General features: G+C 62.0%; 57 protein-coding genes and 2 pseudogenes (1 of these 59 cut by a window edge). 13 read left to right on the top strand and 46 right to left on the bottom strand.

All coding sequences use genetic code 11. The features are described from left to right. Positions 1 to 940, top strand: partial view of a bifunctional 2-C-methyl-D-erythritol 4-phosphate cytidylyltransferase/2-C-methyl-D-erythritol 2,4-cyclodiphosphate synthase gene (locus tag NMG80_RS27565; RefSeq protein ID WP_254021027.1) — the 3' portion only. 290 nt of this gene lie to the left of the window's left edge; 940 of the gene's 1,230 nt are visible here — the last part of the coding sequence; the start codon falls outside the window, past its left edge; its stop codon occupies positions 938 to 940. Then, on the top strand, positions 937 to 1,446 hold the full coding sequence (locus NMG80_RS27560; protein ID WP_254021026.1) for a CinA family protein: 510 nt from the start codon (positions 937 to 939) through the stop codon (positions 1,444 to 1,446). The genes NMG80_RS27565 and NMG80_RS27560 overlap by 4 nt, the downstream gene beginning before the upstream one ends. On the opposite strand, the gene NMG80_RS27555 is transcribed toward NMG80_RS27560, so the two are convergent. From NMG80_RS27555 to NMG80_RS37095, 17 genes are all read right to left on the bottom strand, one after another. Further along, on the bottom strand, positions 1,422 to 1,880 hold the full coding sequence (locus NMG80_RS27555; protein ID WP_077377693.1) for a type II toxin-antitoxin system RatA family toxin: 459 nt from the start codon (positions 1,878 to 1,880) through the stop codon (positions 1,422 to 1,424). The genes NMG80_RS27560 and NMG80_RS27555 overlap by 25 nt on opposite strands. A 12-nt stretch (positions 1,881 to 1,892) precedes the next feature. Next, positions 1,893 to 2,858 carry a lipoyl synthase gene (lipA, locus tag NMG80_RS27550; RefSeq protein ID WP_077377690.1) on the bottom strand — a complete coding sequence of 322 codons (966 nt, stop codon included), beginning with the start codon at positions 2,856 to 2,858 and terminating at the stop codon, positions 1,893 to 1,895. Positions 2,859 to 2,985: 127 nt separating this feature from the next. Next, positions 2,986 to 3,243, bottom strand: a complete 258-nt coding sequence (locus tag NMG80_RS27545; RefSeq protein WP_202363000.1) for a GlsB/YeaQ/YmgE family stress response membrane protein — start codon at positions 3,241 to 3,243, stop codon at positions 2,986 to 2,988. 97 nt (positions 3,244 to 3,340) lie between these two features. Beyond that, a complete protein-coding gene (gene lpdA, locus NMG80_RS27540) occupies positions 3,341 to 4,804 on the bottom strand; it encodes a dihydrolipoyl dehydrogenase (RefSeq protein ID WP_254021025.1) in 1,464 nt (487 codons plus the stop codon). Positions 4,805 to 4,823: 19 nt separating this feature from the next. Then, positions 4,824 to 5,462 (bottom strand): SGNH/GDSL hydrolase family protein, encoded by a 639-nt coding sequence (locus NMG80_RS27535; protein WP_254021024.1) that lies wholly within the window; start codon positions 5,460 to 5,462, stop codon positions 4,824 to 4,826. Continuing rightward, a complete protein-coding gene (locus NMG80_RS37100) occupies positions 5,459 to 5,593 on the bottom strand; it encodes a hypothetical protein (protein ID WP_301943394.1) in 135 nt (44 codons plus the stop codon). The genes NMG80_RS27535 and NMG80_RS37100 overlap by 4 nt, the downstream gene beginning before the upstream one ends. Positions 5,594 to 5,607: 14 nt before the next feature. Beyond that, positions 5,608 to 7,017 carry a pyruvate dehydrogenase complex dihydrolipoamide acetyltransferase gene (locus NMG80_RS27530; RefSeq protein ID WP_254021023.1) on the bottom strand — a complete coding sequence of 470 codons (1,410 nt, stop codon included), beginning with the start codon at positions 7,015 to 7,017 and terminating at the stop codon, positions 5,608 to 5,610. A gap of 18 nt (positions 7,018 to 7,035) precedes the next feature. After that, on the bottom strand, positions 7,036 to 8,466 hold the full coding sequence (locus NMG80_RS27525; RefSeq protein WP_254021022.1) for a pyruvate dehydrogenase complex E1 component subunit beta: 1,431 nt from the start codon (positions 8,464 to 8,466) through the stop codon (positions 7,036 to 7,038). 15 nt (positions 8,467 to 8,481) lie between these two features. After that, positions 8,482 to 9,528 carry a pyruvate dehydrogenase (acetyl-transferring) E1 component subunit alpha gene (gene pdhA / locus NMG80_RS27520; protein WP_254021021.1) on the bottom strand — a complete coding sequence of 349 codons (1,047 nt, stop codon included), beginning with the start codon at positions 9,526 to 9,528 and terminating at the stop codon, positions 8,482 to 8,484. A 172-nt stretch (positions 9,529 to 9,700) separates the two neighbouring features. Then, on the bottom strand, positions 9,701 to 10,024 hold the full coding sequence (locus tag NMG80_RS27515) for an FtsB family cell division protein (protein WP_254021020.1): 324 nt from the start codon (positions 10,022 to 10,024) through the stop codon (positions 9,701 to 9,703). Between the two features lie 198 nt (positions 10,025 to 10,222). Continuing rightward, entirely contained in the window at positions 10,223 to 11,497 is a 1,275-nt protein-coding gene (gene eno / locus NMG80_RS27510) for a phosphopyruvate hydratase (protein WP_254021019.1), read from the bottom strand. A 403-nt stretch (positions 11,498 to 11,900) separates the two neighbouring features. Further along, complete coding sequence (locus tag NMG80_RS27505) at positions 11,901 to 12,266, bottom strand: PRC-barrel domain-containing protein (RefSeq protein ID WP_254021018.1); 366 nt, start codon at positions 12,264 to 12,266, stop codon at positions 11,901 to 11,903. 186 nt (positions 12,267 to 12,452) lie between these two features. Next, complete coding sequence (locus tag NMG80_RS27500) at positions 12,453 to 12,656, bottom strand: dodecin family protein (protein WP_254021017.1); 204 nt, start codon at positions 12,654 to 12,656, stop codon at positions 12,453 to 12,455. Positions 12,657 to 12,758: 102 nt separating this feature from the next. Then, complete coding sequence (gene kdsA / locus NMG80_RS27495) at positions 12,759 to 13,589, bottom strand: 3-deoxy-8-phosphooctulonate synthase (RefSeq protein WP_254021016.1); 831 nt, start codon at positions 13,587 to 13,589, stop codon at positions 12,759 to 12,761. Then, entirely contained in the window at positions 13,586 to 14,509 is a 924-nt protein-coding gene (locus tag NMG80_RS27490; protein ID WP_254021015.1) for a VOC family protein, read from the bottom strand. The genes kdsA and NMG80_RS27490 overlap by 4 nt, the downstream gene beginning before the upstream one ends. A gap of 189 nt (positions 14,510 to 14,698) precedes the next feature. Then, entirely contained in the window at positions 14,699 to 14,989 is a 291-nt protein-coding gene (locus tag NMG80_RS27485; protein WP_254021014.1) for a Dabb family protein, read from the bottom strand. A gap of 106 nt (positions 14,990 to 15,095) precedes the next feature. Continuing rightward, positions 15,096 to 15,230: a hypothetical protein gene (locus NMG80_RS37095; protein ID WP_301943393.1), complete on the bottom strand. Its 135-nt coding sequence runs from the start codon at positions 15,228 to 15,230 to the stop codon at positions 15,096 to 15,098. Between the two features lie 246 nt (positions 15,231 to 15,476). On the opposite strand from NMG80_RS37095, the gene NMG80_RS27480 reads away from it, so the two are divergent. Continuing rightward, on the top strand, positions 15,477 to 16,733 hold the full coding sequence (locus NMG80_RS27480; RefSeq protein ID WP_254021013.1) for a class I SAM-dependent methyltransferase: 1,257 nt from the start codon (positions 15,477 to 15,479) through the stop codon (positions 16,731 to 16,733). Here NMG80_RS27480 and NMG80_RS27475 read toward each other — a convergent pair. Both NMG80_RS27475 and NMG80_RS27470 read right to left on the bottom strand, forming a co-directional pair. After that, positions 16,734 to 16,947, bottom strand: a pseudogene (locus tag NMG80_RS27475) (2',3'-cyclic-nucleotide 2'-phosphodiesterase); the annotation flags it as partial. Positions 16,948 to 17,075: 128 nt separating this feature from the next. Continuing rightward, positions 17,076 to 18,341: an NAD(P)/FAD-dependent oxidoreductase gene (locus tag NMG80_RS27470; RefSeq protein ID WP_254021012.1), complete on the bottom strand. Its 1,266-nt coding sequence runs from the start codon at positions 18,339 to 18,341 to the stop codon at positions 17,076 to 17,078. Positions 18,342 to 18,620: 279 nt separating this feature from the next. Here NMG80_RS27470 and NMG80_RS27465 point away from each other — a divergent pair, with 279 nt between their 5' ends. Beyond that, the gene (locus tag NMG80_RS27465) at positions 18,621 to 19,223 is read left to right on the top strand and encodes a 5-formyltetrahydrofolate cyclo-ligase (RefSeq protein WP_436798702.1); all 603 of its coding nucleotides are present in this window, start codon (positions 18,621 to 18,623) and stop codon (positions 19,221 to 19,223) included. Here the strand turns inward: NMG80_RS27465 and NMG80_RS27460 are convergent. After that, on the bottom strand, positions 19,220 to 19,693 hold the full coding sequence (locus NMG80_RS27460; protein WP_023675099.1) for an Lrp/AsnC family transcriptional regulator: 474 nt from the start codon (positions 19,691 to 19,693) through the stop codon (positions 19,220 to 19,222). The genes NMG80_RS27465 and NMG80_RS27460 overlap by 4 nt on opposite strands. A 159-nt stretch (positions 19,694 to 19,852) precedes the next feature. Between NMG80_RS27460 and ald the strand changes: the two genes are divergently transcribed. Both ald and NMG80_RS27450 read left to right on the top strand, forming a co-directional pair. Next, positions 19,853 to 20,968 carry an alanine dehydrogenase gene (ald, locus tag NMG80_RS27455; RefSeq protein ID WP_254021010.1) on the top strand — a complete coding sequence of 372 codons (1,116 nt, stop codon included), beginning with the start codon at positions 19,853 to 19,855 and terminating at the stop codon, positions 20,966 to 20,968. Between the two features lie 199 nt (positions 20,969 to 21,167). Then, on the top strand, positions 21,168 to 22,469 hold the full coding sequence (locus NMG80_RS27450; RefSeq protein WP_254021009.1) for an outer membrane protein: 1,302 nt from the start codon (positions 21,168 to 21,170) through the stop codon (positions 22,467 to 22,469). Between the two features lie 234 nt (positions 22,470 to 22,703). Here the strand turns inward: NMG80_RS27450 and NMG80_RS27445 are convergent, their stop codons facing one another. The 6 genes from NMG80_RS27445 to NMG80_RS27420 form a co-directional block, all read right to left on the bottom strand. Continuing rightward, positions 22,704 to 23,171, bottom strand: a complete 468-nt coding sequence (locus NMG80_RS27445; protein WP_254021008.1) for a DUF1203 domain-containing protein — start codon at positions 23,169 to 23,171, stop codon at positions 22,704 to 22,706. Positions 23,172 to 23,248: 77 nt separating this feature from the next. Then, positions 23,249 to 24,055 (bottom strand): 4-hydroxy-tetrahydrodipicolinate reductase, encoded by an 807-nt coding sequence (gene dapB, locus NMG80_RS27440; RefSeq protein WP_254021007.1) that lies wholly within the window; start codon positions 24,053 to 24,055, stop codon positions 23,249 to 23,251. Positions 24,056 to 24,170: 115 nt separating this feature from the next. After that, a complete protein-coding gene (locus tag NMG80_RS27435) occupies positions 24,171 to 24,734 on the bottom strand; it encodes a GNAT family N-acetyltransferase (protein WP_254021006.1) in 564 nt (187 codons plus the stop codon). Positions 24,735 to 24,739: 5 nt separating this feature from the next. Continuing rightward, a complete protein-coding gene (gene sseA / locus NMG80_RS27430) occupies positions 24,740 to 25,591 on the bottom strand; it encodes a 3-mercaptopyruvate sulfurtransferase (protein ID WP_254021005.1) in 852 nt (283 codons plus the stop codon). 51 nt (positions 25,592 to 25,642) lie between these two features. Beyond that, positions 25,643 to 26,386, bottom strand: coding sequence for an alanyl-tRNA editing protein (locus tag NMG80_RS27425; RefSeq protein ID WP_254021004.1), 744 nt, complete (start codon positions 26,384 to 26,386; stop codon positions 25,643 to 25,645). Then, positions 26,386 to 27,420, bottom strand: coding sequence for a cysteine synthase A (locus tag NMG80_RS27420; RefSeq protein ID WP_254021003.1), 1,035 nt, complete (start codon positions 27,418 to 27,420; stop codon positions 26,386 to 26,388). The genes NMG80_RS27425 and NMG80_RS27420 overlap by 1 nt, the downstream gene beginning before the upstream one ends. Before the next feature lie 214 nt (positions 27,421 to 27,634). Here NMG80_RS27420 and NMG80_RS27415 point away from each other — a divergent pair, with 214 nt between their 5' ends. Both NMG80_RS27415 and NMG80_RS27410 read left to right on the top strand, forming a co-directional pair. Then, complete coding sequence (locus NMG80_RS27415) at positions 27,635 to 28,456, top strand: SDR family oxidoreductase (protein WP_254021002.1); 822 nt, start codon at positions 27,635 to 27,637, stop codon at positions 28,454 to 28,456. A gap of 96 nt (positions 28,457 to 28,552) precedes the next feature. Further along, entirely contained in the window at positions 28,553 to 29,527 is a 975-nt protein-coding gene (locus tag NMG80_RS27410; RefSeq protein ID WP_254021001.1) for an alpha/beta hydrolase, read from the top strand. A gap of 99 nt (positions 29,528 to 29,626) precedes the next feature. Here the strand turns inward: NMG80_RS27410 and NMG80_RS27405 are convergent, their stop codons facing one another. The 4 genes and pseudogenes from NMG80_RS27405 to NMG80_RS27395 all read right to left on the bottom strand — a co-directional run bounded on the left by NMG80_RS27405 (position 29,627) and on the right by NMG80_RS27395 (position 31,925). Continuing rightward, on the bottom strand, positions 29,627 to 31,030 hold the full coding sequence (locus NMG80_RS27405) for a DEAD/DEAH box helicase (protein ID WP_436798701.1): 1,404 nt from the start codon (positions 31,028 to 31,030) through the stop codon (positions 29,627 to 29,629). Between the two features lie 363 nt (positions 31,031 to 31,393). Beyond that, positions 31,394 to 31,606 carry a type II toxin-antitoxin system RelE/ParE family toxin gene (locus NMG80_RS27400; protein WP_436798695.1) on the bottom strand — a complete coding sequence of 71 codons (213 nt, stop codon included), beginning with the start codon at positions 31,604 to 31,606 and terminating at the stop codon, positions 31,394 to 31,396. Position 31,607: 1 nt separating this feature from the next. Beyond that, positions 31,608 to 31,682: pseudogene (locus NMG80_RS38010) on the bottom strand (type II toxin-antitoxin system RelE/ParE family toxin); the annotation flags it as partial. Positions 31,683 to 31,688: 6 nt separating this feature from the next. Continuing rightward, positions 31,689 to 31,925 carry a transcriptional regulator gene (locus tag NMG80_RS27395; RefSeq protein ID WP_077377608.1) on the bottom strand — a complete coding sequence of 79 codons (237 nt, stop codon included), beginning with the start codon at positions 31,923 to 31,925 and terminating at the stop codon, positions 31,689 to 31,691. Between the two features lie 357 nt (positions 31,926 to 32,282). On the opposite strand from NMG80_RS27395, the gene NMG80_RS27390 reads away from it, so the two are divergent. Continuing rightward, positions 32,283 to 33,815: an acyl-CoA carboxylase subunit beta gene (locus NMG80_RS27390; RefSeq protein WP_254020999.1), complete on the top strand. Its 1,533-nt coding sequence runs from the start codon at positions 32,283 to 32,285 to the stop codon at positions 33,813 to 33,815. Positions 33,816 to 33,822: 7 nt separating this feature from the next. After that, on the top strand, positions 33,823 to 34,893 hold the full coding sequence (locus tag NMG80_RS27385; RefSeq protein ID WP_254020998.1) for a M48 family metallopeptidase: 1,071 nt from the start codon (positions 33,823 to 33,825) through the stop codon (positions 34,891 to 34,893). 34 nt (positions 34,894 to 34,927) lie between these two features. Here NMG80_RS27385 and NMG80_RS27380 read toward each other — a convergent pair whose 3' ends face one another. Together NMG80_RS27380 and NMG80_RS27375 are read right to left on the bottom strand one after the other, a co-directional pair. Next, positions 34,928 to 36,931 (bottom strand): hypothetical protein, encoded by a 2,004-nt coding sequence (locus tag NMG80_RS27380; protein ID WP_254020997.1) that lies wholly within the window; start codon positions 36,929 to 36,931, stop codon positions 34,928 to 34,930. Continuing rightward, the gene (locus NMG80_RS27375) at positions 36,931 to 38,460 is read right to left on the bottom strand and encodes an NAD(P)H-hydrate dehydratase (RefSeq protein WP_254020996.1); all 1,530 of its coding nucleotides are present in this window, start codon (positions 38,458 to 38,460) and stop codon (positions 36,931 to 36,933) included. The genes NMG80_RS27380 and NMG80_RS27375 overlap by 1 nt, the downstream gene beginning before the upstream one ends. A 399-nt stretch (positions 38,461 to 38,859) precedes the next feature. Between NMG80_RS27375 and NMG80_RS27370 the strand changes: the two genes are divergently transcribed. Then, positions 38,860 to 39,198, top strand: coding sequence for a P-II family nitrogen regulator (locus NMG80_RS27370; RefSeq protein WP_006205430.1), 339 nt, complete (start codon positions 38,860 to 38,862; stop codon positions 39,196 to 39,198). A gap of 54 nt (positions 39,199 to 39,252) precedes the next feature. Then, a complete protein-coding gene (gene glnA, locus NMG80_RS27365; RefSeq protein WP_254020995.1) occupies positions 39,253 to 40,662 on the top strand; it encodes a type I glutamate--ammonia ligase in 1,410 nt (469 codons plus the stop codon). 168 nt (positions 40,663 to 40,830) lie between these two features. Here glnA and NMG80_RS27360 read toward each other — a convergent pair whose 3' ends face one another. Then, the gene (locus NMG80_RS27360) at positions 40,831 to 41,871 is read right to left on the bottom strand and encodes a glutamine synthetase beta-grasp domain-containing protein (RefSeq protein ID WP_254020994.1); all 1,041 of its coding nucleotides are present in this window, start codon (positions 41,869 to 41,871) and stop codon (positions 40,831 to 40,833) included. A gap of 317 nt (positions 41,872 to 42,188) precedes the next feature. Between NMG80_RS27360 and NMG80_RS27355 the strand changes: the two genes are divergently transcribed. Then, positions 42,189 to 42,383 carry a DUF2735 domain-containing protein gene (locus NMG80_RS27355; protein WP_254020993.1) on the top strand — a complete coding sequence of 65 codons (195 nt, stop codon included), beginning with the start codon at positions 42,189 to 42,191 and terminating at the stop codon, positions 42,381 to 42,383. 186 nt (positions 42,384 to 42,569) lie between these two features. Here NMG80_RS27355 and NMG80_RS27350 read toward each other — a convergent pair whose 3' ends face one another. From NMG80_RS27350 to NMG80_RS38005, 13 genes are all read right to left on the bottom strand, one after another. After that, positions 42,570 to 44,459: an MFS transporter gene (locus NMG80_RS27350; RefSeq protein WP_254020992.1), complete on the bottom strand. Its 1,890-nt coding sequence runs from the start codon at positions 44,457 to 44,459 to the stop codon at positions 42,570 to 42,572. A gap of 287 nt (positions 44,460 to 44,746) precedes the next feature. Then, entirely contained in the window at positions 44,747 to 45,538 is a 792-nt protein-coding gene (locus NMG80_RS27345) for an ATP12 family chaperone protein (protein WP_254021147.1), read from the bottom strand. A gap of 11 nt (positions 45,539 to 45,549) precedes the next feature. Further along, positions 45,550 to 46,464, bottom strand: a complete 915-nt coding sequence (locus NMG80_RS27340; RefSeq protein WP_254021146.1) for a DMT family transporter — start codon at positions 46,462 to 46,464, stop codon at positions 45,550 to 45,552. An 11-nt stretch (positions 46,465 to 46,475) separates the two neighbouring features. Continuing rightward, entirely contained in the window at positions 46,476 to 47,456 is a 981-nt protein-coding gene (locus NMG80_RS27335; protein WP_254020991.1) for an RluA family pseudouridine synthase, read from the bottom strand. A gap of 135 nt (positions 47,457 to 47,591) precedes the next feature. Next, complete coding sequence (gene crcB / locus NMG80_RS27330; protein ID WP_254020990.1) at positions 47,592 to 47,969, bottom strand: fluoride efflux transporter CrcB; 378 nt, start codon at positions 47,967 to 47,969, stop codon at positions 47,592 to 47,594. Between the two features lie 109 nt (positions 47,970 to 48,078). Next, positions 48,079 to 49,389: a replication-associated recombination protein A gene (locus NMG80_RS27325; protein ID WP_254020989.1), complete on the bottom strand. Its 1,311-nt coding sequence runs from the start codon at positions 49,387 to 49,389 to the stop codon at positions 48,079 to 48,081. 51 nt (positions 49,390 to 49,440) lie between these two features. Further along, positions 49,441 to 50,928, bottom strand: a complete 1,488-nt coding sequence (locus tag NMG80_RS27320) for a DegQ family serine endoprotease (RefSeq protein WP_254020988.1) — start codon at positions 50,926 to 50,928, stop codon at positions 49,441 to 49,443. A 192-nt stretch (positions 50,929 to 51,120) separates the two neighbouring features. Further along, positions 51,121 to 51,552, bottom strand: a complete 432-nt coding sequence (gene rplQ, locus NMG80_RS27315; protein WP_254020987.1) for a 50S ribosomal protein L17 — start codon at positions 51,550 to 51,552, stop codon at positions 51,121 to 51,123. A gap of 44 nt (positions 51,553 to 51,596) precedes the next feature. Next, positions 51,597 to 52,607, bottom strand: coding sequence for a DNA-directed RNA polymerase subunit alpha (locus NMG80_RS27310; protein ID WP_023799278.1), 1,011 nt, complete (start codon positions 52,605 to 52,607; stop codon positions 51,597 to 51,599). A gap of 100 nt (positions 52,608 to 52,707) precedes the next feature. Then, positions 52,708 to 53,097, bottom strand: coding sequence for a 30S ribosomal protein S11 (gene rpsK / locus NMG80_RS27305; RefSeq protein ID WP_023799279.1), 390 nt, complete (start codon positions 53,095 to 53,097; stop codon positions 52,708 to 52,710). 139 nt (positions 53,098 to 53,236) lie between these two features. Next, positions 53,237 to 53,605: a 30S ribosomal protein S13 gene (gene rpsM / locus NMG80_RS27300; RefSeq protein ID WP_023799280.1), complete on the bottom strand. Its 369-nt coding sequence runs from the start codon at positions 53,603 to 53,605 to the stop codon at positions 53,237 to 53,239. 191 nt (positions 53,606 to 53,796) lie between these two features. Then, positions 53,797 to 54,417 carry an adenylate kinase gene (locus NMG80_RS27295; protein WP_254020986.1) on the bottom strand — a complete coding sequence of 207 codons (621 nt, stop codon included), beginning with the start codon at positions 54,415 to 54,417 and terminating at the stop codon, positions 53,797 to 53,799. Further along, a partial coding sequence (locus NMG80_RS38005) for a preprotein translocase subunit SecY (RefSeq protein ID WP_436798694.1) occupies positions 54,414 to 55,006 on the bottom strand: 593 nt, incomplete at its 5' end. The genes NMG80_RS27295 and NMG80_RS38005, both read right to left, overlap by 4 nt.

The following is a 55,006-nucleotide window of genomic DNA, read 5'->3' as shown; positions in this document are numbered from 1 at the left end:
CTCCGTCCGGCTCGGATTGCTTGCGCTGAGAGGCCCTGCACCGAGCCGGATTCTGGTCCATGATGCCGTCCGCCCGTTCGTCGACGCGGAACTGATAGACCGCACGATCGCCGCCATCGGCGAGCGCCAGGGAGCGCTGCCTGCCCTGCCTGTCGCCGATACGCTGAAACGTGAGTCGGCCGCCGGCATGATCGGCGAGACGGTTTCCAGGAACGGGCTTCATGCCGCCCAGACGCCGCAGGGCTTCCCGTTCTGGCCGATCCTGGCCGCCCACGAAAAGGCCCATCATCTGGGCAAGGCGGACTTCACCGACGATGCCGCGATTGCCGAATGGGCACATATTCCGGTGAAAATCGTCCCTGGATCGCCGGACAATGTCAAACTAACCTGGGCAAGGGATATCTCGATGGCGGATCAGCGGCTTTCCGGCGAACGGCTGCATTTTCCGGACAGCCGCACCGGCAATGGCTACGACGTCCATGCATTCGAGCCCGGCGATCATGTCGTCCTGTGCGGCGTCTCCATCCCGCATGACAAGAAACTGTCCGGCCATTCGGATGCCGATGTCGGCCTGCACGCCTTGACCGACGCGCTGCTCGCCACTTGCGGCGCGGGCGACATCGGCACGCATTTCCCGCCATCGGACCCCCAGTGGAAAGGCGTGGCCTCGCGGATCTTCGTCGAGCATGCGGCAAGACTGGTGCGCGCGCGCGGCGGGCGCATCGCCAATGCCGACATCACGTTGATCTGCGAGGCGCCGCGCGTCGGCCCGCATCGCGAAGCGATGACCGAAATCCTTTCGGCAATGCTGGCAGTTTCCCGGGACCGCATCTCGATCAAGGCGACAACCAACGAAAAGCTCGGCTTTGTCGGACGCGAGGAAGGCATAGCCGCTATCGCGACCGCCAGCGTCGTGTTTCCAGGGGATGTCCCCGAATGAGCAACAGCGATCTCGCAGATGCCCTGCTTCAGGCCTGCCAACAGCGCGGCATCATGCTTGCGACGGCCGAGAGCTGCACCGGCGGCATGATCATCGCCGCCTTGACCGACATCGCCGGCTCTTCGACAGTGGTCGACCGGGGTTTCATCACCTATTCCAACGAGGCCAAGACGGAGATGCTCGGCGTTTCCGCCACTACGATCGAGGCGCACGGCGCGGTCTCACGGGAAACGGCGGTCGAGATGGCGGCCGGCGCCTTGGCCCATTCGCGCGCCGGGCTAACCCTTGCCGTTACCGGCATTGCCGGTCCGGGCGGCGGCTCGACGGAAAAGCCCGTCGGCCTGGTCTGGTTCGGTATCGCCTTGACTGGCCGGCCGGTCGTCAGCGAATGCCAGTTGTTTGCCGACAAAGGCCGCAATTTCATCCGCCGGGAGACGGTCAAGCATGCGCTTGAACTGGGCTTGCGCGCGCTCGCTGCGGATCAGGCTGCCGGCGTTGCGCCATAGATGACGTCGGCGCGCTTCTCGAACGCCTCGGAGAACATGCGGAAGGCGCGATCGAACATCGCTCCCATCACCGCACCCAGAATACGGCTCTTGAATTCGTAGTCGATGAAGAAGCAGACATTGCAACCGCCGTCGGCCGGCTCGAAACGCCAGGCATTGCTCAGATATTTGAACGGACCGTCGATGTATTTGACGTCGATGGCCTTCTCGTCAGGCTTTAGCAGCACCTGCGTGGTGAAAGTCTCGCGGATCGCCTTGTAGCCAATGCTCATGTCGGCGACGAGGAGGGTGCGTCCGTCGCGTTCCTTGCGCGAGCGAACCGTCAGCGCCTCGCAAAGCGGCAGGAATTGCGGATAGGATTCGACATCGGCGACCAGGGCGAACATCTGTTCCGGCGTATGCGCAACGCGGCGATGGGCTTCGAATTGTGGCATGAAACCAGCGTGTTAGGCGGACTTCCTGAGAAACGCTTCCCGCGCCGCGCGCAGCTTGGCGAAATCGTCGCCGGCGTGATGCGACGAACGCGTCAGCGGGCTCGATGCCACCAGCAGGAAGCCCTTCGTCTTACCGATCGTCTCGAAGGACTTGAATTCCTCCGGCGTGACGAAACGGATCACCGGGTGGTGCTTTTTCGATGGCTGCAGATACTGACCGATGGTCATGAAGTCGACATTGGCCGAACGCAGATCGTCCATCAATTGCAGGATCTCGTTCCGCTCCTCGCCAAGGCCAACCATGATGCCGGATTTTGTGAAGATCGAGGGATCGAGTTCCTTGACCCGCTGCAGCAGCCTGATCGAATGGAAATAGCGGGCGCCCGGCCGGACTGTCAGATAGTTCGACGGAACGGTCTCCAGATTGTGGTTGAACACATCAGGCTTAGCTGCCACCACGATCTCCAGCGCGCCTTCCTTGCGCAGGAAGTCGGGCGTCAGGATTTCGATCGTCGTCGAAGGCGTTGCCGCCCTGATGGCGCCGATGACCTCGGCAAAGTGCTGAGCTCCGCCATCGGCGAGATCGTCGCGGTCGACGGACGTGATGACGACGTGGGTCAGTCCCATTTGCTTGACGGCGTGGGCGATGCGCGCCGGTTCATCGGGATCCAGCGCGGTCGGAATGCCGGTGGCGACGTTGCAGAAGGCGCAGGCGCGCGTGCAGATCTCGCCCATGATCATGAAGGTGGCGTGCTTCTTCTCCCAGCACTCACCGATATTGGGGCACCCGGCCTCTTCGCACACCGTCACCAGTCTGTGCGACTTCACGATGTCGCGCGTCTCGGCATAGCCTTTCGACATCGGCGCCTTGACGCGGATCCAGTCGGGCTTGCGCAGCACATCCTGGTCAGGCTTGTGCGCCTTTTCAGGATGCCGCAGGCGCGGCGCGTTGGCGATCGTGTCGAGGACGGTGACCATCAGAAATCCAGTTCATTCGCGATCGCCTTCCGGCGTTCGCTTTCCATCTAGGACTTTTCGCTGCAAAGAAAAAGGCCGCGGCGGCGCATGCCGCCACAGCCGTTTTCGCATGGCAAGAGTTCAGCAACTAACGGCGCACCAGGCGCCCTACCCAGATCAGCAGGCAGGCGCCAATGAAACCGGTGATCAGATAGGCGATCCAGCCGGCGCCGAAGGCGCCGATGTTGAGCGCCTGCAGGATGGCATTCAGCACGATCGCGCCGACGATGCCCAGAACGATGTTCATCAAGATGCCCATGTTGCTTTTCATGAACATCTCGGCAAGCCAGCCTGCCAGTCCGCCGATGATGATGGCTGCGATCCAGCCCACGCCATTCACGTCCATATGCCCTCTCCTCTGGTGATGAATGCATCCGGAAACGAATTACCTTGCCGTTGAGTTCCTTGGCTCTCACGTGCCGAGTCTCACGCGGGTCAATCTATCATGCGTTGAGCGCACGGCCATAGGCGTCGAGCACGCTTTCCTTCATCATCTCCGACAGCGTCGGATGCGGGAAGATGGTGTGCATCAGTTCTTCCTCGGTGGTCTCCAGGTTCATCGCCACGACAAAGCCCTGGATCAGCTCGGTCACTTCGGCACCGACCATATGCGCGCCGAGCAACTGCCCGGTCTTCCTGTCGAAGATGGTCTTGACGAAACCCTGGTCCTCGCCGAGCGCGATGGCCTTGCCGTTGGCGGCGAACTGAAAGCGGCCGACGCGGATGTCCTTGCCTTCAGCCTTGGCTTTCGCTTCGGTCAACCCGACGGAGGCAACCTGCGGGTTGCAATAGGTGCAGCCCGGAATTTTCAGTTTGTCAGTGGCGTGCACGCCGGGAAGATTGGCGATCTTTTCCACGCAGACCACGCCTTCATGCTCGGCCTTGTGGGCGAGCATGGGCGGGCCGGCAACGTCGCCGATGGCATAGATGCCGGGCACATTGGTGTTGCCGTAGCCGTCGACGACGACGCAGCCGCGCTCGGTCTTCACGCCGAGCGCTTCGAGGCCGAGATTCTCGATGTTGCCCTGCACGCCGACAGCCGAGATCATCCGGTCGGCGGTGATCTTCTCGACCTTGCCGTCCTTCATCTCGACATGCGCGGTTACCGAGTTCGCAGCTTTTTCGACCTTGGTGACCTTGGCCTCGAGGATGATCTTCATGCCTTGCTTCTCGAACTGCTTTTGCGCGAATTTCGAGACCTCTGCGTCCTCGACCGGCACCACCGCCGGCAGCAACTCGACCACCGTTACCTCCGCGCCCATGGTGCGGTAGAATGAGGCGAATTCGATGCCGATTGCGCCCGAACCCATCACCAGCAGCGATTTCGGCATCTCCTTCGGCACCATCGCTTCGAAATAGGTCCAGATCAGCTTGCCGTCGGGCTCGATGCCGGGCAGCGCCCGCGGCCTGGCGCCGGTCGCCAGGATGATGTGCTTGGCAGTGTATGTCCCCTCGCCCTTGACGCCCTTGGGCGCCGGCGGCTGTGGCTCCATCGGCTTCTTCGACGATTTCGACACCACGATCTCGCCCGGTCTATCGCCGGACGCCGCCTTGGACAGCTTGGCTTCGCCCCAGATGACATCGACCTTGTTCTTCTTCATCAGGAAGGCGACGCCGCCGTTCAGCCGCAGCGAGACCTTTCGCGAGCGGTCGACCACGGCAGCGGTATCGACGCTGACCTTGCCGTCGATCTTCAAGCCGTAATCCTTCAAATGATCCGAATAGTGCATGATCTCGGCCGAACGCAGCAGCGCCTTGGTCGGAATGCAACCCCAGTTGAGGCAGATGCCGCCGAGATGCTCGCGCTCGACGATCGCTGTCTTGAAGCCGAGTTGGGCGGAACGCACCGCCGTGACGTAGCCGCCGGGGCCGGAGCCGATGATGATGACGTCGTAGTTCTCAGCCACGGATTTCTCCCCTGATTCTCTAGAGTTCCAGCATAACGCGCACGATTGGCGCCAATGCCTGCCCGATTTTCCGCGTGTTCTCTGCGTCGAGATGGACGCCGTCGAGTGGCGTGGTCTCGGCCACCGAGCCCGCATCGAAGAAGCCGCAGCCGACCTCGTCGGCAAGGACAGAATATTGCGGCGCCAGGCGCTTCGACGCTTCATCGCCGCCGGCGAACATTTCTTTGAATTCGGCGTTTTCCGTGCGGCTGACGGCGGGCGGCGCGACGATCAGGATCTGCGGCGACGGCCAATCGAACGGGTAGTCGTGACTGCGCACGATATCGATCAGGCGCTGCATGCCTTGCTTGGCGGCGACCGGATTGCCGTGAATCCATGGCTTCATGTCGTTGGCGCCGAGCATGATGATGACCAGGTCGATCGGCGCATGCGTCATCAGGATCGTCGGCAGCACTCTTGCGCCGTTACGGTCGGCGCCGGCCAGATGGTCGTCGAAAGCTGTTGTGCGGCCGTTCAAGCCTTCGGCGATGACCTCGATACCGCCTCCCAACGTCGCCTGCAGCACACTCGGCCAGCGGTCCTTGAGCGGGTGGCGATCCAGACTTGCCGCATCATAGCCCCAGGTCAGCGAATCGCCGTAGCAAAGGACTGTCTTCATGCGTTTGCCCCACTCCTGCCAAAGCCTGCTTGTGCGCGCTTTACCCGCCAGCCCACGAACAGCCATTGCACGATGATTGTCACGATGCCGGAAAGGCTGAAGGCAAAAAGGCTGGTGAAGAGTTTCCGCACCGCCTTGTTTCCTTCTAGATCAGCATGCCCATCGGGTTTTCGATCATGCGCTTGAAGGCGACGAGCAGTTCGGCGCCGAGCGCGCCGTCGACAGCGCGATGATCGGTCGACAATGTCACCGACATGATGGTCGCGATTTTGATCTCGCCGTTCTTGACCACCGCACGCTCCTCGCCGGCGCCGACCGCCAGGATCGTCGCATGTGGCGGGTTGATGACGGCGGCAAAGTCCTTGATGCCGAACATGCCGAGATTGGACACTGCCGTGGTGCCGCCCTGGTATTCTTCCGGCTTCAGCTTGCGGCTGCGGGCACGGCTGGCAAGATCCTTCATCTCATTCGAGATGACGGACAGCGTCTTTTCGTCGGCGCGCCGGATGATCGGCGTGATTAGCCCGCCGGGGATCGACACGGCGACACCGACGTCGGCATGCTTGTGCTTGACCATGGCGCTCTCGGTCCATGACGCATTGGCATCCGGCACAGCCATCAGCGCCTTTGCCATCGCTTTGATGACCATGTCGTTGACCGACAGCTTGTAGGCCGGCGTTTCACCCTTGTCGGTCTTCTTCACCGGGGCGGCGGCATTGATCTGCGTGCGCAGGGCCAGAAGTGCATCGAGTTCGCAATCGAGCGTCAGGTAGAAATGCGGGATGGTGGTCGTGGCCTCGACCAGCCGACGCGCAATGGTCTTGCGCATGTTGTCATGCGGGACAAGCTCGTAGGAGCCGTCGGCAAACAGTTTTAGCACCTGGTCGTCCGACATTGGCTTTGGCGCGACAGCCGGAGCCGGAGCGCCGGCAGGTGCGGCTTTCGCGGCTGGTGCCGCCTTGGCGCCGCCACCGGAAATCGCTGCGTCGACATCGGCCTTGACCACGCGGCCATGCGGGCCGGAGCCGGTCACCGCGGAGACATCGACACCGGCTTCCCGGGCGATGCGACGGGCAAGCGGCGAGGCGAAGGTGCGGCCGTCCGACTCGCTGATCTCCCCCCTTGTGGGGGAGATGGCCGGAAGGCCAGAGGGGGGCGCCTCGCTCCTTGCGGCTGGCGGGACAGCGCCCCCCTCTGTCGACTTCGTCGACATCTCCCCCACGGGTGGGGAGATTGGCGCCCTGTCCTGCGTCGCCTCGGCCTTTGCCGGCGCAGCGCCGTCGCCGCTTTTCGCGGCAGCCGCCGCATCTTCGCCTTCGGCTGCGAGCACGGCGATCAGCGCGTTGACCTTGACGCCTTCGGTGCCGGCCGGAACGACCAGCTTGGCCACCGTGCCCTCATCGACGGCTTCGACTTCCATCGTCGCCTTGTCGGTCTCGATCTCGGCGATCACATCGCCCGGCGAAACCTTGTCGCCCTCCTTGACCAGCCACTTGGCAAGATTGCCTTCTTCCATCGTGGGCGACAGGGCCGGCATGGTGATGTTGATCGGCATGTTTTCCTCCCGCCCTGCTCAGCGATATGTAACGGCTTTCACCGCCCCGACGACCTCGCCGACATTGGGCAGCGCCAGCTTTTCGAGGTTTGCCGCGTAGGGCATCGGCACGTCCTTGCCGGCAATGGTGATGACCGGCGCGTCGAGGAAATCGAAGGCGCGCTGCGACACCTGGCTGGCGATATGATCGCCGACCGAGCTCTGTGGGAACCCTTCTTCCACCACCACCAGCCGATTGGTCTTCCTGACCGAGGCGATGATGGTGTCGAAATCGAGAGGGCGGATGGTCCTGAGGTCGATGACCTCGGCATCAATGCCCATGCCGCGCAATTCGGCTTCGGCCTTCACCGTGTAGGTCATGCCGATGCCGAAAGAGACGATGGTGACATCCTTGCCCGACTTGTGGATCCGCGCCTTGCCGATCGGCAGCACGAAATCGTCCATCTTCGGCACGTCGAAAGACTGGCCGTAAAGGATCTCGTTCTCGAGAAAGATGACCGGGTTCGCGTCGCGGATCGCGGCCTTCAGCAACCCCTTGGCGTCGGCGGCGGTGTAGGGCATCACCACTTTCAGGCCGGGAATGTGGCTGTACCAGGCGGCATAGCACTGCGAATGCTGGGCGGCGACACGGGCGGCCGCGCCGTTCGGCCCGCGAAACACGATAGGCGCGCCCATCTGGCCGCCGGACATATAGAGCGTCTTGGCGGCGGAGTTGATGATCTGGTCGATCGCCTGCATGGCGAAGTTGAAGGTCATGAACTCGACGATCGGTCTCAGGCCGGCCATCGCCGCGCCAACGCCGACGCCGGCAAAACCGTGTTCGGTGATCGGCGTATCGACGACGCGCCTCGGCCCGAATTCCTGCAGCAGCCCTTGCGTGATCTTGTAAGCGCCCTGGTACTCGGCGACCTCCTCGCCCATCACGAAGACGTCGCCGTCACGGCGCATCTCCTCGGCCATCGCGTCACGCAGCGCCTCGCGCACAGTGGTCGAGACCATTGCCGTGCCGGCCGGGATGTCAGGATCGGCGGCTGCCTTCGTGGCGGGTGCAGCGGGAACGGACGCCTTCGGCGCCTCGCCGGCATCCTGCGGCGCGGACTTCGAGCCTTCCTCGGCTGCGTCGGTGCGCTGCCCGCCGTCTGAAATCGCATCCTGGGTGGAAGCCGGTGCAGCCTTGGCCTCCTTGCCGATATCGGCGGCGCTCTCGCCGTCCTCCAGCAGCACCGCGATCGGCGTGTTGACCTTCACGCCTTCGGTGCCCTCGGCAACCAGGATCTTGCCGAGCGTGCCTTCGTCGACCGCTTCGACTTCCATCGTCGCCTTGTCGGTCTCGATCTCGGCGATGACGTCACCGGCGACAACCTTATCGCCCTCTTTCTTCAACCATTTGGAAACATTGCCCTCTTCCATAGTCGGCGAGAGAGCGGGCATGAGAATTTCGATCGGCATGTCCTTGCCCTCTCGTTACAGTACGATGTCGGTCCAGAGCTCGGACGGATCCGGCTCTGCGTCGTTCTGGGCAAATTCGGCGGCGTCGGCGACAATGTCGCGAACCTCCTTGTCGACGGCCTTGAGCTCGTCCTCATCGGCCCACTTCTTGTCGAGCAGGCGCGCCTTGACCTGCTCGATCGGGTCACGCTCGGAGCGCATCTTCTGCACTTCTTCCTTGGAGCGGTACTTTGCCGGATCGGACATCGAGTGGCCGCGATAGCGGTAGGTCTGCATTTCGAGAATCAGCGGCCCCTTGCCGGCGCGGCACCATTCGGTGGCGAGATCGCCGGCTGCCTTGACTGCACGGACGTCCATGCCATCGACCTGGATACCGGGGATCTTGAAGGAGGCGCCGCGCTGCGAAAAATCCGTCTCGGCCGACGAACGCGATACCGAGGTGCCCATGGCATAGCGGTTGTTCTCGATGATGTAGATTACCGGCAGCTTCCACAGCGAGGCCATGTTGAAGCTCTCATAAACCTGGCCCTGGTTGGCGGCGCCGTCGCCGAAATAGGTCAGTGTCACATTGTTGTTGCGGCGATAACGATTGGCGAAGGCGAGGCCGGTGCCGAGCGAAACCTGCGCGCCGACAATGCCGTGGCCGCCGTAAAAATGCTTCTCCTTGGAGAACATGTGCATGGAGCCGCCCTTGCCCCTGGACAAGCCGCCGCGGCGCCCGGTCAACTCGGCCATGACGCCGCGCGGCGAAAGTTCCATCGCCAGCATGTGACCATGGTCGCGGTAGGCGGTGATCATCTGGTCGCCATCGACCAGCGCCATCTTCATGCCGGTGACAACTGCTTCCTGGCCGATATAGAGGTGGCAGAATCCGCCGATGAAGCCCATGCCGTAGAGCTGGCCGGCCTTTTCCTCGAAGCGGCGGATGAGCAGCATGCGCCGGTAGGCGTCAAGCTCCTCATCCTTGGTGAAGTCGACAGGTTTGGGGGCTGAAAGCCCTGCCGATTTGCCGTCGGATCTGGGTTTGGTTTTGGCAGGCGCTTTTCTGGCGGCGGTGGCCATGCATCACTCCCTGTTGGCGTCTCTTGCGGACACTGAGGGAGATCAGTTCTCCCCACCGATTTGGCAAAGGCTAACACGCGAGAAAGCGTTTCGCCATGCTGAAAAATGCATGGCTGACATGCGTCTAAGCGATTAAAATCGTTGAAAATATCGGCGATTAACTTGAATTTGGTTATCTTACCGTGGCCGGTAGCATGATGGTGATTTCATCGGCGTGGGACACATTGAGCGCCTTGCGCGCCTGCTCATCGAGCATGTCCTTCTCCAGCGTGCCCTGATGCATCAGCTGAACACGCCGCTGCAGATCGAGCCGGCGCGCCTTGACGGTATTGAGCTTACCTTGCAGGTCGACGGCTTCGGCTTGCAACCGATACTTGGAATAGATGCCGAATTCGCCGTGGTAAGCGTGAAAGCCGAAATAGGCGAGGAACGCCACGCAGAGCGAGGGGATGATCAGCCGACCGGTATTTCTCTGCTTGTGCTGACGTGTCCACATGATCCAAACCCCTTAGAGCGCCGCGCGTCGTCTTGGGCGCGCAAAGGATGCCCTAACACACTGCGACCTGGCCCTTTCTCGCCCGATTGTGCTTAATGGACGGTTACGGACGACCGGATCTGGCGGTGTTGAACAAAAAAGGCGAGAATGCCCCGCCCCTTCGTTTTCGGATTTTCTGGGTTTCGGATTTTCTGCGGCTCAGCCCTTCACGATCGACTTGCCGGCGTAGAGCGCCTGCTTGCCGAGTTCTTCCTCGATGCGGATGAGCTGGTTGTACTTGGCCATGCGATCCGAGCGCGACAACGACCCCGTCTTGATCTGCCCGCAATTGGTGGCGACCGCGAGATCGGCGATGGTCGAATCTTCGGTTTCGCCCGAGCGGTGCGACATGACCGCGGTGTAGCCGGCCTTGTGCGCCGTCTCGACGGCGTCGAGCGTTTCGGTCAGTGAGCCGATCTGGTTGACCTTGACCAGGATAGAATTGGCGACGCCCATGCGGATGCCGTCGCGCAGCCGCGCCGTATTGGTGACGAACAGATCGTCGCCAACCAGTTGGGTCTTGTTGCCGATGAGGTCGGTCAGCGTTTTCCAGCCGTCCCAGTCGTCTTCGGCCAGCCCGTCCTCGATGGTGATGATCGGATAGTCCGCGGCGAGCTTGGCCAGATACTTGGCCTGGGTCTTCGGATCGCGGGTCTTTTTCTCGCCTTCATAGACGTAGTTGCCGTCCTTGAAGAATTCGGTCGCGGCGCAGTCGAGGCCGAGCGCAACCTCGTCGCCCGGCTTGAAGCCGGCCTTCTCGATCGATTCCATGATGAAATCGAGCGCGGCGGGCGCGCTTTTCAAGTTAGGCGCGAAGCCACCCTCGTCACCGACATTGGTGTTGTGGCCGGCGTCCTTCAGCCGCTTCCTCAGTGTATGGAAGATTTCCGAGCCCCAGCGCACCCCGTCACGCAGTGTCGGCGCACCGATCGGCAGGATCATGAACTCCTGGAAATCGATCGGGTTGTCGGCATGGGCGCCACCGTTGATGATGTTCATCATCGGCACCGGAAGCACATGCGCCTTGGTGCCGCCGACATAGCGGTAGAGCGGCAGGCCAGCCGCTTCCGCCGCAGCCTTGGCCACCGCCAGCGACACGCCAAGGATCGCATTGGCGCCGAGGCGGCTCTTGTTGGGCGTGCCGTCGAGCTCGATCATCGTCTGGTCGATGTGGATCTGGTTCTCGGCTTCCATGCCACCGATCGCTTCGAACAGCTCGCCATTGACGGCCTCGACCGCCTGCAGGACGCCCTTGCCGAGGTAGCGGGCGCCGCCGTCGCGCAGTTCTACCGCCTCATGCGCGCCGGTCGAGGCGCCGGAAGGCACCGCGGCGCGGCCCATCGAGCCGTCTTCGAGCACGACGTCGACCTCGACGGTTGGGTTTCCGCGGCTGTCCAAGATTTCACGCCCGACAATGTCGATGATGGCAGTCATTGCGATGTCCCCGATTGATCTGACGAAGCGTCGCGCACGTCTTAGCCAAAGTGCTGCAAAACGCAATCGTGGCGTCCGCAAATAGTGCCGCCACGCCCGTCATGCCGGTTCACGACGGACAAACTTCTGTCATCAAAAGTCATCTCTGTCATAGGTCTTGGCGGCGCGCGGCTTTCTGGTTTATGCTCACAGTCGCGCGGGGCGAAACAGGAGGAGTTTCGCCATGTCTCAGTTGAGCGGTATTGTGAGTTTGTTCCTGATCGCGGCGGCGTTTTTGACGTCGTGTGACACTCAGCAGCCTCAACAGGGCGCGGTAGAGTTGTCGACCCTTGCAGCGAAGTAGATATCCTGCAGAAAAGGCCCCCGGTTCAACCGGGGGCCTTTTGATTCCGGCAGAGCAAGGTCAATGCCAGTAAGGCTCGACCTTGTAGTAACTGTACGAAGCATCACGCGCGGCCTGGCCGTCGGCGCCTGTCAATTCGTTGATCGAATAGGCGGGAGCTGCCTTCAGTTGCTCCTTCGTGAACGGCACGACGTAGCCGCCCTTGTCCTCGTCATAGTCGAGGCTCGCCCACGGAATGGCGTGGTACTTCTCGCCGATGCCGAGAAATCCGCCAAAGCCGATCACGGCAAACATGATTCCGTTCGACAATTTGTCGAGCATGACATCCTCGATGTCGCCGATGTGCGTGCCCTCCGTGTTGTAGACGGAAGTGCCGATGACCCGCGAGGCAGCGATGGCTTCAGTGTGTCCTGTCTGGGTTGTCATTGTGTACTCCTCGTTGTCGTTGATGCTATGCCTGACAATGAGGGGGGCGGGTGAAGGTTCCAGACTTTTCGACGCCAGAGCGGGATGCGTTCAAATTGGACTGAGCATCCCGCTCTACCTATTCTGTTTTAGCCGCATTTCTGCAACGTCAAGTGGTTCCACTTGGCTGCAAAGTGCTCTAGCCGATCACTCAGCGAGGATGAAGGTGACCTTCATATTGACGCGATACGCGGAGATCTTGCCGTCCTCTACAACCACCTTCTGGTCCTGAATCCAGGCGCCTTCGACGTTCTTCAAGGTCTTTGCGGCGCGCGCAATCCCCAGTTCGATGGCATCCTGAAAGCTCTTCTCCGACGATGACGTGATTTCGGTGACGCGGGCGACGGACATGGCTTCCTCCTCCAAGGCACTCTGTTGCCTCGGCAGCGTACAACCGGCACCAGTTGATCACAAGTCTAGGGGCCGGGACTTAGGCCCGGCCCGTCAGCTTGCTCAGCCCTTGGCGACGCGATCGAATGCCATCAGCCTTTCGAGCAGCGCCCGAAGGTCCTTCAGCGGCACCATGTTGGGACCATCGGAGGGGGCGTTGTCGGGATCCTGATGCGTCTCGATGAAGACGCCGGCGATACCGACCGCAACCGCTGCGCGCGCCAGCGTCTCGACGAAGCGCCGATCACCACCTGACGAGCCGCCCTGCCCGCCCGGCTGCTGCACCGAATGCGTGGCGTCGAAAATCACCGGCGCGCCGATCTCGGCCATGATCGGCAGGGCGCGCATATCGGAGACCAGTGTGTTGTAACCGAAGGACGCGCCGCGCTCGGTGACCAGCACGTTGGCGTTGCCGGAACCGGTGATTTTGGCGACAACGTTCTTCATGTCCCACGGTGCGAGGAACTGGCCCTTCTTCACGTTGACGACCTTGCCGGTTCTTGCCGCCGCGATCAGCAGATCCGTCTGGCGGCTGAGGAAAGCCGGGATCTGCAGGATATCGACATGCGGCGCCACATGCGCGCACTGTTCCTCGGTGTGGATATCGGTCAGGATCGGCAGCGAAAACGCCTTGCGCAAATCGTCGAAGACGGGCAGCGCCGCATCGAGCCCGGCGCCGCGCGTGCCGCCAAGCGAGGTGCGGTTGGCCTTGTCGTAACTGGTCTTGTAGACGAGGCCCAGCCCCAGCTTCTCGGTCAGTTCCTTCAGCGCGCCTGCCATGTCGAAGGCGTGCTGGCGCGATTCAAGCTGGCACGGGCCGGCAATCAGCGACAGCGGCGCGGTGTTGCCGAAGACGACATTGCCGACGGTTACGGACGAATTGGGCTTGCTCATGCTTTCTCCTGGAAAACGAAGGCCGCACCCTGCCCGGATGCCGGCCGCACGACAATATCATCGCCGCGTATGTCATGTTCGACGGAACTGGCTGCAAGCAGCTTGGCGACCGTGTCGGCGAAACGAACTGAACAGACGATCGCCGCGAAGCGGAGTTCCGATGGCCCGCCGGCAGGTATGCCGAAGCGCGTTTCGAAAGCAACGGGGTCAAGCAGGGTCAAGGTTGCGTTCGGCAGGCCAAACGCCGTGCCGATCCCCTGTCCGGCAGCCCGACTGCGCGTCGCGATCGAAATCAATCGGTGCTGTTCGGATGGCTCGGTGCTGACCGCCACCACTTCGATGATGCCGGTTGCGCCATTGGAGTGGATCTGCAACGCGGTGCGGTCTACTTTCGGCGCATTGATCCGCTCGCAGGCGAACAGGAATGCGTCCGTCGCCCCGGTGCCGGAGGCGAAGGCCAGTTTGAACGATGCCGTGTCGCTGTTTCCCGCCGGGTCGGTGAAGGCGCGCGAAAAGCTCAGCATCTCTCCAGCCGACAGGCCGGCTCCGACATAGCGTGCGTGGTCGGCATCGGCATTTTGGGTGCCCAAGACAAGAGCTGAAAATCCCTCGTTGCCGCAGCTGTCGCGATAGGCACGATCGCGCGCGACGAAGACGTTGCCGTCGGCGATCGCTTTCACCGCCCCTTGCGCATTGCCCACTGCCAGCGGCTCGAGATAGGTGCCGTCATCTAGGAAGACGCAGCAGTTTTCCGTGCCGAAAGGATGGATGCCGGTCGGCGCCACGACAAAGCCAAGCGAAACCAGCCGCGCCCGCGCCACATCGAGGCTCGCGGTCGGCAGCACAAGATGGTCAAGCGGATAAGCGCCGGGCGGACAAGCGCCGGGCAAATGAGGGCGTGCTGGTATCGTCTCGGTCATGCCGGCGCGGTGTGCATCATTCCGGAAGTTGGTTCAAGAGCCCTCGCCTGACACGCAGGGATTTCATAGCGGCAGCGGTCGTCGCGAAGGCTGTTCTTGCCCATGCGGCTCGGGCCAAAGCGGCCGGGCGCTGATCCGACCGAACCAACCCCCGCAGACGGGGTCGCTCCTGCTTCGGTCAGTTTCTCTTCAAGTCGCAGCCACAATGTCCGCCGAATAGCGCAGTTCGCGCAGCGGTTTGACCTGGCTGGTCGCCTCGGCATAGAGCGGGTGCGCCTTGTAGGCGGCCAGAGCGGCGTCATCCTCGAACTCGGCATAGACGACCACGTCGATCTCGTCCGAAAGCGGGTCGACCTTGGTGTTGAGCGTCACCTCGAACAGACGGGAATGGGGGATGCTGCCCAGCGTCAGCAAGCCCGTGCGTACGGCCTCGACATCCTCTTTGTGCCGTGCGCTGAAGAAAACGATATGCCGGATCAACCCCAGCCTCCTCGATCGATGTGCAAGCGTGTTTTGTGTGGGCGACACGATCGCGTCAACCGGCAACGATGTCGCGGCGACAACGCATTGGGGGTGGAAAAGAACCCTACACCATCCCGGTGATGTAGCGCACGATGCGCGTTATCTCCCTGACCGTGGTGTCGAGATAGCGGCCCTGATTGTAGAGTCCGTCCCAGATCAGGAAGAACGTGACGGCGCAGATGACGATGACATAACGCATGGCTAAAACTACTGCATCTGGGTGGCTGCAACCATAGTGATTCCGGCGTTGATCAGCGCCCTCCCCCAAAATCTATCCATTGATCCATGTTCGCTTGCCTTGGCTCTTGAAGTTCCCTTTGATGGCATGAAAGATTGCTGCAGGGATTCATCGGGAAGCGGCATTCGCGCCCTGGCGAATGAACTGCGAGAGAGTGTGGAAACCGGCGATTTTGTGCCGGCGCCGCAGAAGTCCCGGGGGCGTGACATGGCTCACAAGGAAGACACCAGCGTTGCGTCGGGCGACGTGGTCAAATTGGACGAATTCAATTTCGCCGAGATCGTCAAAGGCCTGCCGGCCAAGGCGCGCATGGTGCTGTCAGCGGCGATGAACCTGCCGCGTGGCTCGCTCAAGGTGAGGATGCCGGACGGGCGCGCCGTCCTCGTCGGCGGCAAGGGCCCGGGTCCGGACGCCGAACTGGTGCTCAAGAACTGGCGCTTGCCCGGCCGCGCCTTCACCGGCGGCACCATCGGCATCGCCGAATCCTACATCGACGGCGACTGGGACAGTCCCGATGTGACCAGTTTCCTGGAACTGTTCGTAGTCAATTCAGAAATCGGAGAGCGTATCGCCGGCGGCGCCAGTTGGCTGATCAACGCCGTCCAGCGTGTCCGCCACTGGTTCAACCAAAACACCCGCACCGGCTCGAAGCGCAACATTTCGGCGCATTACGATCTCGGCAACGCGTTTTACAAGGAATGGCTGGATCCGAGCATGACCTATTCGTCGGCGCTCTATGCGGCTGGCGCCAACGATCTGGAAAGCGCGCAAGCCGCCAAATATCGCGCGCTGGCCAAGGACACGGGCATCGGCGCGAACGACCACGTGCTTGAAATCGGTTGCGGCTGGGGCGGCTTTGCCGAATTCGCGGCGCGCGAGATCGGCTGCCGCGTCACCGGGCTGACGATCAGCCGCGAGCAGCATGATTTCGCCCGAGCACGCGTCCAGAAGGCTGGATTTGCCGACAAGGTCGACGTCAAGCTTCAGGACTACCGCGACGAAACCGGTTCCTACGACCGCATCGCTTCGATCGAGATGTTCGAGGCGGTCGGCGAAAAATACTGGCCTGTGTTTTTCGGCAAGATGAAGGATTGCCTGCGGCCTGGCGGCACCGCCGGCCTGCAGATCATCACCATCAACGAGAAAGCCTACGATACCTATCGCGCCCGGCCGGATTTCATCCAGCGTTACGTCTTCCCGGGCGGCATGCTGCCGACGCCGTCGATCCTGAAAACGCTCGGTAAAGACCATGGCCTTGCTCATCTGTGCGAGCGCATTTTCCCGGACGACTATGCCCGCACGCTCGCCGAATGGCGCCACCGTTTTTGGGGGTCATGGGAAAAGATCGTCCCACTCGGTTTCGACGACCGCTTCAAGAAGCTCTGGGAATTTTACCTGCACTATTGCGAAGCCGGCTTCCGCGCCAGCTACATCGATGTCCGCCAGGTGGTTTACAGGGCTTAGGGCGTCCGCCGACGGGTTGATCGTGCCCTGGCCGATGAGGTAGCGCGCAATCACGTCGCGGTGGTGTCCGGTGCCTCGTCGATGATCTTCGAGGCGTTGATCTGCGAGAATTGCCGCCGCCGGCGCGGTAGTTATTGGTGGCGACGACCAATTTCGGCATGGGATCAATTGGTTCTCCGTCGAACATCAAGTCGATGATGCGGTTCGAGCCGGCTCCTGTTCAGCGACGTGCCAGCCTTCAACAGCGTGCCAAGTCCTGCCCGAAGCAGAGCTTCGCGCCTGAATCCGGTCGAGTCCATCAGGAACAGATGACGTGCGGATGAATGTGCGCGGGCGGAGACGTCAGTTCCTGTCGTCGTCGCCTTGGGTGATCAGCCGCGCGCTGCGCTGCCCTGTCACGTAGATCCATAGCCAGCTCAGCGAAACCGCAAGCCGGTTACGGAAGCCGATCAGGAAATAGATGTGCGCCAGGCCCCAAAGCCACCAGGCCGGCCGGCCGGTGAGCTTGATCCAGCCAAAGTCGATCGCGGCGGCGCGCTTGCCGATCGTCGCCAGATCGCCGTCATGCTTGTAGCGGAAAGGCTGCGGGGTTGCGTCGCCGGCAAGCCGGGCCTCGATCGTCGCGGCGACATGCCGGCCCTGCTGCTTGGCGGCCGGTGCTACGCCGGGCACCATGCGGCCATCCGGCCGCAGGACGTGTGCAGCGTCACCGACGACGAAAATCTCCGGGTTGCCCGGCACGGTCAGATCGGGCTCGACCAGCACCCTGCCCGCGCGGTCCGCTGCCGCCCCCAGCCATTCGGCGGCCGGCGAAGCGGCGACGCCTGCTGCCCACAGGATAGTCCTGGCCGGCAGATGCGTTTCACCGAAGACGACACCCTCCGCGTCGCAACGTGTCACGGGCCGACCGAGTTCGACCGTCACGCCAAGCCGCTCGAGCGCCTTGCTGGCATAGTCGGAGAGTTCAGGCGCGAAATTGGGAAGGATACGATCACCGGCCTCGATCAGCACCACGCGCGTCTGCCGCGTATCGATGTTGCGGAACTCGCCGCGCAGCATCTCGTGCGCCAGTTCGACAATGGTGCCGGCCAGTTCCACGCCTGTCGGTCCGCCACCCACGATCGCCAGTGTCAGCAGCGCCTGGCGCTTGGCGGGATCAGTCTCCCGCTCGGCCCATTCGAAGGCGAGCAGAATGCGCCGTCGAATGGTGGTGGCGTCCTCCAGCGTCTTCAGCCCCGGTGCGAAATTCTCCCATTCGTCATGGCCGAAATAGGCGTGGCGGGCGCCGGTGGCAAGCAGCAGCGTGTCGTAGGCGACCGCGTCGCCATCATCGAGCAGCACTCGTTTGCCGGCGCGGTCGACACCGCTGACGGTGGCGAGCAGTGTCGTCACATCCTTGCGCTTGCGCAGGAGATGGCGGATCGGCCAGGCGACTTCCGAGGTCGCCAACGCCGTAGTCGCCACCTGATAGAGCAGCGGCTGGAAAAGATGATGGTTGCGCTTGTCGATCATGGTGATGCGCACCGGCGCACCGTCAAGCGCGCGGGTGAATTCGAGCCCGCCAAAGCCGGCCCCGACGACGACGACATGATGCCTGGTTTCGTTCATCTCATTCACTCCGGGAGCAGGTTGGCCGGGAGAGCAGGTGCCGTGAGGGCGGTTGGCCGCGAGAGCAGGCTGGAGAGCAATTTCGCCACGGCTGATGTAGCTACTTTTGTGCACCGCAACAATATCCGACTTTGCCGACTGCCCGCCCTGAGATGTCGCTGTTGCACATGCCCCCATCCTGCCGCCCGAGTATGATCTCATCGAAGCAGACGACAGGAGAGGAACTTGGATAGCGATCACGACGACGGTCCGGGGCAATATTCCTCGCCACCTTGCTTCATGCACGAGCTCGACCCGGAATTCCGGGCGCCCCTATCCGATTGGAACGACGTGAAACGATGGCGCAAGGCCGAGCGCGAGCGGCTGATTGCGGCCCGCCTCGCTGTCTCGGCTGACGTGCGGACGGCAATGTCGCAGCGCATCGGCGAAAGTCTCGACGCGGTGATCGGCGACATTGCCGGCCGCATGGTCAGCCTCTACTGGCCGTTCCGCGGCGAGCCGGATTTGCGGCCCTGGATGGCTTCCGTCAATGAGCGCGGCGGGAGTACCGCACTGCCCGTTGTCGTGGAAAAAGGCCGCCCGCTTATCTTTCGCGCCTACGCATCGGGCGACCGGCTTGAGAAGGGCGTCTGGAACATCCCGATCCCGGCTGGAGGCGATCCGGTGCTGCCCGACATCGTCATTTCGCCTGTCGTCGGCATCGATCCGAAACAGTATCGGCTGGGCTATGGCGGCGGCTTCTTCGACCGCACGCTGGCGGCGATGCCGTTCAAGCCGCTGGTCATCGGTGTCGGCTACGAACTGCAGCGCATCGCCACCATCTACCCGCAGGCGCATGATATCCCGATGGACCGGGTGGTAACGGAGGCCTTCAAAGCCTAAGCAAGTTCCGGCTTCATCCCGACCGCCGTCCGGTCGACGATCTCGCGCAAGGCGAACGACGAGTTGATCTTCGTCACATGCGGCATCGCCGACAGCCATTCCTTGTGGATGCGCTCATAGTCGACGAGGTCCTTTGCCGCGATGCGCAGGATATAATCGTATTCGCCCGACATCAGGTGGCAGGACAACACGTTCGGGCAGCGCTTTATCGCCGCCTCGAAATCCGACAACGTCTTCTCGAATTGTCCCGACAGCGATATATGCACGATCGCCGTCATCTGGTGGCCAAGAGCAGCATTGGAAAGCCGGGCGTGGTAGCCGCGGATGGTTCCGGATTTCTCCAGATTGTCCAGCCGCCGCGAGCAGGCCGACTGCGACAGGCCGACCTTCTCGGCAAGCGCCGCGTTGGGTATCCGCCCATCCTTCTGCAACGTTTCGAGGATGGCGATATCAATCCTGTCGAGCGGCATTTTTCGGGATTCCTGCGACAATCCAGCTGTTTTGCGCAACGATTATCGAACCCTACGCCATTGCGCAAGCGCATTCGCAAACACCTACGCGACGATTCGTGGTTCACTGTCTCTCAACGGCGAACATGCCCCAAAAGGCTGGATCAGGAGGAGAAGAAGATGCGCGTCGGCTGCCCCCGGGAAATCAAGAACCACGAATACCGCGTCGGCCTGACGCCGGGATCGGTCCGCGAATATGTCGCGCATGGCCACGAAGTGCTGGTCGAGACCGGCGCCGGCGCCGGCATCGGCGCCGACGACAACGCCTATCGCGCCGCCGGCGCCACCATCGCCAAGACGGCCGCCGACGTGTTTGCCAAGTCCGACATGATCGTCAAGGTCAAGGAGCCGCAGCCCAACGAATGGGTCCAACTCCGTGACGGCCAGATCCTCTACACCTATCTCCATCTCGCTCCGGATCCGGAGCAGACCAAGGGCCTGCTGGCCTCGGGCGTGACCGCCATCGCCTACGAGACGGTCACCGACGACCGCGGCGGCCTGCCGCTGCTGGCGCCGATGTCTGAAGTCGCGGGCCGCCTGTCGATCCAGGCCGGCGCTACCGCGCTGCAGAAGGCCAATGGCGGCCGCGGCGTCCTGCTCGGCGGCGTGCCCGGCGTGCTGCCCGGCAAGGTCACTGTGCTCGGCGGCGGCGTCGTCGGCCTGCATGCCGCACGGATGGCGGCCGGCCTTGGCGCCGACGTCACCATCATCGACCGCTCGATCCCGCGCCTGCGCCAGCTCGACGATATCTTCGGCGGCCGTGTCCACACCCGCTACTCGACGGTCGAGGCGCTGGAAGAGGAATGTTTTTCGGCCGACATCGTCGTCGGCGCCGTTCTGATCCCGGGTGCCGCCGCGCCAAAACTCGTTTCGCGCGAAATGCTGTCGGGAATGAAGAAAGGCTCGGTGCTGGTCGATGTCGCCATCGACCAGGGCGGCTGCTTCGAGACTTCGCACGCCACAACTCATGCCGACCCGACCTATGAGGTCGACGGCGTCATTCACTATTGCGTCGCCAACATGCCGGGCGCGGTGCCGGTCACCTCGGCCCAGGCGTTGAACAACGCGACGCTGCGTTACGGCCTGCAGCTTGCCGACAAGGGCCTGAAGGCGCTGGTCGACGATCATCATTTGCGCAACGGCCTCAATGTCCACAAGGGCAAGATCACCAACCGCGCGGTGGCCGAATCACTCGGCTATGAGTTGGTCGAGCCGAAGGCCGTTCTCGCCGCCTGAACCCGCCGCTCAATCCTCTCCCGACAGAGCCGCCGACGCCCCCGGCGGCTTTTTTCCACAAGCAAATTTCACGAATTGCGCTAGGCTGACCGGTTTTACCCGTCATGCTTGCAATGTGTCTTTCCTGTGGCTTTTTTGTTACATCCGCCAGCATGGGCAGGTGCTAGACGGCTGACGGGTTTTTCAAAAGGCACGGGCAATGATCAACAAACGATTCGCAAAATCTCTCCTTCTTGGCGCGGTTTCCGTACTGGCGCTCGGATCGGTTTCTCATGCCGCCGACGCGGTTGTGCCGGTCGTCGAGACGTCGGCCTTCAACTGGAGTGGCATTTATGTCGGCTTTGGCGTTGGCGCCGGCGCCAATGTCCACGAGCTCAGCAGCGATTTCCTTCCCGGCTTCTCATTGAACGGCATTGGTGGTGAAGGCGTATACGGTGAACTGACCGTCGGGTACGACTATATGGTGTCGCCGCGCTTCCTGATCGGCGGACTCCTGGACGCCCATATCGGCAACATTGAAACCACGCTCGATGTAGCTGGATTCGAGGCTTCGGTCCGCGAGACCTACGGTTTCGACGCTGGTCTGCGGGCCGGTTACCTGTTCACGCCGAACACTTTGGGCTATGTGCTCGGCGGCTATTCCTGGCAGAAATACAAACTCGACACCAACGCTGGTTTTGACCTGGATTGGGACCAGAGCGGCTACTTCGTCGGAGCCGGCGTTGAAACGGCCATCAACAGTAACTGGACCATCAAGACAGAATATCGCTATACCCGCTTCGGTACTAATGATGATCTGCTTTCCGATTTCGGTGCGCCGGATGGCGCCCTCAATCTCGACACGTCGCGGCATACGTTCCAGGTCGGGGCCAACTATCGCTTTGGCGCCCAGAATGGCGGCGTCGCCTCTTTTGAAGCGCCTGCCTACAACTGGACCGGCTTCTACGTCGGCGGCGCCGCCGGCGCGGGTGCATCGGTGCATCAGATCGAGGTCCCGCCGCTTGGCGGCCTCGAGTTCAACGGGCTCGGCGGTGAAGGTGTGTTCGGCGAATTGAACGTCGGCTATGACCATGATTTCGGCAGCTGGGTCGCAGGTGTCATGGTGGATGCCCGCTACTCCGGCATGACTTCCGAGCTGGAAGTTCCAGGCGGATCGATCAATCTGGATACCGATTACGGCTTCGATGTGCTTGCCCGCGTCGGTATGAAAGTCAACGAATCGACACTTGCCTATGTGCTCGGCGGTTACAGCTGGCAGCATTTCGATCTGAATGCGTCCTCGCCCATCGGCGACATCCTCGATTGGGACTCCAGCGGATTCTCGGTCGGCGGCGGTCTGGAAACGGCCATGTCCAGCAACGTGACCGTCGGCCTCGAGTACCGCTATTCGCAGTTCTCGGAGAAGGATTTTTCATCGGATCTCGGGCTGCCGGACGACACGCTCACCTCCACGCCTTCGTTCCACACCGTTCGCATCGGTGCGAAATACAAGTTCAACTAATTTTCGAGCCGTCCAGACAGCAGTCAAAGCCCGTCGGTCATCCCGGCGGGCTTTTCTTCGGGTGAAGAAATACTTCGGGTGACGAAAAACGCGGGCAGAAAAAAAGCGGAGCCAAAGCCCCGCTTCCTCTGATATCGAGATCTCCCGCCGGTTCATCCGCGGTCGGCAAATCGATCGACAATCATTCCATAACGCGACATTGCGACAGGCGTGCGACAGCTGCCACCGATCCGGTCACGCGCGCTCGATCCGGCACTGATAGCAATTGTTGCGTGCCGAGCGGACATGCACATAGGCGATGTCGTCGCGCTCGAACAAAATCTCGGCCCGCGTCGCGATAGCGACTGTCGGGATGATGCCGCCGCTGCCGTAGACGATGCGGTCGTCCCCACCGTAGCCGCGCACGATGTAGTCAGTGCTTTCGAGAATTTCGGGAAGCGCCGCGGCTTCGGCAGCGCGCTCGCAGTGCTCGGCATGCAGGAAGATCGGCCCGGTCTCGGCATAAGGCTGCAATTCCGGGAATGGCCGATAAGCCAGGACAAGGTAGGCTTCTCCAGCGGCGACGTTCTTCAGGCAGTGGCGGCAAGGCACGCCGTCGCCGTCGGATATTCTCCGCTCTGGTATCAGGCCGTAGGCGTCCGGCCCGCCGCGCTGCAAGGCTTTGACATTTTCCGTGGGCAATGCTTTGAACTGAATGGCCATGGCGAAATCTCCGGTATCGTCGACCGGAAATTACGCCGCTGCGCCAGTGCCTCCCACCCGATTCCTGCCAATTCGGATCAGTCCATCAGCGCGTCGAGACCGCGCACCAGCCCTGTGATCTCCTGTACCCGCCGGATGGCGAGCAGCGTCCCGGCCACGTAAGGGGCAGCGGACGAGCCGGCGTCGTGGCGGATGGTCAGCCGCTCGTCGGGCAGGCCGAACAGCGCTTCGCAGGACAGGATGTAGGAAGGCAGGCGAAGCGCATGCACCTGCACCCCCTCGCCCGTGCCGACGGCCGCACCGCGCGTTCCCGGCACACCGGAGACCTCCGAGACCGGCCGCGCGGTCGAAGCTCTGCGGACATCGGCCAGCGCTTCGGCAAGCTCGCGCGCCGTGCCGGACGGCGCGTCAGGTTTCCTGGCGCTGGCATAGTCGATGACCTCGACATCCGGCACGTATTTCGCCGCCATCAGGGCAAACCGCTTCATCAGCGTGGCGGTGATCGAAAAATTGCCGGCGGCAATGACGCCGACACGATTGGCGCGGGCTGCAGCGTCGATCTCGCCGAACTCGATCGAACCCAGCCCCGACGTGCCGATCACCACGTGCCGTCCCTTTTCGATGGCCAGCAGCGCATGGTCCTTCACGACATGCGGTTTGGTGTAGTCGACCAACACGTCCGACGGCACCTCCATTGCCTCGGCCAGCAAGGCGGAAACGATGATGCCGTTGGCCGGCATGCCGACCAGCAGGCCGGAATCCTGCCCAGCACCGCTGCGTGACACGGCCGCGGCCAGCTCCATGTCGCCTTGCGCCCCGATCGCCGGTACCAGTGCCTTGCCGACCCAGCCGGTCGCACCGGCCATCACCACACGAATCGCCATCGTTTGATCCTCCCATCGCCATTCGAGCGCCACGCATTCTCTTGGACGCGTGACGAACGCTCCAATAGTTTACCGCCAAGCTGAAGCATTGATGAAATTCAGTTTGCGGAGAAAATCATGGCCGCATGACGCTGGCCGCACGCTCGGCGAAGGTCATTGGATGCACCATCTCCTTCTTTTGCGCGACCGGTTCAAAGCCGAGCTTCTGATAGAGCGGCAATGCCGCCGGATGGTCGAGCGTGCAGGTCTGCACCGTCACCCGCCTTGGTCCGTGCGACCACGCGGCGTCGATCGCCGCACCCAGGAACCAGCGGCCGATGCCTTGCCCGGTGGCGTGCTCCATCATGCCGAAATAGGCAAGTTCCACTTCTCCCGGCAGATGCGGCTTCAGGTCGAAAAAGCCGGCCGGCGAGCCGTCGAGATAGAGCACCCTGATGTCGCGGTCCTCGCGGTGGATGCCTGCAGAAAGCTCGTCGTCGCTCAGCCTCAGCACGTTGACCCAGTGCCATTTGCGGCCCACCCGATCCATCAAATAGCGGTAGAAATGCAGCGGAATGTCCTTGGTTTTCAGCAATGCGATCTGGCGGTTGTACGGCAGCGGCGGCGAATAGGCCGGCGGCGCATGCATTTCGAGAAACGTCACCGTGACCTCGATGTCTTCAAGCGCGCCGTTTTCCATCACAGTCAGTCCTTGCCCGTGACGACGGGCGTATCGCCAAGCCCACCCCATTCGGTCCAGGAACCGTCGTAGAGCCTGTTGTCGGTGTGGCCTAGCGTCTCGAGCGCCAGCGTGATCGCCGCCGCCGTAACGCCTGAGCCGCAAGAGGTGACAACCGGCTTTGACAGGTCGATGCCGGTGTCCTCGATCACCTTGCGCAACCGGTCTTTCGACAGCAGCTCGCCGTCCTCGGCAAGTGCCGAAAACGGCACATTGTGCGCGCCGGGCATATGGCCTGAGCGGACGCCGGCGCGAGGCTCCGGCTCGGTACCGGCAAACCGGCCAGGCGAACGCGCGTCGGCGATCTGGCTTTTTCCGGTCTCGACGATCCGGCGCATGTCGGCCAGGCTGGCGACGCGAGCGGCATCGAAGTCGGCATGGAACACGCAAGGCGCGATCTTCGTCGGCTCCGCCGTAACCGGCCGTCCAGCCGCTTTCCAACGATCGAAGCCACCGTCCAATATGTAGACCTGGAACACCCCCATGACACGGAACATCCACCAGGCGCGCGGCGCCGAGAAGAAGCCCGGGCCGTCATAGACAACGATGGTGTCGTCGGCCGAAATGCCCATGGCGCCGACATATTGGGCGAAATGCTGCGGCGACGGCAGTGTGTGCGGCAGTGGCGAATCAGGATCCGAGATCGCATCCTGATCCAGGAAACGGGCGCCCGGTATGTGCGCGGCGTCATATTCGGCGCGCGCGTCGCGCTTCTGAGCCGGCAAATACCAGGACGCGTCGACGATGGTCAGGCCAGGCTCGCCAAGGCGCTTCTGCAACCAGTCCGCATCGACGGTGAAAGGGCTGTCTTCGGCCATTCTTCTTCTCCTGCCCGCCTTTGACAATCTGTTTATGAGGCCGGCTGTTTATCAGGCCGGCGGCATTGGTCCAAAGCGAATTCGGAAGCGCCGGTTCTCGCGACCCTTCTTCTCGATCTTGCCGATATGGATCTCGCCGACTTCTCCAGTGCTCTTCACATGGGTGCCGCCGCAAGGCTGGCTGTCGATCGAGGCGTTCTCGCCAATGCAGACCAGGCGGATCTTGCCCGTGCCAACGGGTGGCCGAACATTTTTCGATTTCACCAGTCCCGGATTGGCCGCCAGTTCCTCGTCGGTGATCAGCCTGACAAGGACCGGGTGGTCGGCCCGCACCAATTCCATCAGGCGGGCCGTCACATCTTCCCTGGTGAAGCCGGCATCCGGAATATCAAAATCGATACGGCTGTCGTCCTCGGAAACCGAGGCGCCGGTGATCAGGAACGGGCAGACGACGGTAAGCAAATGGCAGGCTGTGTGCATGCGCATCAGCAGATGCCGCCTCTGCCAATTGAGGGCAAGCTTTACCGGCTCACCGACCTCAGGTACCGCCTGCTCGGGCGGCGGCACATGGATGATGTCATCCTTGGTCTCACCGGTGATGGTGGCGGCAACAGCGATCAGGCTGCCATCGGCGCGTTCGAGCGTGCCCGTATCGCCAGGCTGCCCGCCCGACGTGGCATAGAAGATCGTCCGGTCGAGAATGATGCCGCCACGGTCGTTGACGGCGACAACCACGGCATCAGCCGTCCTGAGATAGGCGTCGTCGCGAAACAGGGCATCCGTCCTGTAAGCCATCACGCAACCTCTTCGAACGGCACCGGGATTGTGCTCCGCTGTTCCATCCAGCCCGGCACCGGCAGCTGCTTTTGACGCAGGAATTCCGGGTTGAACAATTTCGACTGATAGCGCGTGCCATAGTCGCAAAGCACGGTCACGATGGTGTGGCCGGGACCCATCTCACGTGCCAGCCGGATCGCGCCGGCAATGTTGATGCCGGTCGAGCCGCCGACACACAGGCCTTCCTCCTGGATCAGGTCGAAGACGATAGGCAGCGCGTCCTCATCCGGAATCTGGAAGGAGAAATCCGGTGTGAACCCTTCCAGATTGGCGGTGACCCGCCCCTGCCCAATGCCTTCGGTGATCGAGCTGCCTTCGGATTTCAGCTCGCCAGTGGTGTAGAAACTATAGAGCGCCGCACCGAGCGGATCGGCGAGCGCGATCTTGACGTCCTTGCTCCTGGCCTTGAGCCCGAAGGCGACGCCGGCCAGCGTTCCGCCGGAGCCGACCGCCGAGACAAAGCCGTCGACCTTGCCGCCGGTCTGGGCCCAGATTTCTTCCGCCGTGGTGCGGGTATGGCCGTCACGGTTGGCGACGTTGTCGAACTGATTGGCCCAGATCGCGCCGTTCGGCTCGGACCGGGCCATCTGCTCAGCCAGACGGCCCGACAGTTTCACATAATTGTTGGGGTTCTTGTAGGGAACGGCAGGCACCTCGATCAGCTCGGCGCCGAGCAATCTGATCGTGTCCTTCTTCTCCTGGCTTTGCGTCTCCGGGATGACGATCACGGTGCGGTAGCCAAGCGCCTTGGCAACCAGCGTCAATCCGATGCCGGTGTTGCCGGCCGTCCCCTCGACGATGATCCCGCCCGGCCTCAAGAGCCCGCGCTGCTCGGCGTCGCGGATGATGAACAGCGCGGCACGGTCCTTGACCGACTGGCCCGGATTCATGAATTCGGCCTTGCCCAGGATCTCGCAGCCGGTTTCTTCCGAGGCTTTGTTGAGGCGGATCAGAGGCGTATTGCCGATCGCTTCGATCACAGAACGGGGCATGGAGATTCCTTTATGCTTGCGGCCGAACCCTAGAAACCCGAAGCTTGGGTTTCAAGGCAAGAATTTGCCTGGTCCAGCGGCATTTCCGGGCTGCAATTTCCTAAAACAGATGTTGCGTTCCGCCAATCATTGAAGCTCACCATTGAAAAGCGCTCTTTTCATCGGATTTCTTCACCGCTAGAGCACAGGCCAACAAAAAGTCGCAGGGCATAGCATGACACTCTATCGGGCCGACCCGAAGCACGGCGTCGCCTGGATTACCGGCGGCAGCAGCGGCATCGGCCGTTCACTGGCCAAGGACCTTGCGGCGCAAGGCTATGTCGTCGCGGTGACGGCGCTCGACGACGATCCGATCGATACGCTGGTTGTCGAGACGGCGCAGATGCCGGGCCACGTCACGGCCTATCCTTGCGACGTCACCGACGAAAAACGTATGGCAAGGACGGTCGCGGCGATCGAGAAGGATCTAGGCCCGATCGTCTTGGCCGTGTTCAATGCCGGGAGCTATATTGCGACCGCCGGCGAAGACCTCACTGTCCGTGGATTTCGCCAGTCATTCGATGTCAATTATTTCGGCATCATCAACGGCCTGGTGCCGGTCATCGAGCGCATGCGCGTCCGCGCGCGCGGCCATATCGTCCTGGTCGGTTCGGTCACTGCCTATTTCGGCTGGCCGACCACGGCCGCCTATGGCGGCACCAAGGCGGCGATCAATATCCTCGCCGAGTCGCTGAAGTACGATTTCGACAAGATGAATGTCCGCATCCAGGTGATAAACCCGGGCTTCGTCGACACCCCGCTGACCGAGAAGAATTTGCTGCCGATGCCCGGGCTGATGCCCGTCAATCGCGCCTCGCGCCGCATGGCGCGCGGCATCAAGTCCGGCGGGTTCGAAGTCACCTTCCCGTGGCGCTTGTGCTGGGGCCTGAAGCTGCTCAGAATCCTGCCGAGACCGTTCTGCCGATGGGTCATCAGCACCGCGACCCGCTGGAAGGCGCGTCCGCTTAATTTCGACCGAAAGCCGCCGAGCGAATAGACCGGCCATCAAAGTTGGTGATCCCGCCGCCAGCGGGACGTCGTTGCCTGTTTGCCATCGTGGCCATAGGTTGAGATTTATTGCATGGAGTCTGCGATGGGGCGACGGATCGTGCTTGCGGTATTGGGTCTCGCAATCATTCTCGTCCTTGCCTACCTCTTTGGCCCGCGCGTCCCAGCCGACACCACGATCCGCTTCGATCCTTCCGTGATCGGCGATGACCCGCAAGCCTATCTGGCACGCAAGGAGGCGGCCTTACCTGATATCCACGACGGGCTGGAAAAAGAAATCATCTGGGCCAATCCGATGGTTCACGCCAGAACGCCGCTGTCGATCGTCTATATCCACGGCTTTTCGGCGTCGAAGGGCGAGGTTCGTCCGCTTCCCGACGGAGTGGCCGACCAGCTCGACGCCAATCTTTACTACACCCGTCTCACCGGCCACGGACAGGGCGGTGCCGCAATGGCGGACGGCAGCGTCAACGCCTGGATCAACGACTATGAGGAAGCGCTCGCCATCGGCCGAGCGATCGGCGACAAGGTGATCGTCATCGCCACCTCGACCGGCGGCTCGCTGGCAGCCTGGGCTGCGACGCAGCCGGGCGCATCGGACGGGGTGGCGGCAATAGCGTTCATCTCGCCGAATTTCGGCGTCAAGGCTTCCGGCGCCGAACTTCTGATCATGCCGTGGGGCCGAGAGATCGCCGAGCTGGTCGCCGGCAAGCAGCGCAGCTTCGTGCCACGCAATGCGCTGCACGAGAAATTCTGGACCTACCGCTATCCGATCGCGGCGACCCTGCCAATGGTGGCGCTGACCGAGCTAGCCTATGGCGCGCCAGTGGAGAAGGCGACCATCCCTGCCCTGTTCATCTTTTCCGATTCGGACAGGATCGTGCGGCCGGACCGCACCCGTGACATCGCCGGGCGCTGGGGCGCGGCGCACGAACTGGTGACGGTCGACGATACCGGCGATCGGGACAATCATGTCATTGCCGGAGACGCGCTGTCGCCAACAACCACAGCTTTCCTCGCGCAGCGCATTGTCGTGTGGGTACAGGCGGTGGCGAAGTAGATCTCAGGCAAAAAAGGCGACCGAAGCATCGCTCCGATCGCCTTTTCAATTGTGAGCAGCCGAGCCGACCCGACAGGCGCGGGCCGGTGCACTATCTGGTTACGCAGCCCGCGCTGCTGGCCGCTTGCCGCCGAAACGACGCTTGTTGTTGCCTTTGAACGCCTTGGCGCCTTCCGGCTTGCGCTCGCCGGCGAAGGCCGGCTTGTCGCCGAAGCGCTTGTTGCCGTTGTTCTGGCCGCCCGGCCGCCTGCCGTCGCGACGACCATTGCGGTCGTTGGCCGGCTCGAAGCTGCGCTCATTCTTTTCGGCAGGATTGCGCTGCGGGTCGGGACTGCCGAGATGATCGGCAACGATCGGCAGCTTGGTGCGGATGATCCGCTCGACCTGATGCAGCTTGCTGTTCTCGGACGGGTCGCAAAGCGTGATGGCGATGCCGTCCATGCCGTTACGACCGGTGCGGCCGATGCGGTGGACATAGCTCTCCGCCTCGTCCGGAAGGTCGAAATTCACCACGTGGCTGATGCCGGGCACGTCGATGCCGCGCGCCGCGATATCAGTCGCCACAAGAATGCGCACCGAACCCTCGCGGAAATCGTTCAGCGCCTTCTGGCGGGCGTTCTGCGACTTGTTGCCGTGGATCACGGCGGCCCTGAAGCCATCGCGCTCGAGGTCCTTGGTCACCCTGTCGGCGCCATGCTTGGTGCGCGAAAAGATGATGACGGACTTCATTGCCTCGTCGGCGAGCATCGTCGCCAGCACCTGGCGCTTCTGCTTGGTGCGGGCAAAGACGACGCCCTGTACGATCTCGGCCGCCGCAGTGCTGTGCGGCGCCACTTCGACGCGGATCGGGTTCTTCAGCAGGCCCTTGGCCAATTCGGCGATTTCGGCCGGCATGGTCGCCGAGAACAGCACCGTCTGACGGTCCGGCGCGGTCGCCCTGGCGATGCGCTTGACGTCGTTGATGAAGCCCATGTCGAGCATGCGGTCGCCTTCGTCCAGCACCAGCCACTTGGTGTCGGCAAGAATGAGGTCGCCCTCACGCACCAGGTCGGTCAGCCGGCCGGGCGTGGCGATCAAAATGTCGACGCCGGGAGCGATCTTCTTCACCTGGCTGAAGCGCGAGACGCCGCCAAGCACGAGTGCTGTCGAGACATGCGCGCCCTTGGCGAGCAGCTTGATCATCTCTTCGATCTGCACGGCGAGCTCACGCGTCGGCGCCAGGATCAGCGCACGAGCGGTCTTCGGCCGGCGCTTGGTGCCGAGCGCGATGATCTTCGACAGGATCGGCAGCGCGAACGCCGCGGTCTTGCCCGAACCGGTCTGGGCGATGCCGAAAATGTCACGGCCTTCCAGCTGCGGCGGGATCGCCTGGGCCTGGATCGGCTTCGGATCGGTAAAGCCTGCGCCATGGGCGGCCTTGAGCAGCGCGCCCGTAATTCCAAGCGCTGCGAAACCCGAAAGCTCCCCAGTGTCTTTACCGGTCAGAGTGTTGTTGCCGGTCAAAGTGTTTTCGTTGGTCAAAATATTCTTCTTTCACGCGGCTCCTGGCCGCAAACATCGATGGCGGCAGGGCGCAACCTGCCGTCGAAAAACTGTCATGAAACGACAAGGCGGGCGGACGCTATCGTCCGCACGGCTGCGCTGTCGTGCCCGCAGGCATCATGCCACGGGGCTTTTTCGCCGCCTTGCCGATATGGTCGGAAAGAGGGAAAACAGACGCAACCAGTCTCATTCGTCGAGAAGGCCGGATAGGTCCCGGCCCAAGCGCCTATGCCGCCGCATATGGCCCAGTTCGCCGCGAAATGCAAGGGCCGCTATATTGCAGCGCAGCGAAAACACTCAAGACGAGCAGCCGTGAACGTCTGCTCAAACTTCTCCCGGCCATTCCCTCGCCCCATGCTGGACGAACAGAACTTCTATTTGAGTGTCTTTCACCCGATACGCGACGACGTAGGGTGTGCCGGAGATCACCAGTTCACGAGTGCCGTTGATCTCGCCGACACGTCCGATAAACGGATTTGGCGGACAACAGCCGAGCAGTCTTTGAATGAATGTCATTGACGAGGCGGGCGGCAGCACGCGGGTTATGCTGGCCGATGTAGTCGCCGATTGATGCAAGCTCGATCAGATAGTGTCGGGTCCAGACAATTCGCACCGACCGCTATGCCTGACCGTATTTGTTGAGAACCGCCGCGATCTCTTCTTCGTTTGCGAAGTCTCCACGGTCGGCGGCCTCGATCCCCGCCTGAACACCGGCGATCCACTTTTCCTGCCACGCCAGAGAACGGCCATGGGACAGCGCGTCCTCAATGATCTGATCGCGAGTCAGGGTTGAGCGCGAGGCCAACATGTCGATCCGGCGGTTCAAATCCTCGGATATTTCTATGCTGTTCTTCATAAGTTCAGTTTGCCATATCCGGCGAATGCCTGCCAAGAAGTTTCGCTGTTGAAGGCTATTCGATCCGCCCCAGAGGCAGATCGTGTCCGCAAGGGGAACATGCTATTCCTCGTTCCGCGCCGTGGAGCCCATTTCCAAATCGCCAATCTCGACATCGAGCGCGGGCGCTGCCCCAGCAAGCGAAGCGGGGGCGGTTGGTAAGCGCACCGTAACAGACGGCCAGCTATGCCCGCCAGCCTATCGAGATCGGCGGCGAAAGCACGGCCAGCTTGCGAAAACAAAGCAGGCCGAAAAGCGGCGCTTGCGCTCGCTTGCCGCCATGATTACCACAAATCAGCTTCTTTTGGGGATCGAGCGATGAAGGACGTGCTGAAGGAACTCGAGCGCCGCCGCGCCATGGCGCGCATGGGCGGCGGCAAGGCCCGTATCGACGCTCAGCACAAGAAGGGCAAACTCACCGCGCGCGAACGCATCGATGTCTTTCTCGACGAAGGCTCGTTCGAGGAGTTCGACATGTATGTCGAGCATCGCTCGACCGATTTCGGCATGGAGAAAACCAAGATCGCCGGCGACGGCGTCGTCACCGGCTGGGGTACCGTCAACGGCCGGCCGGTCTATGTCTTCGCCAAGGACTTTACCGTGTTCGGCGGCTCGCTGTCAGAAGCCCACGCCGAAAAGGTGGTCAAGGTGCAGGAAATGGCGCTGCGCAACCGCGCGCCGATCATCGGCCTCTATGACGCCGGCGGCGCCCGCATCCAGGAAGGCGTGGCAGCACTTGGCGGCTATGCCGAGATCTTCCAGCGCAATGTGCTCGCCTCCGGCGTCATCCCGCAGATTTCACTGATTATGGGTCCTTGCGCCGGCGGCGACGTCTATTCGCCGGCGATGACCGACTTCATCTTCATGGTGCGCGGCACCTCTTACATGTTCGTCACCGGCCCGGACGTGGTGAAGACCGTCACCAACGAGACGGTAACCGCCGAGAGCCTCGGCGGCGCCTTCGTCCACACGACGAAGTCCTCGATCGCCGATGGCGCCTACGACAATGACGTCGAGGCGCTGCTGCAGATGCGCCGACTGGTCGATCTGCTGCCTGCCTCCAACACGGCTGAAATCCCCGAGATCGAATGTTATCAGTCGGTCACCGATCACGATCTGTCGCTCGACCGATTGATCCCCGACAACGCCAATAAACCATACGACATCAAGGAGTTGATCCTTAAAGTTGCCGACGAGGGTGACTTCTTCGAGATCCAGCAGGATTTTGCAAAAAACATCGTCACCGGTTTCGGGCGCGTCGAAGGGCGCACGGTCGGCTTCGTCGCCAACCAGCCGATGGTGCTGGCCGGCGTGCTCGACTCGGACGCCAGCCGCAAGGCGGCGCGGTTCGTACGCTTCTGCGACTGTTTCTCGATTCCGATCGTCACCTTCGTCGACGTTCCAGGCTTCCTGCCCGGTACCGCGCAGGAATATGGCGGGCTGATCAAGCACGGCGCCAAGCTTTTGTTCGCCTATGCCGAAGCGACGGTCCCGAAGATCACCGTCATCACCCGAAAGGCCTATGGCGGCGCTTATGACGTGATGGCGTCAAAGCATCTGCGCGGCGACATGAACTATGCCTGGCCGACCGCGCAGATCGCAGTGATGGGCGCCCGGGGCGCGGTCGAGATCATCTATCGCAAGGACATCGGCGATGCGGGGAAGATCGCAGCGCATACAAAGGCTTACGAGGATCGCTTCCTGTCGCCCTTCGTCGCCGCCGAGCGCGGCTATGTCGACGAGGTGATCATGCCGCATTCGACCCGCCGCCGCATCGCTCGTGCGCTGCGCATGCTGCGCAACAAGGACATGCAGAACCCCTGGAAGAAGCACGACAACATTCCGTTGTGAGGCGCTGATGCCGCGCCTGGTCCTCTACACGGGAGAGCGCTTCGGCAGATTTGCTGTCCTGCTTTTTGTTCTGCCGCTTTTCTGCCCGGTGCTCCTCTGGCTGCTGCTCCTTGACCGGCATCCGCTCGCGGTTATCGCGGGCGTTGTTATTGCCGTACCGGCTGCAATGCTGGCTTTCGTTCTGTTAATTGGAGCATTGTTTGCCGGTTTTCGGCCTAGCAGGGTGGAAGGAATTACTCGGGAATCGGAGACAAAACTGTGGGCAGTGTGGGAAAGCGTTGCCGGCAAACATCGCGCCAGCCGGACGACGATTGTGCTGAGCAGTGACCTGAACGCCAGCATAGGGGAAGAGCGCCCGTTTCTGGGTCTGCTCGGCCGTCGAGCGATCTTGACCGTCGGTATCCCGTTGCTTGCCGTGACCGACGAAAAGGCATTTTCGGCAATCCTTGCTCACGAAAACGCTCATCTGCAAAACAGCGATACAAACGGCGGCCTTAATCTCGCCGAGCTCGACAAAAGCTTCGATTTGATCTTCGAACATGCTCCTCCCGGAAAGACCGTTTCCGGCAGCCTGTTTTACTGGATACTGGCTCCGCTGTCGTACTCTCTGGAACGTGAAGGAATACGGCTATCGCGCCGAGCGGAAATCGATGCCGATCGTCATGCGGCAATGTCAGGCGATTCGTACGAAGCAGCACGCGCCCTGCTCCTGATTGCAGCGGCCGACAAGTTCTTCAATGACCAGGTCTACAATCCGCTAAAGAGTGAGTTGCTTGGCGCGATGGCACCCCCTCGCCCGCCGCTTGATAGAGTTCTGGCCGTGTGCAACGGCATGTCGAGCACGAGCCTCCTTCAAGAATATGCACTGAAGGCCTGGGACGCCCCCGATGACGAGAAGGCGGACCATCCACCATGGTCGGAACGTCTGACTGCTCTTCGATATAGCTCCGTTGCAACGATAGAGCCGGTTTTGGTTCCTGCCCTGTCGAGCCTGCTGAGTAATGAAATCGTCGCAGAGCGGGTTCGCCATTTCGACAGTGAATGGACATCGAAAATCGCCGATTATCTCGATCGGTAGGCGATCCCTCTGGATTGTTGCGAGGAGCTACCGATCATTCCGCTTCCGCCGCGCCGAACCCCGCGCCCATCGTCGCGCGGACGGCGCCCGACCACGGCGTGGCATGATTGTCGATGCGCATCTGGAAGATAAAGTAGGTCGGCGAGCAGAAGCCGACACCTTTCACCTTGCCGATACCAGGCGTATCGGGCGGCAGCGACTGGCACATATAATCCTCCCGGCAGAAATGATCGGCCGAGCAAGCCGGCCGGTTGCCGCGGTTGACCGCGCCGCCAAGGCATTGGTCGAAATTGTTGGTCGCCACGCAAATGTCGAATTTTTTCCCGCCAACCAGCCCGCAGATCTCGTTCGGCATCGGCTTGCCCGGCTTGAAGCCGGCAAAGGCACGGTCTTTGTCGTCGCAGCCGCGATATGCAATGCCGGCCGGCACGCCGATCTTCGGCGGCCGGCAGGTGTAGGCGGTGCGCGAAATGTCGGTCGCGAAGGCTGCGAACTGGCCTGTAATGCTGTAGCGGTCATTGAAAGGCTGCGCCGGGTTGCTGACGATCGAGCCGGTCAGGCATGGATGGCCGGAAAACATCTTTTCGCTGTCTTTGGGCAGCAGGCATTGCGCCAGTTTCGTCCGCACCCCCGACGCACTCGCCAGTGGTCTGCAGACGGTGCCGCCGCCGCATTGCCAGGTCGTGCCGAAGCGGGCCGCATCCTCCGGCATCAAACATGGCATCGCCAGCTCGGCCGGTGCGTAAGCGACCTCGCCGGCGTCTTTCCATGCCGCCGGCGGCGCGAAGGACAGCGGGCGGAGGCGGTTCGGCTGCTTGCCGTCAGCGGCCGCACGCAGCCAGGCTTCGCGCCGCGGCATCTCGGCATGAAGATGCGGCGAGATGCCGACCTCGATGCGGTTCAACGGCGATGTCGTCTTGTCGTCGGGGCCGATGAAATGGAAACCGGCGGTCGAACCCGCCTGATGACAACCCTGGCAGGCACCATTGTCGAGCCGCTCGACCAGCGCTTCCGGCGTGCGCAGCAGCTTCAGCGCGGAATAGTCTAGCCCGGAAAAATCCGCGGGCTGGAACAGCGGCGTGAACGGGTGATTGGCCTGCCTTGCGCTGCCGAAAGTCGACCACGAGATGACTTTCTTCGCCAGGAATTCATCCGGGATTTCGTAGACGCCGAGATCGACCGCCGCGAGATTGGCGCTGATATAGTCGGCAAGTTTTGCTTTCAGAGCGGCGTCTTCCGAGAGCAGCGCCACATCCGGCGTGTTTTCCAGCGGCTTTTCGCTGACCGTCTCACCATCGATGCCAAAAATCCGCATGAGATAGGCGGCCTGCCCGCCGAATTCGGTCTCCTGGCCGGAGGGAAAGCGCACCACCTGGGCGTTGAGCTCGAGCTGCTTGAAGCTCAGCCCGGCCTTTTCAAGCGGCCCGCCGATGAGCCAGCCGATGTCGACGGTCTCGTCGAGCTGCGGCGTCCAGCGTCCGGCAACGCCGACGCAGCCGCCATCGGCGTCCGGCGCGGCGCTATAGATGGCATTGAAACTGAACGGCAAGCGCGAGGCCAGAACCTTGCCATTTTTCTTGAAGCTGTAGGCAAGGCGGTAGATGAAACGCACCTCGCCGCAGCCCCCGTCGCCTCGTATTTCGGCGAAATCACGCCGATCGAGCCGGTTGACGACACCGACCAGCCGGAACCGCGCGGCGTCGGTCTTCAGCCAGCGCATGTCGATGATGCGGCCGACATTGCCGTCGGTGACTTCGTAGAGCGGCCGCCCGCCAGCCTTCATCTCGGCGCGCAGCGCGGCGACATCGCCGGCAATCGTTTCGACGATCTGATGATAGGCCGGCGCCTTGTCATAGAGCGTCTTCAGGTCGCCCTTGCCGTCGAAATCGAAAATGCCGGCGAAATCAAAACCCCTGGCGTCGAGAGCGGCGAGCACGGCCGGATCGTCGACGATCATCAGCGGATTTTCGGCACGCGCGGTGTTCGCCATGAAAGCGGCGACGAAGATTGCGGCAAGCAGCGCGAACCCGCGGTTCATCAAGCAGTTACCTCGTTGCGATTTTCGGCAAGCTCGCGCAGCACCGGCAGCAGCGCCAGCGGCAAGTCTTCAGCGATCAGCCCAGGCCCGAAACGGCTGCCGGCCTCGGCATGGACCCAGACCGCCGCGCAGGCGGCTTCGAAAGCCGGCATGCCTTGCGCCAGGAAGCCGGCAATGACGCCCGACAGCACGTCGCCCGAACCGGCGGTGGCCAGCCATGGCGCGCCGTTGCCGTTGATCGCCGCCCTGCCATCGGGCGCCGCGATCACCGTGTCCGCGCCTTTGTAGACGACGATGGCGCAGACGCGCTCGGCGGCAGACCGCGCCTTGGCCAGCTTTGACAGGTTCTTGTCTCCGGCGATGTCCGGAAACAGCCTGGCGAATTCGCCCTCATGCGGCGTCAGCACCAACGCCGGTGCGTTCGGGCGACGGGCGGCTTCGAACAGAACTTCCGGGGTATCGCGAAACGAGCTGATGCCATCGGCATCGAGCACCAGCCCGTCGACCCTGCCGTCTTGCCGCTCTCCGTTGGCCAGCACGCCGAGGGCAAAATCGCGGGTTTTTTCGCCGACGCCAAATCCGGGTCCGAGGACGAACGCCGATGGCCGGCGGCCGTCGATGAATTCCTGTACGTCCGCGATGCTGTCGGCCTTTTTCAGCATGATCGAAGTCAGATGCGCCGCATTCACCTGCACGGCGTTGGCCGGCGACAGCACGGTCACCGCCCCTGCCCCGCTTCTGGCCGCGGCAAGCGCCGATAGCCGGGCGGCACCCGTCGCCGACGGCCCGCCGGAAAAGACGCCGACATGGCCGCGCCTGTATTTATGCGTGTCGACGGCTGGAATCGGAAAACTTTCTAACCAAAGCGACGGGGCGTTCTCGAAAGTTCGCGGTTGAAGCTGCGCAACGATCTCGTCGCCGATGCCGATGTCGGCAAGCACCAGCTCGCCGCACATCCCGCGCCCCGGCAACAGCAGATGGCCGGGCTTTTTTCGCGCAAACGTCACCGTGATTCGGGCGCGAAATGCCTGGCCGAGAATCTCGCCGCTCTCGCCGGACACGCCTGACGGCAGATCGACCGCGACCACAGGCAGGTTCAGTTCTGTCGCAACCTCGACCGCCCTGGCGGCATCACCGGACAGCGGCTTGGACAGCCCGGCCCCATAAAGCGCATCGACCAGGATCGAACCTTGATCGGCAGCAAATTCCGACAGCGGCCGGGGCCTGACCGGGCATTCCGACGCGGCGAGCGCCGCGTCGCTGCCAGCTTTGGGCGAACCGGATGCCCACAGCAAGACGTCGACGGCGCTATCCCTTAGAAGGCGGGCGACGACATATCCATCGCCGCCATTGTTGCCGGGCCCGCACAGCACGTGGACGCGCCTGGCAGCCGGAAAATGGGCGAGCACCACCGCAGCGACTGCGCCACCTGCATTGCGCATCAGGGCAATGCCGTCGCGTGGTCCGGCGGAAATCGTGAGCCAGTCGGCCTCAGCCATTTCGGCCGGAGACAGAATTTCATTGCTCATGGATGCCGATCCGCATTGGCTCAAGCCGATCCCTGTGGTCAAACCCCGATCCCTGTGGATCAAACATTGTCCAGATTTCGGTTCGAAGCAAACGGCGATGAAATGGCACGATCTGTAAGCACATCGTTAGGGACAACGGCGTCGTCGAAGCACAATTGCCCGCGAAATGCTCTATTTGCCCAATTATTGTGCGGACGCTAGCACCGACAATGTGTAGGTTCCAAGTATCCATGACGCATCCAACGCAGCGAATGACGCGAATTTAGCTCTCAACGCGGCATGGCATCGAAATCGCGTGATACCGCTTCGAATCCCCTCAGATTGGCACAGTTCGTGCTAGAAAGAGGCGCAAGCGGGGCTCACAACCCGTCTTTTTTGGCAGTGGAGGCCACTTTTTACATGAAAAAGATCGAAGCGATCATCAAGCCGTTCAAGCTAGACGAAGTGAAGGAAGCGCTTCAGGAGGCCGGGCTGCAAGGCATCACCGTTACCGAGGCCAAGGGTTTTGGCCGGCAGAAGGGCCATACCGAACTCTATCGCGGCGCCGAATATGTCGTGGATTTTCTGCCCAAGGTGAAAATCGAGGTCGTGCTCGGCGACGACGCGGTCGAAGGCGCCATCGAAGCGATTCGCAAGGCGGCCCAGACCGGCCGCATCGGCGACGGCAAGATCTTCGTCTCCAACATCGAGGAAGTCGTGCGCATCCGCACCGGCGAAACAGGGATGGACGCGGTCTGAGGATTCTGATTTCAGATCATCTCCTCGAAACGTCATCAGACAGGGAAACATGACATGACGACAGCCAAAGACATCATGAAGCAGATCAAGGACAACGACGTGAAATTCGTTGACCTGCGCTTCACAGATCCGAAGGGCAAGCTGCAGCACGTGACGATGGATGTCGTTGAGGTCGAGGAAGACATGTTTGCCGACGGTGTCATGTTCGACGGCTCCTCCATCGCCGGCTGGAAGGCGATCAACGAGTCCGACATGGTGCTGATGCCCGACACCGAGACGGTGCATATGGACCCGTTCTTCGCGCAGTCGACCATGGTTATCCTGTGCGATATCCTCGATCCGATCTCCGGAGAATCCTACAACCGCGACCCGCGCGGCACCGCCAAGAAGGCTGAAGCCTATATGAAGGCGGAAGGCATCGGCGATCAGATCTTCGTCGGCCCGGAGGCCGAGTTCTTCGTGTTCGACGACGTCAAGTACAAGGCCGATCCGTACAACACCGGCTTCAAGCTCGACTCCACCGAATTGCCGTCCAACGACGACACCGACTACGAGACCGGCAATCTCGGCCACCGCCCGCGCATCAAGGGCGGCTATTTCCCGGTGCCGCCGATCGACTCGGCGCAGGACATGCGCTCCGAAATGCTGACCGTGCTCGCCGAAATGGGCGTGCGTGTCGAAAAGCATCACCACGAAGTGGCCGCTGCCCAGCACGAGCTCGGCATCAAGTTCGATACGCTGGTCCGCAACGCCGACAAGATGCTGATCTACAAATATGTCGTGCACCAGGTCGCCAACGCCTATGGCAAGACGGCCACCTTCATGCCGAAGCCGGTCTTCGGCGACAACGGCTCGGGCATGCATGTCCACCAGTCGATCTGGAAGGGCGGCAAGCCGACCTTCGCCGGCAATGAGTATGCCGGCCTCTCAGAGAGCTGCCTGTTTTACATCGGCGGCATCATCAAGCACGCCAAGGCGATCAACGCGTTCACCAACCCGCTGACCAATTCCTACAAGCGCCTGGTCCCTGGCTATGAAGCTCCGGTGCTGCTCGCCTATTCGGCCCGCAACCGCTCTGCCTCCTGCCGTATTCCGTTCGGCTCGTCGCCGAAGTCCAAGCGCGTCGAGGTCCGCTTCCCCGACCCGGGCGCGAACCCCTACCTCGCCTTTGCCGCCATGCTGATGGCCGGGCTCGACGGCATCAAGAACAAGATCCATCCGGGACAGCCGATGGACAAGGATCTCTACGACCTGCCGCCGAAGGAACTGAAGAAGATCCCGACCGTCTGCGGCTCGCTGCGCGAAGCTTTGCAGAGCCTCGACAAGGATCGCGGCTTCCTGAAGGCCGGCGGCGTGTTCGACGACGACCAGATCGACAGCTATATCGAGCTCAAGATGGCCGAAGTGATGCGCTTCGAAATGACCCCCCATCCGGTCGAGTACGACATGTATTATTCGATCTGACCGGATCGGCTAAGCGACAAACAAAACCCCGCCGGATCGCTCCGGCGGGGTTTTGTTTTGGGATGGAGAACACTCGATCCAGCAGTTGGTGTTGTCGCCCTGGAAAAACGCCGAGGCGACTGAGAGCGGTCACGGCGCGGACAGAAAGGTCTACGCCGTGACGCGTGCTCAGGCGGCAGCCGAAACCTCGGCGCTGGTTGGGACGGAGGCGATCGTCTTCAGGATCTGCGAGGCGATCTGGTAGGGGTCGCCCTGCGAGTTCGGGCGGCGATCCTCGAGATAGCCCTTGTAGCCATTGTTGATGAAGGAATGCGGCACGCGGATCGAGGCGCCGCGGTCGGCGATGCCATAGCTGAACCTGTTCCATGGCGCCGTCTCATGCTTGCCGGTCAAACGCTTGTCGTTGTCCGGCCCGTAGACGGCGATGTGATCCATCAGGTTCTTGTCGAAGGCGGCCATCAGCGCCTCGAAATAGTCCTTGCCGCCGACGTCGCGCATATAGGCGGTCGAGAAGTTGGCGTGCATGCCGGAACCATTCCAGTCGGTGTCACCGAGCGGCTTGCAGTGGTATTCGATTTCGATGCCGTATTTCTCGGTGAGGCGCTGCATCAGGTAGCGGGCCATCCACATCTGGTCGGCGGCCTTCTTGGAGCCCTTGCCAAAAATCTGGAATTCCCACTGGCCCTTGGCCACCTCGGCGTTGATGCCTTCATGGTTGATGCCGGCGGCGAGGCAGAGGTCGAGATGCTCCTCGACGATCTGCCTGGCAACGCTGCCGACATTGCTGTACCCGACGCCGGTGTAGTACGGGCCTTGCGGCGCAGGGTAGCCGCTCTCGGGGAAGCCGAGCGGGCGCCCGTCCTTGTAGAAGAAATACTCCTGCTCGAAGCCGAACCAGGCGCCCTCATCGTCGAGGATGGTGGCGCGCTTGTTGGATGCATGCGGCGTCACCCCGTCCGGCATCATGACTTCGCACATGACGAGCACGCCATTGGTGCGCGCGGGATCCGGATAGACGGCGACCGGCTTCAGCACGCAGTCGGACGAGTGGCCTTCGGCCTGCATGGTCGAAGAACCGTCGAAGCCCCACAGCGGAAGCTGGTCGAGCGTCGGGAACTCGGCATAGTCCTTGATCTGCGTCTTTCCGCGAAGGTTGGGAACCGGCGTGTATCCATCGAGCCAAATGTACTCGAGCTTGTATTTCGTCATTCTAGCCTCTCGTTGCTTTGATCACCGAACCTGGACGGCGCCGGCATGCCAGCCACCCTGCAGCCGACCTGCCGGGTTATTAAAAAGCAATTCGTGTGCCATTCTCGCCGGCAAAGGATGCGGCAGAAGTGACGCTGCATACCGACCAAATTCGTGGTGCCGTCATCGCAATGCGTCCGGATCAATCACAAGCATGTTTCGCACAAATAATAGGCATATACTGATCTTTTCGTAATCATGTTGCCTAACTCGATTGCAGAACTTATCTTGGGGAAAGATTGAATCGGCAAGGCTCTGCAGAAGAAGGGAAACCGACAATGGAAATCACTCCTACCCGTCAGTCGGCCAAAATCCTGGTGTTCCCGGTGAGAGTGCGTGCTTCTGCCTCAAATTTAAGCGGAAAGGCTAAGTTCGCGGCAGAACTTGCTTCATTGCGCAACCGTACGGATTTCGGAAGCAGTTGGTATCACGAAGCAGCCATCGAGGAAGAAAAACAGGACCGGAAGAGCTAAACCTTTCCTCCGCATCGCTTTTGACGAATTGCAAAGCCCGGCGCGATCGCTCGCGCCGGGCTTTGCATTTTTGCTGTTAGAGCGGTTCATCGTTTCACGGAAACGCCGAACCGCTCTATCTCTTTGTTTATGCGCAATTCCGGGAAAACCGTTTCACACTTTTCCTGGAATTGCTCTAGGCGAGGATCAGGTCTTGGCGTGCAAGTCCGTTCCCAGCGTATCCCTGACGAAGATCGTGCCGATGACCAGCGACATCGCCGCGATCACCACCGGATACCAGAGGCCGTAATAGATGTCGCCGCTGTAGGCGCTGAGCGCGAACACCGTCGCCGGCAGCAGGCCCCCGAACCAGCCATTGCCGATGTGATAGGGCAACGACATGCCGGTGTAGCGGATGCGGGTCGGGAACATCTCGACCAGGATCGCGGCGATCGGTCCGTAGACCATGGTCACGTAAAGGACCAGGATGAACAGGATGCCGATGACCTTTGCCCAGCTGACCTGTTCAGGATCGGCAAACATCGCAAAGGCGCCTGCTCCCGGGACGCTGTAGACGGTGATCTCGGGCGCTCCCGCCGCGGCCTCATCGGCCGTCAGCAGCTTGTCCTTGATCGCCCGGTCGGCCGCAACCGACGTCTTGTCGCCGGCGCGGATCGCGGCGGCGTCGAGCTTCAGTTCCGGATTGGCCGCGACAAACGCGTCAAGCTTCTGGTCGGCGACCTTGGCCGCAGCACGCTTGAGCGGATAGCCGCCGTCCCGCAATGCAATGTTGATTGCCTTCTTGAACGCGGCGTCGCTTGACGTTGCCTTGTCTGCGGCTGCCACGGCGTCATAGGACGCCACCGTTGCGGTGCCGATCTTGACACTGGCCGCGGTCCCCGGCGCCGCTGTGGTGACAATGTCATAAGGGACCGAGCTCTTGGCGAGGAAGTCCGTCGCAATATCGCACGACGTCAGAGGCTTGCGCGTTCCGGTTGGATTGAACTGGAACTTGCAGTCGCCAGCCGCAGCGGTAATCGTCGCACGGGTGTTTTGCTGCGCGGTGGCGAGCGCCGGGTTGGCTGCCCAGGTCAGCGCCTTGAACAGCGGGAAGGTGGTGACGATCGCCAGCGCCAGGCCCGCCATGATAATCGGCTTGCGGCCGATCTTGTCGGAGAGCCAGCCGAACACGACGAAGAACATCGTGCCGAGCGCCAGTGCGATAGCGATCATGATGTTGACCGATTGACCGTCAACCTTGAGCACGTTCTGCAGAAAAAACAGCGCGTAGAATTGGCCGTTGTACCAAACTACGGCCTGGCCGGCAGTAAGGCCGAGAAGCGCCAAAATGGCGATCTTGGCATTCTTCCACTGTCCGAAGGCTTCCGTGAGCGGCGCCTTGGAGCCCTTGCCCTCGTCCTTCATCCGCTGGAAGGTCGGCGATTCGGCAAGCGACAGGCGAATCCAGACCGAAATGCCCAGCAGAATAGCTGAGAGCAGGAATGGAACACGCCAGCCCCAGGCGTCGAAATCCTCCTTGCTCAGCGAATTCTGCACGATAAGGATGACGACCAGCGACAAGAACAGGCCGAGCGTCGCCGTCGTCTGGATCCACGACGTGTAGAAGCCGCGGCGGTCGTCGGGCGCATGCTCGGCCACATAGGTCGCCGCACCGCCATATTCACCACCGAGCGCCAGGCCCTGCAGCATGCGCAGCGCAATAAGGATAATGGGCGCTGCAATGCCCCAGCTTGCCGAACCAGGCAGCAGGCCGACCAGGAAGGTCGACAGGCCCATGATCATGATGGTGACGAGAAAGGTGTATTTGCGACCAACGAGATCGCCGATGCGGCCAAATACCAGCGCGCCGAACGGGCGCACGAGGAAGCCAGCGGCGAAAACCAGCAGCGTAAAGATGTTGCGCGTCGCTTCCGGATACGAGTTGAAGAATGTCGAGCCGATCGCGGCCGCCAATGCGCCGTAGAGATAGAAATCGTACCATTCGAAAACGGTGCCGAGCGAGGAAGCGAAGATGACTTTCTTCTCTTCCCGCGTCATTCCGCGGCTTGCTCTGCCGGCGGTCGCTGCCATTGCCATGAATTCGTCCTCCCGTGATATCTCGCTGTGCTTGATGCTGCGCGGTGTCGTGCCTCTGGACACGAACTCGAGCAGCTATCGCCGCGAGAAATGACAGAAAGCGCCCCCCAGAGGCAGCCCGCCTTTGGGATTATGACTTTGGTCCAATGCACCGGCCCCAAGATCGGAATCGATCTTCAGAAAGCACGATGCATAGATTCAAAGTGTTAGAGCGTACTTTGCACGTCCAACTCGAACGCACGTCGCTCCAATGGGCAACACGAAACGAATGAGGGCGGCGATTGCGGTCAGCCCTTGAGCGCCTCGATAAGACCGACCGCCGCCATGAAATCGCGCTTGCGGTGGGCACGACGGGCGACGGCTTCCGCGTCATGGCCCCAATGCTCGGCCTGCCAGTCCTCGTCGACATGGCCGGCAGTCCAGGCTGCCTCGCCTTCGATCTCGCCGAAATCGACGGCCAGCGCCAGCAGCGCCGATCCTGTCAGCGACGTCATGACGTGGATGGCGGCAAGCCGGAGCGGCTCGGCACGCTGGGCAAGATGAACCCCGAGCACCGCGATGCTCTCGCGCGGCTGCTCGACATGGATCACTCCTTCGGCGAGATGAAACCGGGCGCCAAGCGCGCTCCGCACCCAGTCGATGATGGGATCCCAATGTTCGTTCTGCCGGTCGACCAGGCCTTGTGGCGCATCGGCGCGATAGCAGAGCAGGTCGGACGAGGCAAAGCGCAGGATGTCCTCCAGCACCGCCTGCGGGTCGCTGGCGACACCGTCGATGGCCGTGTTGACCAGACGCATGGCTGGCATCGTTACCGGGTCGATGGTCTCGCCTTGCGCAGCGAACTCGTCGGCGACCAGAGCGGCGGCTTTTTCGGTCGGCAGGATCAGAAGCGCCTTGCCCGGCGTGCGGACCGGCTTGCCATCGAGATGAACGGCAAAACCAGCTTCGGCCGATGCGACCGAGACGGCTTTGTAGAAGCGTTTCGGCAGGTGCGTCTTCATCTGGATCTGGGCACGGCGTACCGGATCCGGATCGGAAAGCTGCTTTCCCGCTTCGAGGTCGTTGAGAATATCGCGCATGCCGGAGCCTTTCATCCGGGGATCTGTTTTCGGGCCGGCCGGTTCACAATGATCAGACCGGCTGCGATGAGGCCGAGTGCCAGGAAAATACGGATGGTCAGCGGCTCGTTCAAGAAGATGGCGCCGCACAGCACGCCGAACACCGGCGACAGGAAGGTGAAACTCGACAGGCCCGACGCCGGATAGCGCCGCAGCAGCCAGAACCACAGCACATAGGTGAAGGCGACAATGTAGACCGCCTGGAAAAGCAAGGCCAAGGTCGGCAAAGCGGCGAAGCCGCGGACGGGCGGCCCGGCGAAAGGCAGCACCAAGGCGCCTACTATCGCAGCGCCGGCCAGTTGATAGAGCAGCAATTTCTCGGCGCTCGTTTCCGCCAATCTCGTCCGCTTGATGACGATGTAGGTCAAGGCCCACAGAATGCCGGCGCCGAGACTGAGCAGATCACCAATCAGAGTCGCACCGTTATCGGCGCTCAACTGGTCGGAGAACACCGCCACCAATCCGGCGAAAGCGAGCAGAAGGCCGACGAGCCGGCGCGCGGTGATGCGTTCATTCAGCAGGAAATGCCCGCCGACCAGCACCCAGAACGGCATGGTGTTGACCAGCAAGGTGTTGCGCGCGACGGTCGTCTGTTCGAGCCCGATATAGAGAAACAGGAACTCGAGACCAAAGAGAGCGCCCGCCAGCATGCCGGCGACAAGGGTTCCGTCGCGGCTGAAAAGCACAATGCCGCGCCAGCGGCACCAGACGAGAACACACAGCCCGCCAATGACCGACCGTGCGATCGACAGAAAAACAGGGTCGTAGCCAGCATAGGAGATCTTGGCGGCGACGTAGTTCAGCCCCCAGGAAAAGGTCAGTCCGACCATGATGGCGGTGGCGGCCATGTCGACCCTGTCGCGACGGTCGAGCGTATCGGTGGCCATGCCCACTGGACCTAGTCCTCCGCGCTGGCGTCGTCGAAGCCGATCAGGTTCCAGCTCTGGCGCATATGCGGCGGCATCGGTGCGGTGACGTCGATAAGACCCTTGTCGGGATGCGGGATGACGATGCGGCGCGCGTGCAGGTGCAAGCGGTTCTGCATGCCTCCAGGAAAATCCCAATTGGTGTCGGCCTCGAAATATTTGGGATCGCCGATGATCGGGCAGCCGATGTGAGCGGCATGGACGCGAAGCTGGTGGGTGCGGCCGGTATAAGGCTCCATCTCCAGCCAGGACAGGGTCTGCGCCGCCTGCTCGACGATCCGGTAATAAGACACCGCGTGGTCGGCGCCCTTTTCGCCATGCTTGGCGACGCGCACGCGATCGCCGTCGGGCGTCGGCTCTTTGATCAGCCAGGTCGAGATCTTGTCCTCGCGCTTCGGCGGAACGCCCTTGACCAGCGCCCAATAGGTCTTCTTGGTCTCACGCGCCCGGAACGCCTCGGCAAGCTTCATGGCGGCGAGCCTGGTGCGGGCGACGACCAGCACGCCTGACGTGTCGCGGTCGAGCCGGTGCACCAAACGCGGTTTCTCGCCTTTCTGGCTGCGCCAGGCTTCCAGCATGTCGTCGACGTTGCGGGTGACACCTGAGCCGCCCTGGACGGCGAGGCCGGCCGGCTTGTTGAAGACAAAGACTTTTGGATCTTCATGGATCAGCATCTTGGCCAGAACGTCGGCGTCGCCCTGGTTGCGGATCGAGTGACCGGTGAGCGGGCTCTCGCCTTTCTTGTCCACTTCGAGCGGTGGGATGCGGACCATCTGGCCCGGCTCGACACGCGTGTCGGCTTTCACCCTCCCACCATCGACACGGATCTGGCCGGAGCGCAGCAGTTTTTGCAGATGGCCGAAGCCAAGACCCGGAAAATGGGTCTTGAACCAGCGGTCGAGCCGCATGCCCGCCTCGCCGGCCTCCACCGTGATCTGTTCTACGCCAGCCATTGTCTCGTTTTTACCCGTTTCCAGCGCATGACCTGAACTCGAATTTCGGAAAGGGTCATGCGCAAAATCAAAAAGCTACAGCGTCCTTTGCGCGTCGTAAGGGACACGCGGTGCTGTAAGCGGGGGGCAATAGCATTAAGGCAGGCTTCTTGCGAGCCAAAGACCCAGAAACAGGGCAATGATCGCGCCAATGAGGCTGGCAAGGGCATATCCGAACGCCGGCAGCGTCGCACCACGCTCCCACAGCGTCGCGAAGTCGAGCGAAAAGGCGGAGAAGGTGGTGAAACCGCCGAGGATGCCGGTGGCGACGAACAGCCGAAGCTCGTTCGATCCGCCGTAGCGCCGCGCCAGGGTCGTGACGAACAGACCCATGGCAAAAGAGCCGACAATGTTGATCGCCATCGTGCCCCAGGGAAAACTCGGGCCGACAAGGCGCAGCGCAACGAAACTGACGATGTGGCGCAGCCCCGCACCAATAGCGCCGCCCGCGGCAACGAGGAGGAGATTTATCATCGCCGTTTACTGGCCTTGTCGGGCACCCCGGTCAATCCCTGCCCCTTGCGCTCGGCGGAAGCACAATTGTCGAACGGGCCCTTTGCCGATCCGGCCGAGTGAAGCGAACTCATTTGTCCCGCTCGCCGCGCAGCTTCGCCCAATAGTCGAGCCGTTTCCTGATATCACGCTCGAAACCGCGCTCCGGCGGATCATAGAATGTGCGGCGGCCCATCTTTTCCGGAAAATAATCCTGTCCGGAAAAAGCGTCCGGCTCGTCGTGGTCGTAACGATAGCCGGCGCCGTAATCTTCTTCCTTCATCAGCTTGGTCGGCGCGTTGAGGATGTGTTTGGGCGGCAGCAGCGAGCCGAACTCCTTCGCCGCCTGAGTGGCGGCCTTGAAGGCGGTGTAGATGGCGTTGGATTTGGGCGCGCTGGCGAGATAGACGGTGGCCTCAGCGAAGGCGAGCTCGCCCTCTGGCGAGCCCAAATAGTCGTAGGCATCCTTGGCGGCATTGGCGACGACCAGCGCCTGCGGGTCTGCCAGCCCGATATCCTCCATCGCCATGCGCACCAGGCGGCGGCCGAGATAGAGCGGATCCTCGCCGGCGTCGAACATGCGGGCGAGATAATAGAGGGCGGCATCCGGATCGGAGCCGCGCACCGATTTGTGCAGCGCCGAGATCAGATTGTAGTGGCCGTCCTGGCCCTTGTCGTAGATCGGCGCCCGGCGCTGGACAATGCGCTGCAGGCCTTCGGCGCCGAACACCTCGCCTGACTTGGCGGCGCGCCAGACCTCTTCGGCCAGCGTCAGGGCAGCGCGGCCATCGCCATCGCTCATGCGGACGAGCATCGCCCTCGCCTCGTCGTCGAGCGGCAGCGCCCTGCCCTCGGTCTCCTCGGCCCGGGCCAGCAGCTTGGCGATGCTGTCCTCACCGAGCGAACGGAAGACCAGCACGCGGGCGCGGGATAGAAGCGCGGCATTCAGCTCGAAGGAGGGGTTTTCGGTGGTGGCGCCAACCAGGACGACGGTGCCGTCTTCCATCACAGGCAGAAAACTGTCCTGCTGGGCCCGGTTGAAGCGATGGATCTCGTCGACGAAGAGCAGCGTCTGACGGCCGTTGGTGCGGCGCAGCTTGGCCGCCTCAAACACTTTCTTCAGGTCGGCGACACCGGAAAACACCGCCGATATCTGTTGGAACGCAAGGCTGGTTTCGCCGGCAAGCAGCCGCGCGACGGTGGTCTTGCCGGTCCCGGGCGGCCCCCAGAAGATCATCGAGCCGAGCGAGCCGGAGCCGATCAGCCGCGTCAGTGCGCCGTCGGATCCGGTCAGATGCTCCTGGCCGACGACCTCGCTGAGGTTCTGCGGGCGCAGTCGGTCGGCCAGCGGCCTGCCGGGCGGCGCCTTTTCCGGTTCATCGACACTGAACAGATCGGCCATGCACTTCTTTTCGTTTAAGCGCGATCTCGTCCGAAGGATCGACGCTCGGGCTCAGTAACGCAACACCTGGCGCAGTATCTGCCCGTCGCGCTCGACGGTAAAGCGCCACCAGCGCGTCTCCTGCATGGCTGCCTGTTCCAGGGTCGCGGCGGTATCGATGGTCAAGCCGTTGACCTCGCGAACGATGTCGCCCGGCTGGAAACCGAAACCGGCTGCGGGCGAACCGCGATTGATGTCGATTACGGTAACACCCTTGACGTCCGTGCGCATGCCGAGCCGCTGGGCGAGCCGCGGCGACAGTTCCGCAACCTTGGCACCGGAGAACGGGCTGCGACCGCGCAGCGTCACTTCCGCGAGTTTTGCACCTTCCGGCGCACGCTCCAGCGCGATGTCCATCGCCGCTTGCTGGCCTTTGCTCAGAACGGCGAAGCTGGCATTGGTACCGATCGACAGCGTCGCCATCCGGTAATCCAGCGCCTCGATGCTCTCGACCGGCGTGCCATTGAGCGACAGCACGACGTCACCGGCCTTGAGCCCCGCCTTGGCCGCCGGCCCTGCTTCGTCGACGGACGAAACCAGCGCCCCGGTCGGCGTCTCGAGACCAAGCGATTCGGCGATTTGCGGCGTCACGCGCTCGAATTCGGCGCCGATATAGGGCCGCTCGAAGAAGTCGCGCCCGGCCTTGGCCGCATCGGCAAAAGCGCGAACCATGTTGGAGGGAATAGCAAAGCCGATGCCGATCGAGCCGCCGCTGCGGCTATAGATCGCCGTGTTGATGCCGACCAGTTGGCCACCCATGTTGATCAGCGCACCGCCGGAATTGCCGGGATTGATCGCGGCGTCGGTCTGGATGAAGAAACTGGAATCGGAAACGCCGATGTGGCTGCGGGCAAGCGCCGAAACGATGCCGCTGGTGGTGGTCTGGCCGACACCGAAGGGGTTGCCGATGGCCAACAACAGGTCGCCGACCTCGAGCGCGTCGGAATCGCCGATGGCGACGACCGGAAATGGCTTGTCGGCGGAGATCTTGAGCACGGCGAGGTCAAGCGTCTCGTCCTTGAGCAGCACCTTGCTGTCGAATTCACGCCCGTCCGCGGTGGCGACCTTGACCTGATCGGCGTCCTTGATGACGTGGAAATTGGTGACCACTATGCCTGTCGGGTCGACCAGCACGCCGGAGCCGAGCGAAGACTGCGCACGCGGCTGCGAACGGCCGAAGAACTCTTCGAAGAACGGATCGCCGTCGAAGGGCGACCTCAGCCTGGCCGTTTGCGAGGCATAGACATTGACCACGGCCGGCGCCGTCTGCTTGACCAGTGGCGCAAACGACAGTTGCATCTCCTCGCGGCCGAACGGCACGCGCTTGTCCGGACCAGAGGTGGCATTTTCGCCTTCGGCGCCGCGCAACATGTCGGTCAGCACGTCGGACAGACCGGGATCGGCCTTGGTGTCCTGAGCCAGCGCCTGCCTGGCGGCCGGCACGACTGCCGCCGCCATCAAGGCGCAGAGTAGAACAAGGGACATCCGTTTTACGCGCATTCCGAATCCTCCGGGGTCGGGCGCCATTGTCCCGACGATTGTGCAAAATGAAAGGCTAAGGCGATGTAATCGAATTATTCTCGAGGAAACGACAGGGGCTTAGTCAAGACAGTCCCCGCAATGCTCCCTACCGTTTCCAGAATGCACAAAAGGGCCCGCAGGCCCTTTGAAACTCTTTCAGCAAAACCGAAGCTATGCGGCTACGGCTTCCTCGTCGGCGCCTTCTGCCTCGATGCGGGCACGGTCGCCGGCGCCCTTGGCCGAGGTGTCGCGATCGACGAACTCGATGACCGCCATGGCGGCATTGTCGCCGTGGCGGAAGCCCGCCTTCATGATGCGCAGATAGCCGCCGTTGCGGGTGGCGTAGCGCGGCGCGATCGTGTCGAACAGGCGCTTGACGACGCCTTCGTTGCCGATCTGGGCAATCACCTGGCGGCGGGCATGCAGGTCGCCGCGCTTGCCGAGCGTCACCAGCTTCTCGACGATCGGACGCAGATCCTTCGCCTTCGGCAATGTGGTGAGGATCTGCTCATGCTCGATGAGCGACACGGCAAGATTAGCAAACATCGACTTGCGGTGGCTGATGCTGCGGGCGAACCGGCGGCCTTTAAATCCGTGGCGCATGGCTCTTCTCCTTCATTCCGGGTTCAAGAAGCTCTTTCCGAGCCTCAGTATTGATCTTCGTAACGCTTGGCGAGGTCTTCGATGTTTTCCGGCGGCCAATCCGGCACTTCCATGCCGAGGTGCAGGCCCATCGCCGCCAGGACTTCCTTGATCTCGTTCAGCGACTTGCGGCCGAAGTTCGGGGTGCGCAGCATCTCGGCTTCGGTCTTCTGGATCAGGTCGCCGATATAGACGATGTTGTCGTTCTTCAGGCAGTTGGCCGACCGCACCGAAAGCTCGAGCTCGTCGACCTTCTTGAGCAGCGCCGGGTTGAAGGCAAGCTCGGTCACCTGCTCGGCGGCGACTTCCTTCTGCGGCTCGTCGAAATTGACGAACAGGCCAAGCTGGTCCTGCAGGATGCGGGCGGCGAAAGCCACCGCGTCCTCGCCCGAGATCGAACCGTCGGTGTCGATCGTCATGGTCAGCTTGTCATAGTCGAGAACCTGGCCCTCGCGGGTGTTCTCGACCTTGTAGGAGACCTTCTTGACCGGCGAGTAGAGACTGTCGACCGGGATGAGGCCGATCGGCGCGTCTTCGGCGCGATTGCGGTCGGCCGGCACGTAGCCCTTGCCGGTATCGACGGTGAACTCCATGCGGATTTCAGCGCCTTCGTCCAGCGTGCAGATGACGTGGTCGGGATTGAGGATCTCGACGTCGCCGACCGTCTGGATGTCGCCGGCGAGAACAGCGCCCGGTCCCTGCTTGCGCACGACCATGCGCTTGGGGCCGTCACCTTCCATGCGGATGGCGATTTCCTTGATGTTCAAGACGATGTCGGTCACGTCCTCGCGCACGCCGGCGATCGACGAGAATTCATGCAGAACGCCGTCGATCTGCACGGCGGTCACAGCCGCGCCACGCAGCGAAGACAGAAGCACGCGACGCAGCGCGTTGCCGAGGGTCAGACCAAAGCCGCGCTCGAGCGGCTCGGCGACCAGCGTGGTCAGCGTCTTCTTCTTCGAAGAGAACTCGATCTTGTTCGGCTTGATCAGTTCCTGCCAATTTTTCTGGATCATGATGCTTTCCTTCCGTTGACCCGCCACCATCCAATCGTGGCGGGCGACCTGGAATGCCGTGGAGGAACGCTCCTGGCGTTCACGCGGCGTTCGGTATTCTCTAGACGCGGCGCTTCTTGCGCGGGCGGCAGCCATTGTGCGGGATCGGCGTCACATCACGGATCGAGGTGATGGTGAAGCCGGCTGCCTGCAATGCGCGCAGCGCCGATTCACGACCGGAGCCGGGTCCGCAGACCTCGACCTCAAGCATGCGCATGCCGTGTTCCTGGGCCTTCTTGGCAACGTCCTCGGCAGCCATCTGGGCAGCGAACGGGGTCGACTTGCGAGACCCCTTGAAGCCCTGGGCTCCCGCCGACGACCAGGCAATCGAATTGCCCTGCGCGTCGGTGATGGTGATCATCGTGTTGTTGAAGGTCGAGTTGACGTGGGCGACGCCCGACGAGATATTCTTGCGTTCGCGACGGCGAACACGTGTGGCTTCCTTGGCCATGATGGTCCTTTCAGTTGATCTCTACACCGCCGTAATGCCAGCGGCTCCACCAGGGAGAAGGCAGTAGGGGAATACGGCAGTAGGGCAGTATGTCTGCCGATCCTATTGCCCTACTGCCCTACTCCCGTACTGCCCTAAATTATTTCTTCTTTCCGGCGATCGACTTGGCCGGGCCCTTGCGGGTGCGCGCATTGGTATGCGTGCGCTGGCCGCGGACCGGCAGCGAGCGGCGATGACGCAGGCCGCGATAGCAGCCGAGGTCCATGAGCCGCTTGATGTTCATCGACACTTCGCGGCGCAGATCGCCCTCGACCTGGTAGTCACGGTCGATCGTCTCGCGGATCTGCAGCACTTCCGCGTCGGTCAGCTGGTTGACGCGGCGCTCGGCGGGGATGCCGACCTTGTCGACGATCTCTTGGGCGAAGCTCTTGCCAATGCCGTGAATGTACTGAAGCGCAATGACGACGCGCTTGTTGGTCGGAATGTTGACGCCGGCTATACGAGCCATGTTCTTCTCTTCTCCATGTGGGCCGGACAAGCCGGCGCTATCAAAGTTGCCCCGCGTCCGGTGGAGGCCGGCCCATGCGGGAGTTTCCAGTTCAAAGCGGCTGCCTTGCCCTTGCGGGCAAGCAAGCCTCATGCCTGATAGGAAGACGGGCCGCCATACCCCAGCGAACCGCTCCAGTCAAGCGTAATCGTTTATTTTCCGTACGCAGACCCTTGGGCCGCCGCTTGGGTCGGGGCCGTGAGCACCGCTTCGATCTGTCGCGTCACCGCATCGATGTCGGCCATGCCGTCGACACCTCTGAGCTTGCCCTTGGCATAGTAGTAGCCGATCAGCGGCGAGGTTTTCTTGTAGTACTCCTTCAGGCGCTCTTCGAACACCGCCGGGTTGTCGTCCTTGCGCACCGGCAGACCCGCCGCCTTGGCCTCTTCGGCGCGCTTGCCGATTCGACCAACCAGCGCCTTGTCGTCGACGACAAGTTCGATGACGGCGTCGAGAGTGAGGCCGCGGGCCGAGAGCATCGATTCAACCGCGTCCGCCTGCACCAGGGTTCGCGGATATCCGTCAAGGATAAATCCCCCGGCGCAATCGGCCTGGTCGATACGCTCGGCGACGATGGCGTTGACGATGGCGTCGGAAACCAGTTCGCCAGCGTCCATCACCGCCTTGGCCCGTTTGCCGACTTCGGTGCCGGCCTGGACAGCAGCGCGCAGCATATCGCCCGTGGAGAGTTGGGGTATGCCGTATTTTTCTACCAGTCTTTGTGCTTGCGTCCCCTTGCCCGCCCCTGGCGGCCCAAGCAATATCAACCTCATCTGGCCTTCTTCCCCCCGCGCAGCTTCGACTTCTTGATCAGGCCCTCATACTGGTGCGCGATCAGGTGACCCTGAATCTGCGCCACCGTGTCGAGCGTTACACTGACCACGATCAGAAGCGATGTGCCACCGAGGTAGAATGGTACGCCAGTCGCTGAAATCAGGAACTCGGGCAGCAGACACACCAGCACCAGATAAATGGCGCCGACGACAGTGATGCGGGTGAGAACATAGTCGATGTAGTCGGCGGTGCGCTCGCCCGGACGGTAGCCCGGAATGAAACCCGAATGCTTCTTGAGCTGGTCGGCGGTGTCCTTCGGGTTGAAGACGATCGCCGTATAGAAGAAGGCGAAAAACACGATCATCGCCGCATAGAACGCCATGTAGAGCGGTTGGCCATGGCCGAGTGCCGCCAGGACGGTGCTGGCCCAGGCTGGCATGTTGGTCGTCTGCGAGAAGCCGGCGACCGTCGCCGGCAGCAACAGCAGCGAAGAGGCGAAGATCGGCGGAATGACGCCGGCCGTGTTGAGCTTGAGCGGCAGGTGCGAGGTGTCGCCCTGGAACATGCGGTTGCCGACCTGGCGCTTGG

This window comes from Mesorhizobium escarrei, assembly GCF_935825525.1.
Taxonomy (GTDB): Bacteria; Pseudomonadota; Alphaproteobacteria; order Rhizobiales; family Rhizobiaceae; genus Mesorhizobium; species Mesorhizobium escarrei.
This window is presented reverse-complemented; position numbering and strand designations above follow the sequence as displayed.

What these genes read in the sequence shown, in the direction of transcription:
- NMG80_RS27560 (WP_254021026.1), top strand. Translation starts at nt 937, where the DNA reads ATGAGCAACAGCGATCTCGCAGATGCCCTGCTTCAGGCCTGCCAACAG.
- NMG80_RS27555 (WP_077377693.1), bottom strand. Translation starts at nt 1,880, where the DNA reads ATGCCACAATTCGAAGCCCATCGCCGCGTTGCGCATACGCCGGAACAG.
- lipA (WP_077377690.1), bottom strand. Translation starts at nt 2,858, where the DNA reads ATGGTCACCGTCCTCGACACGATCGCCAACGCGCCGCGCCTGCGGCAT.
- NMG80_RS27545 (WP_202363000.1), bottom strand. Translation starts at nt 3,243, where the DNA reads ATGGACGTGAATGGCGTGGGCTGGATCGCAGCCATCATCATCGGCGGA.
- NMG80_RS27535 (WP_254021024.1), bottom strand. Translation starts at nt 5,462, where the DNA reads ATGAAGACAGTCCTTTGCTACGGCGATTCGCTGACCTGGGGCTATGAT.
- NMG80_RS27530 (WP_254021023.1), bottom strand. Translation starts at nt 7,017, where the DNA reads ATGCCGATCAACATCACCATGCCGGCCCTGTCGCCCACGATGGAAGAA.
- NMG80_RS27525 (WP_254021022.1), bottom strand. Translation starts at nt 8,466, where the DNA reads ATGCCGATCGAAATTCTCATGCCCGCTCTCTCGCCGACTATGGAAGAG.
- pdhA (WP_254021021.1), bottom strand. Translation starts at nt 9,528, where the DNA reads ATGGCCACCGCCGCCAGAAAAGCGCCTGCCAAAACCAAACCCAGATCC.
- NMG80_RS27515 (WP_254021020.1), bottom strand. Translation starts at nt 10,024, where the DNA reads ATGTGGACACGTCAGCACAAGCAGAGAAATACCGGTCGGCTGATCATC.
- eno (WP_254021019.1), bottom strand. Translation starts at nt 11,497, where the DNA reads ATGACTGCCATCATCGACATTGTCGGGCGTGAAATCTTGGACAGCCGC.
- NMG80_RS27505 (WP_254021018.1), bottom strand. Translation starts at nt 12,266, where the DNA reads ATGACAACCCAGACAGGACACACTGAAGCCATCGCTGCCTCGCGGGTC.
- NMG80_RS27500 (WP_254021017.1), bottom strand. Translation starts at nt 12,656, where the DNA reads ATGTCCGTCGCCCGCGTCACCGAAATCACGTCATCGTCGGAGAAGAGC.
- kdsA (WP_254021016.1), bottom strand. Translation starts at nt 13,589, where the DNA reads ATGAGCAAGCCCAATTCGTCCGTAACCGTCGGCAATGTCGTCTTCGGC.
- NMG80_RS27490 (WP_254021015.1), bottom strand. Translation starts at nt 14,509, where the DNA reads ATGACCGAGACGATACCAGCACGCCCTCATTTGCCCGGCGCTTGTCCG.
- NMG80_RS37095 (WP_301943393.1), bottom strand. Translation starts at nt 15,230, where the DNA reads ATGCGTTATGTCATCGTCATCTGCGCCGTCACGTTCTTCCTGATCTGG.
- NMG80_RS27480 (WP_254021013.1), top strand. Translation starts at nt 15,477, where the DNA reads ATGGCTCACAAGGAAGACACCAGCGTTGCGTCGGGCGACGTGGTCAAA.
- NMG80_RS27470 (WP_254021012.1), bottom strand. Translation starts at nt 18,341, where the DNA reads ATGAACGAAACCAGGCATCATGTCGTCGTCGTCGGGGCCGGCTTTGGC.
- NMG80_RS27465 (WP_436798702.1), top strand. Translation starts at nt 18,621, where the DNA reads ATGCACGAGCTCGACCCGGAATTCCGGGCGCCCCTATCCGATTGGAAC.
- NMG80_RS27460 (WP_023675099.1), bottom strand. Translation starts at nt 19,693, where the DNA reads ATGCCGCTCGACAGGATTGATATCGCCATCCTCGAAACGTTGCAGAAG.
- ald (WP_254021010.1), top strand. Translation starts at nt 19,853, where the DNA reads ATGCGCGTCGGCTGCCCCCGGGAAATCAAGAACCACGAATACCGCGTC.
- NMG80_RS27450 (WP_254021009.1), top strand. Translation starts at nt 21,168, where the DNA reads ATGATCAACAAACGATTCGCAAAATCTCTCCTTCTTGGCGCGGTTTCC.
- NMG80_RS27445 (WP_254021008.1), bottom strand. Translation starts at nt 23,171, where the DNA reads ATGGCCATTCAGTTCAAAGCATTGCCCACGGAAAATGTCAAAGCCTTG.
- dapB (WP_254021007.1), bottom strand. Translation starts at nt 24,055, where the DNA reads ATGGCGATTCGTGTGGTGATGGCCGGTGCGACCGGCTGGGTCGGCAAG.
- NMG80_RS27435 (WP_254021006.1), bottom strand. Translation starts at nt 24,734, where the DNA reads ATGGAAAACGGCGCGCTTGAAGACATCGAGGTCACGGTGACGTTTCTC.
- sseA (WP_254021005.1), bottom strand. Translation starts at nt 25,591, where the DNA reads ATGGCCGAAGACAGCCCTTTCACCGTCGATGCGGACTGGTTGCAGAAG.
- NMG80_RS27425 (WP_254021004.1), bottom strand. Translation starts at nt 26,386, where the DNA reads ATGGCTTACAGGACGGATGCCCTGTTTCGCGACGACGCCTATCTCAGG.
- NMG80_RS27420 (WP_254021003.1), bottom strand. Translation starts at nt 27,420, where the DNA reads ATGCCCCGTTCTGTGATCGAAGCGATCGGCAATACGCCTCTGATCCGC.
- NMG80_RS27415 (WP_254021002.1), top strand. Translation starts at nt 27,635, where the DNA reads ATGACACTCTATCGGGCCGACCCGAAGCACGGCGTCGCCTGGATTACC.
- NMG80_RS27410 (WP_254021001.1), top strand. Translation starts at nt 28,553, where the DNA reads ATGGGGCGACGGATCGTGCTTGCGGTATTGGGTCTCGCAATCATTCTC.
- NMG80_RS27395 (WP_077377608.1), bottom strand. Translation starts at nt 31,925, where the DNA reads ATGAAGAACAGCATAGAAATATCCGAGGATTTGAACCGCCGGATCGAC.
- NMG80_RS27390 (WP_254020999.1), top strand. Translation starts at nt 32,283, where the DNA reads ATGAAGGACGTGCTGAAGGAACTCGAGCGCCGCCGCGCCATGGCGCGC.
- NMG80_RS27385 (WP_254020998.1), top strand. Translation starts at nt 33,823, where the DNA reads ATGCCGCGCCTGGTCCTCTACACGGGAGAGCGCTTCGGCAGATTTGCT.
- NMG80_RS27380 (WP_254020997.1), bottom strand. Translation starts at nt 36,931, where the DNA reads ATGAACCGCGGGTTCGCGCTGCTTGCCGCAATCTTCGTCGCCGCTTTC.
- NMG80_RS27375 (WP_254020996.1), bottom strand. Translation starts at nt 38,460, where the DNA reads ATGAGCAATGAAATTCTGTCTCCGGCCGAAATGGCTGAGGCCGACTGG.
- NMG80_RS27370 (WP_006205430.1), top strand. Translation starts at nt 38,860, where the DNA reads ATGAAAAAGATCGAAGCGATCATCAAGCCGTTCAAGCTAGACGAAGTG.
- glnA (WP_254020995.1), top strand. Translation starts at nt 39,253, where the DNA reads ATGACGACAGCCAAAGACATCATGAAGCAGATCAAGGACAACGACGTG.
- NMG80_RS27360 (WP_254020994.1), bottom strand. Translation starts at nt 41,871, where the DNA reads ATGACGAAATACAAGCTCGAGTACATTTGGCTCGATGGATACACGCCG.
- NMG80_RS27355 (WP_254020993.1), top strand. Translation starts at nt 42,189, where the DNA reads ATGGAAATCACTCCTACCCGTCAGTCGGCCAAAATCCTGGTGTTCCCG.
- NMG80_RS27350 (WP_254020992.1), bottom strand. Translation starts at nt 44,459, where the DNA reads ATGGCAATGGCAGCGACCGCCGGCAGAGCAAGCCGCGGAATGACGCGG.
- NMG80_RS27345 (WP_254021147.1), bottom strand. Translation starts at nt 45,538, where the DNA reads ATGCGCGATATTCTCAACGACCTCGAAGCGGGAAAGCAGCTTTCCGAT.
- NMG80_RS27340 (WP_254021146.1), bottom strand. Translation starts at nt 46,464, where the DNA reads ATGGCCACCGATACGCTCGACCGTCGCGACAGGGTCGACATGGCCGCC.
- NMG80_RS27335 (WP_254020991.1), bottom strand. Translation starts at nt 47,456, where the DNA reads ATGGCTGGCGTAGAACAGATCACGGTGGAGGCCGGCGAGGCGGGCATG.
- crcB (WP_254020990.1), bottom strand. Translation starts at nt 47,969, where the DNA reads ATGATAAATCTCCTCCTCGTTGCCGCGGGCGGCGCTATTGGTGCGGGG.
- NMG80_RS27325 (WP_254020989.1), bottom strand. Translation starts at nt 49,389, where the DNA reads ATGGCCGATCTGTTCAGTGTCGATGAACCGGAAAAGGCGCCGCCCGGC.
- NMG80_RS27320 (WP_254020988.1), bottom strand. Translation starts at nt 50,928, where the DNA reads ATGCGCGTAAAACGGATGTCCCTTGTTCTACTCTGCGCCTTGATGGCG.
- rplQ (WP_254020987.1), bottom strand. Translation starts at nt 51,552, where the DNA reads ATGCGCCACGGATTTAAAGGCCGCCGGTTCGCCCGCAGCATCAGCCAC.
- NMG80_RS27310 (WP_023799278.1), bottom strand. Translation starts at nt 52,607, where the DNA reads ATGATCCAGAAAAATTGGCAGGAACTGATCAAGCCGAACAAGATCGAG.
- rpsK (WP_023799279.1), bottom strand. Translation starts at nt 53,097, where the DNA reads ATGGCCAAGGAAGCCACACGTGTTCGCCGTCGCGAACGCAAGAATATC.
- rpsM (WP_023799280.1), bottom strand. Translation starts at nt 53,605, where the DNA reads ATGGCTCGTATAGCCGGCGTCAACATTCCGACCAACAAGCGCGTCGTC.
- NMG80_RS27295 (WP_254020986.1), bottom strand. Translation starts at nt 54,417, where the DNA reads ATGAGGTTGATATTGCTTGGGCCGCCAGGGGCGGGCAAGGGGACGCAA.